At 63.0% G+C, this 56848-nt stretch carries 52 protein-coding genes and 1 pseudogene (2 of these 53 cut by a window edge); 23 read left to right on the forward strand and 30 right to left on the reverse strand.

Going from position 1 to position 56848, the window contains the following annotated elements; translation table 11 throughout:
• The 3 genes in view from QEH68_RS03780 to QEH68_RS03790 are tightly spaced (each overlapping or abutting the next) and all read right to left on the reverse strand, a layout consistent with a single transcriptional unit that may run on beyond the window.
• On the reverse strand, nt 1-857 hold the 5' portion of the coding sequence (locus QEH68_RS03780; protein ID WP_280626594.1) for a tripartite tricarboxylate transporter permease. Its footprint begins 733 nt before the window's first position; the window shows 857 of its 1590 coding nt (coding positions 1-857); the start codon lies at nt 855-857; its stop codon lies beyond the left edge, outside the window.
• Nucleotides 857-1360, reverse strand: a complete 504-nt coding sequence (locus QEH68_RS03785; protein WP_207596211.1) for a tripartite tricarboxylate transporter TctB family protein — start codon at nt 1358-1360, stop codon at nt 857-859. The genes QEH68_RS03780 and QEH68_RS03785 overlap by 1 nt, the downstream gene beginning before the upstream one ends.
• Entirely contained in the window at nt 1357-2364 is a 1008-nt protein-coding gene (locus QEH68_RS03790) for a tripartite tricarboxylate transporter substrate-binding protein (RefSeq protein WP_089593660.1), read from the reverse strand. The genes QEH68_RS03785 and QEH68_RS03790 overlap by 4 nt, the downstream gene beginning before the upstream one ends.
• A 274-nt stretch (nt 2365-2638) precedes the next feature.
• Here QEH68_RS03790 and QEH68_RS03795 point away from each other — a divergent pair, with 274 nt between their 5' ends.
• Complete coding sequence (locus QEH68_RS03795) at nt 2639-4237, forward strand: sensor histidine kinase (RefSeq protein WP_280627966.1); 1599 nt, start codon at nt 2639-2641, stop codon at nt 4235-4237.
• A complete protein-coding gene (locus QEH68_RS03800) occupies nt 4234-4902 on the forward strand; it encodes a response regulator (RefSeq protein WP_207596212.1) in 669 nt (222 codons plus the stop codon). The genes QEH68_RS03795 and QEH68_RS03800 overlap by 4 nt, the downstream gene beginning before the upstream one ends.
• 50 nt (nt 4903-4952) lie before the next feature.
• Here the strand turns inward: QEH68_RS03800 and QEH68_RS03805 are convergent, their stop codons facing one another.
• Nucleotides 4953-5882 carry an AraC family transcriptional regulator gene (locus QEH68_RS03805; protein ID WP_280626603.1) on the reverse strand — a complete coding sequence of 310 codons (930 nt, stop codon included), beginning with the start codon at nt 5880-5882 and terminating at the stop codon, nt 4953-4955.
• Between the two features lie 205 nt (nt 5883-6087).
• Here QEH68_RS03805 and QEH68_RS03810 point away from each other — a divergent pair, with 205 nt between their 5' ends.
• Genes QEH68_RS03810 through QEH68_RS03825 form a run of 4 tightly spaced genes read left to right on the forward strand, consistent with a single transcriptional unit; the run spans nt 6088 to nt 10424 of the window.
• The gene (locus tag QEH68_RS03810; protein ID WP_280626606.1) at nt 6088-7440 is read left to right on the forward strand and encodes a sugar ABC transporter substrate-binding protein; all 1353 of its coding nucleotides are present in this window, start codon (nt 6088-6090) and stop codon (nt 7438-7440) included.
• Nucleotides 7441-7460: 20 nt separating this feature from the next.
• Complete coding sequence (locus QEH68_RS03815; protein WP_280626608.1) at nt 7461-8429, forward strand: sugar ABC transporter permease; 969 nt, start codon at nt 7461-7463, stop codon at nt 8427-8429.
• Nucleotides 8426-9340 (forward strand): carbohydrate ABC transporter permease, encoded by a 915-nt coding sequence (locus QEH68_RS03820; RefSeq protein ID WP_280626610.1) that lies wholly within the window; start codon nt 8426-8428, stop codon nt 9338-9340. Before QEH68_RS03815 ends, QEH68_RS03820 begins: the two co-directional genes overlap by 4 nt.
• 22 nt (nt 9341-9362) lie before the next feature.
• Nucleotides 9363-10424 carry an NAD(P)-dependent alcohol dehydrogenase gene (locus tag QEH68_RS03825; RefSeq protein ID WP_280626612.1) on the forward strand — a complete coding sequence of 354 codons (1062 nt, stop codon included), beginning with the start codon at nt 9363-9365 and terminating at the stop codon, nt 10422-10424.
• Nucleotides 10425-10443: 19 nt separating this feature from the next.
• Here QEH68_RS03825 and QEH68_RS03830 read toward each other — a convergent pair whose 3' ends face one another.
• The 6 genes from QEH68_RS03830 to QEH68_RS03855 are packed head-to-tail and all read right to left on the reverse strand — an operon-like array spanning nt 10444 to nt 16016.
• A complete protein-coding gene (locus QEH68_RS03830; RefSeq protein ID WP_280626614.1) occupies nt 10444-10914 on the reverse strand; it encodes a heme-degrading domain-containing protein in 471 nt (156 codons plus the stop codon).
• Complete coding sequence (locus QEH68_RS03835) at nt 10907-11938, reverse strand: Gfo/Idh/MocA family oxidoreductase (protein WP_280626616.1); 1032 nt, start codon at nt 11936-11938, stop codon at nt 10907-10909. The genes QEH68_RS03830 and QEH68_RS03835 overlap by 8 nt, the downstream gene beginning before the upstream one ends.
• A 3-nt stretch (nt 11939-11941) precedes the next feature.
• Nucleotides 11942-12943, reverse strand: a complete 1002-nt coding sequence (locus QEH68_RS03840) for a sugar phosphate isomerase/epimerase family protein (RefSeq protein ID WP_280626618.1) — start codon at nt 12941-12943, stop codon at nt 11942-11944.
• A 1-nt stretch (nt 12944) separates the two neighbouring features.
• Nucleotides 12945-14114, reverse strand: a complete 1170-nt coding sequence (locus QEH68_RS03845; protein WP_280626620.1) for a Gfo/Idh/MocA family oxidoreductase — start codon at nt 14112-14114, stop codon at nt 12945-12947.
• A gap of 19 nt (nt 14115-14133) precedes the next feature.
• Entirely contained in the window at nt 14134-15258 is a 1125-nt protein-coding gene (locus QEH68_RS03850; RefSeq protein WP_280626622.1) for a Gfo/Idh/MocA family oxidoreductase, read from the reverse strand.
• Nucleotides 15255-16016, reverse strand: a complete 762-nt coding sequence (locus QEH68_RS03855) for a sugar phosphate isomerase/epimerase (protein ID WP_207596230.1) — start codon at nt 16014-16016, stop codon at nt 15255-15257. Before QEH68_RS03855 ends, QEH68_RS03850 begins: the two co-directional genes overlap by 4 nt.
• Nucleotides 16017-16236: 220 nt before the next feature.
• Between QEH68_RS03855 and QEH68_RS03860 the strand changes: the two genes are divergently transcribed.
• Both QEH68_RS03860 and QEH68_RS03865 read left to right on the forward strand, forming a co-directional pair.
• The gene (locus QEH68_RS03860; protein WP_207596231.1) at nt 16237-17454 is read left to right on the forward strand and encodes an ROK family transcriptional regulator; all 1218 of its coding nucleotides are present in this window, start codon (nt 16237-16239) and stop codon (nt 17452-17454) included.
• A gap of 91 nt (nt 17455-17545) precedes the next feature.
• Complete coding sequence (locus QEH68_RS03865; RefSeq protein WP_280626625.1) at nt 17546-18739, forward strand: MFS transporter; 1194 nt, start codon at nt 17546-17548, stop codon at nt 18737-18739.
• 120 nt (nt 18740-18859) lie between these two features.
• On the opposite strand, the gene aceB is transcribed toward QEH68_RS03865, so the two are convergent.
• Both aceB and aceA read right to left on the reverse strand, forming a co-directional pair.
• Nucleotides 18860-20512 carry a malate synthase A gene (gene aceB, locus QEH68_RS03870; RefSeq protein ID WP_280626627.1) on the reverse strand — a complete coding sequence of 551 codons (1653 nt, stop codon included), beginning with the start codon at nt 20510-20512 and terminating at the stop codon, nt 18860-18862.
• Between the two features lie 240 nt (nt 20513-20752).
• Complete coding sequence (aceA, locus tag QEH68_RS03875; protein ID WP_089593676.1) at nt 20753-22084, reverse strand: isocitrate lyase; 1332 nt, start codon at nt 22082-22084, stop codon at nt 20753-20755.
• Between the two features lie 154 nt (nt 22085-22238).
• On the opposite strand from aceA, the gene QEH68_RS03880 reads away from it, so the two are divergent.
• Entirely contained in the window at nt 22239-23753 is a 1515-nt protein-coding gene (locus QEH68_RS03880; protein ID WP_207597461.1) for an XRE family transcriptional regulator, read from the forward strand.
• Between the two features lie 171 nt (nt 23754-23924).
• Nucleotides 23925-25229: a serpin family protein gene (locus QEH68_RS03885; protein WP_280626631.1), complete on the forward strand. Its 1305-nt coding sequence runs from the start codon at nt 23925-23927 to the stop codon at nt 25227-25229.
• A gap of 100 nt (nt 25230-25329) precedes the next feature.
• Here QEH68_RS03885 and QEH68_RS03890 read toward each other — a convergent pair whose 3' ends face one another.
• Nucleotides 25330-25944: a TetR/AcrR family transcriptional regulator gene (locus QEH68_RS03890; RefSeq protein WP_280626633.1), complete on the reverse strand. Its 615-nt coding sequence runs from the start codon at nt 25942-25944 to the stop codon at nt 25330-25332.
• A gap of 302 nt (nt 25945-26246) precedes the next feature.
• Here QEH68_RS03890 and QEH68_RS03895 point away from each other — a divergent pair, with 302 nt between their 5' ends.
• Nucleotides 26247-27179, forward strand: a complete 933-nt coding sequence (locus QEH68_RS03895) for a cytochrome b/b6 domain-containing protein (RefSeq protein ID WP_280626634.1) — start codon at nt 26247-26249, stop codon at nt 27177-27179.
• A 66-nt stretch (nt 27180-27245) separates the two neighbouring features.
• On the opposite strand, the gene QEH68_RS03900 is transcribed toward QEH68_RS03895, so the two are convergent.
• From QEH68_RS03900 to QEH68_RS03920, 5 genes are all read right to left on the reverse strand, one after another.
• A complete protein-coding gene (locus QEH68_RS03900; protein WP_207596237.1) occupies nt 27246-28082 on the reverse strand; it encodes a hydroxymethylpyrimidine/phosphomethylpyrimidine kinase in 837 nt (278 codons plus the stop codon).
• 43 nt (nt 28083-28125) lie between these two features.
• Nucleotides 28126-29112: a TAXI family TRAP transporter solute-binding subunit gene (locus QEH68_RS03905; protein WP_280626637.1), complete on the reverse strand. Its 987-nt coding sequence runs from the start codon at nt 29110-29112 to the stop codon at nt 28126-28128.
• The gene (locus QEH68_RS03910) at nt 29105-30520 is read right to left on the reverse strand and encodes a HAMP domain-containing sensor histidine kinase (RefSeq protein WP_280626639.1); all 1416 of its coding nucleotides are present in this window, start codon (nt 30518-30520) and stop codon (nt 29105-29107) included. Before QEH68_RS03910 ends, QEH68_RS03905 begins: the two co-directional genes overlap by 8 nt.
• Nucleotides 30517-31179: a response regulator transcription factor gene (locus QEH68_RS03915; RefSeq protein ID WP_280626641.1), complete on the reverse strand. Its 663-nt coding sequence runs from the start codon at nt 31177-31179 to the stop codon at nt 30517-30519. Before QEH68_RS03915 ends, QEH68_RS03910 begins: the two co-directional genes overlap by 4 nt.
• Nucleotides 31180-31340: 161 nt before the next feature.
• A complete protein-coding gene (locus tag QEH68_RS03920; RefSeq protein ID WP_207596241.1) occupies nt 31341-32738 on the reverse strand; it encodes an MFS transporter in 1398 nt (465 codons plus the stop codon).
• Between the two features lie 307 nt (nt 32739-33045).
• Between QEH68_RS03920 and QEH68_RS03925 the strand changes: the two are divergent.
• Nucleotides 33046-33429 (forward strand): annotated as a pseudogene (locus QEH68_RS03925) (methyltransferase); the annotation flags it as partial.
• A 71-nt stretch (nt 33430-33500) separates the two neighbouring features.
• Here QEH68_RS03925 and QEH68_RS03930 read toward each other — a convergent pair.
• The 3 genes from QEH68_RS03930 to QEH68_RS03940 form a co-directional block, all read right to left on the reverse strand.
• Nucleotides 33501-33974 (reverse strand): hypothetical protein, encoded by a 474-nt coding sequence (locus tag QEH68_RS03930; RefSeq protein ID WP_280628067.1) that lies wholly within the window; start codon nt 33972-33974, stop codon nt 33501-33503.
• Nucleotides 33975-34051: 77 nt separating this feature from the next.
• The gene (locus QEH68_RS03935; protein WP_280626644.1) at nt 34052-34963 is read right to left on the reverse strand and encodes a TIGR01777 family oxidoreductase; all 912 of its coding nucleotides are present in this window, start codon (nt 34961-34963) and stop codon (nt 34052-34054) included.
• Entirely contained in the window at nt 34963-35625 is a 663-nt protein-coding gene (locus QEH68_RS03940; RefSeq protein WP_280626646.1) for a TetR family transcriptional regulator, read from the reverse strand. The genes QEH68_RS03935 and QEH68_RS03940 overlap by 1 nt, the downstream gene beginning before the upstream one ends.
• Nucleotides 35626-35902: 277 nt before the next feature.
• Between QEH68_RS03940 and QEH68_RS03945 the strand changes: the two genes are divergently transcribed.
• Entirely contained in the window at nt 35903-36613 is a 711-nt protein-coding gene (locus QEH68_RS03945; RefSeq protein WP_089593686.1) for a queuosine precursor transporter, read from the forward strand.
• A gap of 81 nt (nt 36614-36694) precedes the next feature.
• On the opposite strand, the gene tgt is transcribed toward QEH68_RS03945, so the two are convergent.
• The 5 genes from tgt to QEH68_RS03970 form a co-directional block, all read right to left on the reverse strand.
• Complete coding sequence (tgt, locus tag QEH68_RS03950; protein ID WP_280627967.1) at nt 36695-37966, reverse strand: tRNA guanosine(34) transglycosylase Tgt; 1272 nt, start codon at nt 37964-37966, stop codon at nt 36695-36697.
• A 107-nt stretch (nt 37967-38073) separates the two neighbouring features.
• Nucleotides 38074-38784, reverse strand: a complete 711-nt coding sequence (locus tag QEH68_RS03955) for an SRPBCC domain-containing protein (protein ID WP_207596246.1) — start codon at nt 38782-38784, stop codon at nt 38074-38076.
• Nucleotides 38785-38856: 72 nt separating this feature from the next.
• Complete coding sequence (locus tag QEH68_RS03960; RefSeq protein WP_280626647.1) at nt 38857-39918, reverse strand: DUF6707 family protein; 1062 nt, start codon at nt 39916-39918, stop codon at nt 38857-38859.
• A 73-nt stretch (nt 39919-39991) separates the two neighbouring features.
• Nucleotides 39992-40531, reverse strand: a complete 540-nt coding sequence (locus QEH68_RS03965) for an NUDIX hydrolase family protein (protein ID WP_024819523.1) — start codon at nt 40529-40531, stop codon at nt 39992-39994.
• Between the two features lie 183 nt (nt 40532-40714).
• Entirely contained in the window at nt 40715-41446 is a 732-nt protein-coding gene (locus QEH68_RS03970; protein ID WP_280626649.1) for a hypothetical protein, read from the reverse strand.
• Nucleotides 41447-41531: 85 nt separating this feature from the next.
• On the opposite strand from QEH68_RS03970, the gene QEH68_RS03975 reads away from it, so the two are divergent.
• The gene (locus tag QEH68_RS03975) at nt 41532-42137 is read left to right on the forward strand and encodes a YdeI/OmpD-associated family protein (protein ID WP_280626651.1); all 606 of its coding nucleotides are present in this window, start codon (nt 41532-41534) and stop codon (nt 42135-42137) included.
• Here the strand turns inward: QEH68_RS03975 and QEH68_RS03980 are convergent.
• Entirely contained in the window at nt 42134-43291 is a 1158-nt protein-coding gene (locus QEH68_RS03980) for a glycoside hydrolase family 76 protein (protein WP_280626653.1), read from the reverse strand. The two genes, QEH68_RS03975 and QEH68_RS03980, sit on opposite strands and share 4 nt — an antisense overlap.
• An 84-nt stretch (nt 43292-43375) precedes the next feature.
• On the opposite strand from QEH68_RS03980, the gene QEH68_RS03985 reads away from it, so the two are divergent.
• Together QEH68_RS03985 and QEH68_RS03990 are read left to right on the forward strand one after the other, a co-directional pair.
• A complete protein-coding gene (locus tag QEH68_RS03985; protein WP_280626654.1) occupies nt 43376-44173 on the forward strand; it encodes an SDR family NAD(P)-dependent oxidoreductase in 798 nt (265 codons plus the stop codon).
• The gene (locus QEH68_RS03990; protein WP_280626656.1) at nt 44173-45465 is read left to right on the forward strand and encodes an acyl-CoA dehydrogenase family protein; all 1293 of its coding nucleotides are present in this window, start codon (nt 44173-44175) and stop codon (nt 45463-45465) included. The genes QEH68_RS03985 and QEH68_RS03990 overlap by 1 nt, the downstream gene beginning before the upstream one ends.
• 26 nt (nt 45466-45491) lie before the next feature.
• Here QEH68_RS03990 and QEH68_RS03995 read toward each other — a convergent pair whose 3' ends face one another.
• The 3 genes from QEH68_RS03995 to QEH68_RS04005 form a co-directional block, all read right to left on the reverse strand.
• Nucleotides 45492-46319, reverse strand: a complete 828-nt coding sequence (locus tag QEH68_RS03995; protein WP_280626658.1) for a DUF1684 domain-containing protein — start codon at nt 46317-46319, stop codon at nt 45492-45494.
• Nucleotides 46320-46548: 229 nt separating this feature from the next.
• Nucleotides 46549-47931 carry an Ig-like domain-containing protein gene (locus tag QEH68_RS04000; RefSeq protein ID WP_280626660.1) on the reverse strand — a complete coding sequence of 461 codons (1383 nt, stop codon included), beginning with the start codon at nt 47929-47931 and terminating at the stop codon, nt 46549-46551.
• A 94-nt stretch (nt 47932-48025) separates the two neighbouring features.
• A complete protein-coding gene (locus QEH68_RS04005; protein ID WP_280626662.1) occupies nt 48026-48685 on the reverse strand; it encodes a hypothetical protein in 660 nt (219 codons plus the stop codon).
• 283 nt (nt 48686-48968) lie between these two features.
• On the opposite strand from QEH68_RS04005, the gene QEH68_RS04010 reads away from it, so the two are divergent.
• The 7 genes from QEH68_RS04010 to ppc all read left to right on the forward strand — a co-directional run.
• On the forward strand, nt 48969-50531 hold the full coding sequence (locus tag QEH68_RS04010) for a sigma-70 family RNA polymerase sigma factor (RefSeq protein WP_280626664.1): 1563 nt from the start codon (nt 48969-48971) through the stop codon (nt 50529-50531).
• Between the two features lie 105 nt (nt 50532-50636).
• The gene (locus QEH68_RS04015; protein WP_280626665.1) at nt 50637-51551 is read left to right on the forward strand and encodes a PIG-L family deacetylase; all 915 of its coding nucleotides are present in this window, start codon (nt 50637-50639) and stop codon (nt 51549-51551) included.
• Nucleotides 51551-52474 (forward strand): ATP-grasp domain-containing protein, encoded by a 924-nt coding sequence (locus tag QEH68_RS04020; protein WP_280626667.1) that lies wholly within the window; start codon nt 51551-51553, stop codon nt 52472-52474. Before QEH68_RS04015 ends, QEH68_RS04020 begins: the two co-directional genes overlap by 1 nt.
• Complete coding sequence (locus QEH68_RS04025) at nt 52471-53748, forward strand: glycosyltransferase family 2 protein (RefSeq protein WP_242703521.1); 1278 nt, start codon at nt 52471-52473, stop codon at nt 53746-53748. The genes QEH68_RS04020 and QEH68_RS04025 overlap by 4 nt, the downstream gene beginning before the upstream one ends.
• Nucleotides 53745-54848, forward strand: coding sequence for a hypothetical protein (locus QEH68_RS04030; protein WP_280626670.1), 1104 nt, complete (start codon nt 53745-53747; stop codon nt 54846-54848). Before QEH68_RS04025 ends, QEH68_RS04030 begins: the two co-directional genes overlap by 4 nt.
• 174 nt (nt 54849-55022) lie before the next feature.
• Nucleotides 55023-55235 (forward strand): hypothetical protein, encoded by a 213-nt coding sequence (locus tag QEH68_RS04035; RefSeq protein ID WP_280626672.1) that lies wholly within the window; start codon nt 55023-55025, stop codon nt 55233-55235.
• 84 nt (nt 55236-55319) lie between these two features.
• Nucleotides 55320-56848, forward strand: the 5' portion of a protein-coding gene (gene ppc, locus QEH68_RS04040; RefSeq protein WP_207596258.1) for a phosphoenolpyruvate carboxylase. Its footprint extends 1270 nt past the window's final position; 1529 of the gene's 2799 nt are visible here — the first part of the coding sequence; its start codon is at nt 55320-55322; its stop codon lies off the right edge, out of view.

Below are 56848 nucleotides of genomic sequence, written 5' to 3' on the forward strand. Positions count from 1 at the left end.
CTGAGCCGCTTCTCCGTGACGTAGGAGAGGAACGTGGGGATTTCCGCGCCGCCAGCCGGAAGCGCTCCGAAGGGGAAACCGAAAGCCGTGCCGCGAAGCCAGGGCTTCCAGGAACGTCCCCAGTCCTTCTTACCCATCCACGGACGGCCAACGGGAATGACATGGAAAGGAGTGCGGCGCAGGTGGGCAGCAACCCAGAGGGCTTCACCCACGGCGAAGATTGCGACGGCCACCACCACGATGTCCAGGCCGTCCACCAGCAAGGGCTGGCCGAAGGTCAGGCGGCGTTGGCCGGTCACCGAATCGATGCCCACCAGGCCAATGGCCAGGCCAAGGGCAAGCGACGCGAAACCGCGGAGCCTGGAAGAGCCCAGGACCGCGGTGACGGCCAGCAGGGCGAGGACCATGATGGCGAAGTAGCTCGGAGCGCCCAAACTCACGGCGAACTGCACCACAATGGGCGCGAAGACTGCCAGCAATGCGGTGCCGATGGTACCGGCGATGAACGAACCGATGGCCGCGGTGGCAAGCGCCTGCGCGGCCCTGCCCGCCTTGGCCATTTTGTTGCCTTCGATGGCCGTCACCACTGACGACGATTCACCCGGTGTATTCAGGAGGATGGAGGTGGTGGAACCGCCGAACATGCCGCCATAGTAGATGCCGGCGAACATGATGAAGGCGCTGGTGGGTTCCAAGGCTGCGGTCACCGGAAGCAGCAGTGCCACGGTCATGGCCGGGCCCAGCCCGGGAAGAACGCCGACGGCGGTACCCAGGAGCACGCCGATCACGGCGAACAAGAGGTTCATGGGGGTCAGGGCGGTGGCGAAACCGTCCATCAAGGAGGACCAGACGTCCATTAGAGGATTCCTTCCAGGAGCCCGGCAGGAAGGGCGATGCCCAAACCGAGGTAGAAGCCGTAGAAGGTCAGCAGTGACAATGCGACGGAGATGAGGCCGTCCCGGATGTAGCGGCGGCTGCCAAGTGCCAGCACGCTGCCCCAGAAGAGGACCGTTCCGGAGATAACCCACCCGGCCCAGTCGATGAGCAGGATGTTCAGGATGAAAGCTCCGGCCAGCGGGAGGACGGTCTTCCAATCGGCGGGGTGTGCCAGGTCAACGTCTTCGCCGCCTTCGGCTTCGCCCTTGCCGCCGCGGAGGACGTTGATGGCAAGGAGGATGGCGCAGATGATCAGCAGCCCGGAAACAATGAACGGAACAGTCTTCGGACCCACGGGGTCCGACTGGGAGTACGGGGTCACCAGGCCGTTCGCATCCAGGAAGACCAGGACGCCCACCGCGCCGAGCAGGAGGGCTACCCCCAGCTCGGCGCGGCCTTTAAGGCCTGTGGCTGTGGAGCTCACGCCAACCCGAGCTTGGTGAGGACATCCGCAACGCGCTTGTCCTGGTCCGTCAGGAAGGTCTGGAACTCGTCACCGGTGACAAAAGCGTCCGTCCAGCTGTGGGTCTTCAGGGCTTCCTTCCAACCGGCAGATTCGTGCATCTTCTCGAGGGCGGCGATCAAGGATTTCTTGTCGTCCTCGCTGATGCCCGGAGGGGCCACAATGCCGCGCCAGTTGGTGAAGACCAAGTCAATGTTGGACTCTTTCAACGTGGGAGCATCCACGCCCTCCAAACGGTTCTCGCCACTGGTGGCAAGGACGCGGATCTCGCCGGACTTGATCTGCTGCAGGTACTCGCCTGCGCCGGAAGCGGCGAAACCAAGCTTGTTGCCGAGGATGGCGGGCAAAAGGTCGCCACCGCCGTCGTACGACACAAAGTTGACCTTGGTAGCGTCGATGCCAACAGCGCCCGCCAACTGCATCGGCAGGAGGTGGTCCGGGCCGCCAGGCGAGGAGCCGCCGCCAACCGAGATGGAAGCCGGGTTGGCCTTCCAGGCCTTCACCAGATCATCAATGGTCTTGTACGGGGAGTCCTTGCCCACCATGATGGCGCCGGGTTCCTCGATCAGCTTTGCCAACGGGGTGGTCTCGGTCAGCTTCGACTCGGACTTGTTGGTGTAGCTGGCTCCCACAACGCCCAGGCCCATGAGCATGGTGAGGTCACCGTTGCCCTTTTCATTGACGATGCGGGCCAAGCCAACTGTTCCGCCGGCGCCGGCAAGGTTGAATACCTCGGTGTTGGTGGAGATCTTCTCGTCGTCCAGTACCTTGGCGGCTGCCCGGGCGGTGGTGTCGTAGCCGCCACCGGGCGTGTTGGGGACCATGATCTGGAGACCGGTGATGGGCCCCGCGGCAGCGCCGGAGCTTTCAGAACCTGTGGACTTACCTGTGGCACCGCAGCCGGTGGCCATCAGAGCGATGCCGGCGGCGACGGCGGCGACTCGCAATGCGCGGATCTGGCGCATGGTGTTCCTCTTCTCATCATTGAAAATACGGTGCAGGGCGATCAGCGTTATGCCCCGTTCCTTTGATGCTAGGCGTGTACGTGACGACGATCACTCTTGTGTTCGCAGTGATCTTTAAGTTCATTGCGTTCACGGTTTTTGGCCGTTTGATCTGGCCTTACGTACCGCTGGGGTATAGTTCCGGTACGCCACGGGGGAAGCTGCAATCCACCCTCCCGCTCACTGGCACCACCAAAGGAACCCAGCAGTGACTCGACTGTCTCGAAGAAGAGGAATGTCCCTGGCGGGGCAATACCTTGTGCTGCAGTTGCTCATTGTCCTGGCTGTTCTTGTGGCCGTCGTGGCCATTTCACTCGCCCAATCGGCCGCTGTTTTTGAACGGACCGAAGGTCGCCGGGCACTTTCCGCGGCCGAGGCTTTGGGCAACAACCCCACCGTGCGCGCGTTGCTGCCCACAGCCGAACCCCGCGCCGGTTCCGCCCTTCCCGCCGTGGCCGAATCCGTCCGCACCGTGTCGGGATCTTCCCACGTGGCCCTCGCCAAGCTGGACGGTACGGTGGTGGCCTCGTCCGATCCCAGCCTGGTAGGACAATCGCTGCCCCTCGGTGAAAGCAGGGTCATGGAGGGCCGGGCGTGGACCGGCGTCCTGCCGACCGGTGGAGGGGCCGTACTTTCCGCCCATGTCCCCGTCCTGGATGACGCCGGAATCATGATCGGCGTAGCTTCCGTCAGCAGGAACTACCCCTCCACCATCGAGCGCCTGGGCGATGCCGTGCCCAATCTCCTCACCTACCTGGGTGTTGCCAGCGTCCTGGGCGTCGCCGGATCCCTCCTGTTGTCACGCCGCGTCAAACGGCAAACCCTTGGCATGGAACCGCGGGAGATCACGGGACTGGTTGAAAACAGGGAAGCGATGCTGCAGGGCCTGAAGGAAGGGGTGGTGGCCCTGGATCCCCATGAGCGCATCACGGTGGCCAACCAGAGTGCCCGCCAACTCCTTGGACTGCCTCCGGATTGCGTCGGGAAGAAGCTGCGATCCCTCCACGTCGACCCGGCCTTGAAGATCGTCCTGACCCGTGAACAGTCCGACCCCGACCAGCTGGTGCTCGTGGGGGAGCGGCTGGTGGTCATGAACCGCGTGGCACTGCGCTCGCGCGGCCGCGACATCGGTTCGGTGACAACGCTGAGGGACCGGACCGAGTTGTCCTCTTTGGAGAGCGAACTCGGCGCCACCCGCACCGTCACTGACACCCTAAGAGCTCAAGCGCACGAGTTCGCCAACCAGCTCCACGTCATCTCCGGGCTCATCCAGATCGGCGAATACGACTCCGTGGTCCAGTTCGTCAACGGCGCCACCGTGGACCGCACCCGGCTCAATGACGACGTCACCAGCCGGATCGAGGACCCTGCGCTCGCCGCCCTCCTCATCGCCAAAGCCAGTCTTGCCACCGAACGGGGCGTGGAACTGCAACTGGATCCGGACTCTGCGCTGCCACGCGTCAAAGAGGAACTGTCGCGCGACCTCACCACCGTGGTGGGGAACCTGGTGGACAACGCGTTCGACGCCGTCACTGGCCGTGCCGGGGCTTCGGTCCGCGTGTTGGTGGTCAACTCGCCGGACGGTGTCACGGTTACCGTCCGGGACAACGGACCGGGTGTTCCCTCCGGCTCCGCGGAAGACATCTTTCGTCAGGGCTTTTCCACCAAGGACCCGGGGCCCGGTGATGCGAGGGGATTTGGCTTGGCGCTGTCGCGGGTGATCTGCCGGCGCTCCGGAGGAGACCTCACTGTGTCCAACGACAACGGAGCCGTGTTCACGGCGCGGTTCGGAAAGCACGAGCCAGATTCAAGCGAAGGGGCAGCGAAGCCGTGATCAAGGTACTGATTGTTGACGACGACTTCATGGTGGCCAAGGTGCACGCCGGATTCATTCAACGGACCCCAGGGTTCGGGGTGGTGGGCGTGGCGCATACGGGTGCCCAGGCCTTGGCGGAGACGCAAAGGCTCCAGCCCGACCTTGTGTTGTTGGACATCCATCTCCCCGACATCAATGGCTTGGACCTCATGCACCAGCTGCGGGACGTCGCTCCCGACCTGGACGTGCTGGTGATCAGCGCGGCCCGCGAAGTGGAGACCGTGCGGAAGGCCTTGCGTGGCGGGATTGTGCACTACCTCATCAAGCCGTTCTCCCAAGCTGACCTGCAGGAACGGCTGGAGCACTACCTCAGTGCTTACCAAGGGCTGGATGCTTCGAAACAGGAGGCCGAACAGTCAGACGTCAATCGGGTCTTTGGCCTGGGTGTTTCCGAGCGGACGCTGCCCAAAGGGTGCAGCGTGGAGACCCTCGAACTGGTTGAGTCCGCGCTGAAGTCGGCCCCGGGTGACCTTTCCGCTGCTGAGCTTGCCGAGCAACTGGGGACCTCACGCGTCAGCGCCCGCCGTTACCTTGAGTACCTCCACGACGAGGGGGCGCTGGACGTCCGACTCAAGTACGGCGTCGGACGTCCTGAAAGGCGATATGTGCTGAAGGGGCGGTGATACAGAGGGTGCGTGTTAATGCTGGTGGATATCCCGGCTGTGCTTATTCGTCAATGAGGCTGGCCTTGTAGGCGCTTTCGGAACTGGCTGGGGCTCACCCCCGCGTCTGACAGGAAACGACGGTTGAAGTTGGACAGATTGTTGAATCCCACCTCGTAGCAAATGTCCGAGATGGGCTTGTCGGTGCGTTCCAGGAGGCGGCGTGCGTGCGCCAGCCGCAGCTTGCGGACAAGGTCCGTGAAGTTTTGGCCCGTAGATCGTTTGAAGTACTTGGAGAAAGTGGGCTCGGCCATTCCCACCATGGCTGCTGCTTCTGACATGGAAATACTTCCGGCGTGGTTGCTGAAGACGTACTCCAGGACGATGTCCACTACTGCTTGGGCCTGACCGTCCAATTGCGGCCGGAACCATTCGTCGGCGAGGTGGGTGCGCTCGTGATCCGGCGCCTGGCAAAGGGTCGCGAACAAGGCCAGCAAATGGCGTAGGCGCACCAAGCCGGTGGAAGTGCCCATGGCTTCGATGGAAGATGCTGCCGCTTTGGCTGTGGTGCCGGTGAATTCGATTCCGCGTGCAGCCTGTTCCAGCAGCGGACGCACTTCGGCTAGTTCGGGGACCAGGGCAGCCGCCTGATCCAACCATTTTCCGTCGAACTGGATCACGGCGTCACGGTTGGCCAGCTTTTCCCCTGGTTCGAGATCACTGACCCAGTCGTGGGGGAGTCCGGACCCTACCAAGGTCACGTGGCCGGCCTCGAACGTACCGATGTGGTCGCCCACAATGAACTTCCCGTGGCCCTTTCGGATCAGGTGGATCTCGTATTCAGGGTGATAGTTCCAGCGCGCTACCGGACTGGGATAGTCATGTTGGTGCCAGCGGACCGAATGGTTCGGATCCTCCGGGATCACCTCGCGATTGGCGCGCATCCCCACCAGTCGTTGGGCCAGGCGGGCCGCAGCGTTGCCAGGAGGGGCGGAACTCATAGGGGCCTCCGGAGAAATCGGGAAAATAAGTATCAGTATGCGTCATCAATGACGCTAGTTGTGCCCCACCCCACACGCCTAGTCTTGAGGAACACAGCGAGGCGACCCGGATATCCGGTCGAATGCCCCGCCCAAGTCTTGTACTTCCACGCAGTGGTAGGAGTGCGGAGACTGCGCACCCCCATGAAGAACGAAGGAGTCCTCAATGCGCCCAAAAACACGTGCGGCAGCCCTTGCCGCCGGCGCCCTGTGCATCGCGCTGACCTCTACGGCCTGTGCCGGAGCGGGTGGAATAGGGACTGGTGACCAGAACAGCATCAGCGTCCTGATGGTCAACAACCCGCAGATGGAAGACCTGCAGAGGCTTACTGCGGACAACTTCACCAGAGAGACCGGCATTCGGGTGAACTACACGGTGCTGCCCGAGAATGACGTCCGGGCAAAGATCAGCCAGGAGTTCTCCAGCCAGGCCGGACAGTACGATGTGGCCACATTGTCCAACTATGAGATCCCGTTTTACTCGGCCAACGGCTGGCTGGCTCCGCTGGACAACGTAGCCGCGGACCCGGAGTTCAACCAGGCCGACATCCTTCCGGCGTATACCGCCTCCCTCACCGGGGACGACGGCAAGCTCTACGGGGAACCCTTCTATGGTGAATCGTCCTTCCTCATGTACCGCAAGGATGTTTTCGCGGCCAAGGGCCTGACCATGCCGGAGAAGCCAACCTGGGACGAAGTGGCAGAGCTCGCCGCCCAAGTGGACGGGGCAGAACCCGGGATGAAGGGGATCTGCCTCCGCGGCCAGCCCGGTTGGGGGCAGGTCTTCGCGCCGCTGACAACTGTGGTCAACACCTTTGGTGGTACGTGGTTCGACAAAGACTGGAACGCCAAGGTCACCTCGCCTGAGTTCACGGAAGCCACGGAGTTCTACGCCAAACTGGTCCGGGAGCACGGTCAGGCCGGTGCAGCCCAGTCAGGCTTCACGGAATGCCTGAATAACCTAACGCAAAGCAAAGTGGCCATGTGGTACGACGCAACTTCGGCCGCCGGCGCACTGGAGGCGGAGGCCTCCCCGGTGAAGGGCAAGATTGGCTATGCGCAGGCCCCGGTGAAGGAAACCTCATCATCGGGCTGGTTGTGGACGTGGTCTTGGGCCTTGCAGGCGGCGTCGAAGAAGAAGGACTCCGCGGAAGCGTTCATAGCCTGGGCAAGTTCAAAAGAATACGAAGAACTGGTGGCCTCCAAGCTCGGCTGGTCCAAGGTGCCTTCCGGTAAGCGCGTCTCCACGTACGAGAACCCGGAGTTCCAGGACGCGGCGCCGTTCTTCGAAGCCGAACGCTTTGCCATCGAGAATGCAGACCCTAAGAACCCTGGCCTCCAGGAACGTCCTGCGGTCGGCATCCAGTTTGTGGGCATCCCCGAGTTTGCCGCGCTTGGCACCAATGTCTCCCAAGGCGTCAGCTCTGCCATTGCCGGTCAAGGGAGTGTGGCCGAGGCACTGGCAAAAGGCCAGGAAGCCGCGCAAAAGGTCGGCGACAAGTACAAGAACAAGCAATAACCGAACCGCAGGAGAACATCATGACTACCGCAACGGCGCGCATCTCCCGCCCGGGACATGCCACAGCCAAACCATCACGAAACAAAGCACCGCGGGAACGCGTACTGGCCTGGGCGCGGCGTGCACCGCTGCTTCCAGCCCTGATCTTCCTCATCATCGTCACGCAGCTCCCGTTCGTGGTGACACTGATCATCTCGTTCCTGAACTGGAACAGCCTGAGCCCCGGCACCACGGGTTTCGCCGGCTTCGAGAACTACGTCACGGTCCTCACCGATCCCGACCTCCGCCAAGCAATCTTCACCACCATCCTCCTCACAGTTGCCGTGGTCCTGGCCAGCCTGGTCGTCGGCCTGGGCCTGGCCCTGCTGCTGGACAAGAAATTCATCGGACGCGGGCTGGCAAGGACGCTGCTGATTGCTCCGTTCCTTGTGGTGCCCGTGGCCGCTGCCCTGATCTGGAAGCACGCACTGCTCAATCCCACGTACGGATTGATCAACGGTGTCCTGACCGGGATCTGGTCCCTGTTCGGCAGCGACACTCCTCCGCAGCTGGACCTGCTGTCCCAAGCGCCGCTGATGGCGGTCATCATCTCGCTGGTGTGGCAGTGGACGCCGTTCATGATGCTCATCTTGCTCGCCGGTCTTCAGTCACGGCCCATGGACACCGTGGAAGCAGCCCAAATGGACGGTGCAACGCCGTGGGCCATATTCCGGCACCTGACCCTGCCCCATCTTCGCCAGTATCTGGAGCTTGGTGGTCTTCTCGGCGCGATCTATATCGTGCAGAACTTCGACGCAGTCTTCACCCTCACAGCGGGCGGACTCGGCACAGCCAATCTGCCCTACGCGATCTACCAGACGTTCTATTTCGCCAACGAATACGGGCTTGCCTCCGCGGCCGGCGTTGTGGTTGTCATTGGCACCATCCTTGTGGCGACCTTCGCCCTCCGCACCGTTTTCTCGCTATTCAAGAAGGAGGCAGCACGATGAGCACACTCAGTCCTGCCGCAGCCCGCATCACGCCTGAAAAATCCAGCACGCCAGCCGGCATCCGTCGTCGCGGCAAGTCCCGGATGGACCCCACCCGCAACAACACAGCCGCCGGAATCGCAGCCTGGCTGCTGGCACTGCTTTTTGCCACACCGGTCCTGTGGATGATCCTGACCTCCTTCCACTCCGAAACCGATGCCGCAACCAACCCGCCCTCCATCGCGGCGCACCTCACCCTGGACGCCTACAAGGAGTTCTTCGGGGAAGCATCCGGTGTCAGCCCGTGGCCATCATTGATCAACTCCGCTACCGCTTCCATCCTGTCAACGGTCCTCGTCCTCATCCTTGCCATTCCGGCCGCTTATGCGCTGTCCATCAAGCCAGTGAAGAAGTGGACCGACGTCATGTTCTTCTTCCTGTCCACCAAGATGATGCCCGTCGTGGCAGCGATCCTTCCGTTGTACCTCTTCGCAAGGACCGTAGGCGCTCTGGACAACATTTGGTTCCTCATCCTGATGTACACCTCCATGAATCTCCCCATCGCGGTATGGATGATGCGCTCCTTCCTCGCCGAGGTTCCAGTGGAAATGCTGGAAGCAGCGCAGATCGACGGAGCCAACCTCATCGTCACGCTCCGCAAAGTCATTGCACCCGTAGCAATGCCCGGGATCGCGGCGACAGCGCTGATCTGCTTCATCTTCAGTTGGAACGAACTGCTGTTGGCGCGGGTACTCACTGGAGTCGTCGCCGGAACCGCACCTGTTTTCCTGACCGGTTTCGTCTCAGGCCAAGGTCTCTTCCTCGCCAAGGTCTGCGCCGCCGCCGTCGTCATTTCGCTCCCCGTACTGTTCGCCGGCTTCGCCGCCCAGGACAAGCTTGTCCAAGGTCTCTCGCTCGGCGCGGTTAAGTAACCAACTCCAAAGGATTCCGATCATGACTACCTCAACCACCCGAACCCCTCTGCTCGGCCCGCCTGAACTGCCAGCCACCATGCGCGCCGCCATCCTGCAACGGCAGGGGGAGATGAGAATGGCGACGGTCCCCATACCGCACCTCGAAGCCGACCAGGTCCTGGTGCAGGTTTCCGCTGTCGGAGTTTGCGGAAGCGATGTTCACTACTACGAGCATGGCCGGATCGGCGATTACGTGGTGGACCACCCTCTGATCCTCGGCCACGAACTCGCGGGACGGATTGCCGCCGTCGGAAGTTCTGTGGACCCCGCTCGCATCGGTGCGAGGGTCGCCGTCGAGCCCCAACGCCCTTGCCGGACCTGCAAGCAGTGCAAGGGCGGACGCTACAACCTCTGCCCGGAGATGAAGTTTTACGCGACGCCGCCCGTGGACGGGGCATTTGTCGAATACGTCACCATTCAAAGCGACTTCGCGTACGACATCCCGGACAATGTCAGCGACGAGGCCGCAGCCCTGATCGAACCTCTCTCGGTAGGACTCTGGGCGTGCGAGCGTGCAAAAATCAAGCCTGGCAGCCGGGTCTTGATCGCCGGGGCAGGCCCCATCGGCATTATCGCCGCGCAAGCCGCACGGGCCTTCGGTGCAAGCGAAATTTACATCACGGACATCGCCGGGGACCGCCTCGCTTTTGCCTTGGAACACGGTGCGACGCACGCGTTGAACGCGAAGACGGACAGCGTGGAAGGGCTCGACGTCGATGCCTTCATTGACGCTTCGGGCGCACCGCAGGCGGTCCGTTCCGGGATCAGGGCCGTGGGGCCTGCGGGCCGGGTGATCCTGGTGGGACTCGGAGCGGATGAGGTCGAACTGCCCGTTTCCTTCATCCAGAACCGGGAGATCTGGCTCTCCGGTGTCTTCCGCTACACCAACACCTGGCCCCTTGCCATCCAACTGCTCGCGGACGGCAAAGTGGATTTAGACATCCTGGTCACGGGCAAGTTCTCCCTCGCTGAGTCTGAGGCGGCACTCAAAGCCGGTAAGCAGCCCGGCCAGCTCAAGGCCGTGGTGTACCCGGGACGATGAACCTGTGGAGCATCCGCTCCTAAGCCCCCACCGTCTTCAAGTAGCTCCGGATTCCGTCCACCACCATCTGGTGGTCCTCGTCCGAAGACAACCCGGACACCGTAATCGCGCCGATGACGCCGGCGCCTCGGACACGGATGGGGAAAGAACCGCCGTCCAACGTGTAGTCCTCCGGTGCCAGCCACCCGCCGCCAAGGGGGTTGCGTTCGGCAAACTGTTCACCCAACAACGCGGTGCTGTGCTCAAACCGCAGCACGGCAGCAGACTTGCGTCGGATCCACTCTTCCTGGTCGGCGGTGGTACCGGGCAGGACACAGCGGAAGAGGACGAGGTTGTGCCGACGGATGTCGATTGCAACGCCAAGATCGGAAGCGATGGCATGGTTGGCGATCAGCGACCCGAGCCGCCATGCGTCGTGGTGGTCGAACGAAGCGAAGACCAGCTCATCTTCCTGCTGGCGGAGTTCAGCGAGGCGCGGTGAATCAGTCATTAGTTGTTCCTTCCAGAACGGAATCGGACTCGTAGCGAAGCCCGATCTGCTTCCGGATTTCGTCCATGGCGGCCATGATGGCCACGGTCTCGGCTGGCGGCAAGATGGTCCCGGCAGTCTCGCCGGCGCGGATCAGGCGTTCGAGTTCTGCTGCCTGGTACTGCATGCCCCGGCTGTCCACGGGGTGGTCGTAGCGCTCCACGACAGTGCCATCCACGGCATGAACAGTGAACGGAACCGGGTTGTACCAGGTGTGCTCGATGTCGATCCACCCTTCGCTGCCGATGACCATGGCACGGTTGGCGCTGGCGGCGTCGAGTTCGCAATCCACCATCGCCTGGGCACCACTGGCGTATTCGAAGATCGCTGCCGTTTGGCGGTCGACGCCCGTTGCCGACATGGAGGCACTTGCCTTAATTGACGCAGGCGTGCCCAGGATGTCGAACGCGAAGGAGATCGGGTAAATGCCCAGGTCCAGGAGCGCTCCGCCGCCCAGTGCGGGATCGTTCAGCCGGTGGGCTGGATCCTTGGGGAGGCTTTGGTTGTGGCTGGCCACCACCTTGCGTACCTCACCGATAGTGCCTGCAGCGATGATGTCGCGCAGACGGATCATGTGCGGCAGGAACCGCGTCCACATGGCCTCCAAGGCAACGAGCCCCTTGGATTCCGCGAGGTCAACAATGTCCTGCGCCTCGCGGGCGTTCATGGTGAACGCCTTCTCCACCAGGACATGCTTTCCAGCGTTGAGTGCCAGCAGGGCATTCGCGTGGTGGAAAGGGTGTGGCGTGGCCACATAGACCACGTCAACCAACGGGTCCGCTACCAGATCCTCATAACTGCCGTGCGCAGTGGCCACGCCGTACTCCTCAGCGAACGACTCACTCGATTCCAACGAGCGCGATCCCACGGCTTGCACCGTGAAACCATTCTCCTTCAAGTCCTTGGTCTGGAGCCCTGCGATGAATCCTGTGCCGAGGATTCCCCAGCGGATTGTTCCATCGGAGGTGCCGTTGCTGAGGGTCACGTGTTAGTCCTTGCTGCTGAATGCGGCGTCGAAGGAGGTCTGCGACGCCGGGAAGTCGAACTTCTTGAGGGCGGCGAGGGCTTCGGGGGCGCCGTGGAGTCGGTCCATGCCTGCGTCTTCCCATTCCACGGAGATGGGTCCGTTGTAGCCGATGGCAGTGAGGGCACGGAACGAGGATTCCCAGGGCACGTCGCCGCGTCCGGCGGAGACGAAGTCCCATCCGCGGCGCGGGTCGCCCCAGGGCAGGTGGGAGCCCATGACCGTGTTGCGGCCGGTGGGGCGCAGCTTGGTGTCCTTGCAGTCCACGTGGTAGATCCGGTCCTTGAAGTCCCAGATGAAGGACACAGGGTCGATGCCCTGCCACATGAAGTGGGAGGGGTCCCAGTTCAGGCCGAACGCTTCGCGGTGGCCGATCGCTTCGAGGGTCCGGACGGTGGTCCAGTAGTCGTAGGCGATCTCACTCGGGTGGACTTCGTGGGCGAAGCGGACACCGTTTTCGTCGAAGACGTCCAGGATGGGGTTCCAGCGGTCGGCGAAGTCCTGGTAGCCGGCCTCGATGACTTTCTCGGGGACGGGCGGGAACATGGCCACGTACTGCCAGATGGAAGAACCGGTGAACCCCACCACGGTGTCCACGCCCAGGGCGCGGGCGAGGCGTGCGGTGTGCTTCATTTCTTCGGCGGCGCGTTGGCGGACGCCCTCGGGCTCCCCGTCACCCCAGACACGTGAGCCGACGATGGCTTCGTGGCGGAAGTCGATGGGGTCATCGCAGACGGCCTGGCCTTTGAGGTGGTTGGAGATGGCCCAGACCTTCAGGTTGTACTTCTCCAGGACAGCCAGTTTGGACTCGACGTAGCCGGGTTCGTCCCAGCGCCAGGCGTCCAGGTGGTCTCCGGAGACGGCGATTTCCAGGCCGTCATAGCCCCAGCCCGAGGCAAGGCGCGCGACTTCCTCGAAGGGGAGGTCGGCCCACTGGCCGGTAAACAAGGTGTACGGGCGGGGCATGTCAGGCTCCTTCAGTAGCGGATGCGTTGAGCTGGATCAGTGAGCTTTTGGCGGCCGCGGACTCTTCCACGGCGGCCAGGATGTGCTGGACGTTCAGCCCATCCTCGAACGACGGCGACGGCGACTCACCGGCCGCGATCGCGGTGAGGAAGTCCCGGATCTGGTGCGTGAAAGTGTGTTCCCAGCCGATGATGTGACCCTGTGGCCACCACGCTCCAAGGTACGGGTGCTCCGGTTCGTTGACCAGGATCCGGCGGAAGCCCTGCTCGCGAACCGGTGCGGTCGCGTCAAGGAAACCGAGTTCGTTCAGGGCCTCCAAGTCAAAGAGAATGGTTCCCTTTTCCCCGTAAATTTCGAGCTTGAGGGAGTTCTTCTGGCCCGTAGCCACGCGGGACGCTTCCACCGAGGCGATTGCTCCGGAGGCGAGTGTGAGCGTAGCCCAAGCGGCGTCGTCGACCGTGACATCTTCCGGGCCCTGCGGCCCGGGGCGGCGGTCAACGAAGGTGTTCAGGCGGCCGGTGACCTCAGTGACGGTGTCACCGAGGAGGAACAGGATCTGGTCGATGGCGTGCGAGGCGATATCGCCCAGTGCACCGGAACCGGCGGTTTCCTTCCGCAGGCGCCAGGACATGGGGGACTTCGCGTCGGTGAGCCAGTCCTGCAGATAGGCGCCGCGGACGTGCCGGATGGTGCCGAGACGTCCTTCGGCGATGAGTTCGCGGGCCAGCGCCAACGCCGGGACGCGGCGGTAGTTGAATCCGATCATCGACTGGACCCCGCGGGCACGGGCTTTGGCGGCCGCGGCGGTCATCAACTCGGCTTCACCCAAGGTGTTGGCCAGCGGCTTCTCCACGAGCACATGCTTACCCGCCTCCAAAGCAGCGATGGCGATTTCGGCGTGCATCCACCCCGGCGCGCAGATGTCGATGATGTGGATGTCGTCCCGTTCAATGACGGAGCGCCAGTCGGTGGCGGATTCGGTCCAGCCGTACTTGGCAGCGGCTTCCGCAACGGCCTCGGCGTCCCGGCCAACCAGCACTTTCTGTTCGAACCCCGGGACGTCGAAGAAGCTGGCGACGTTCCGCCAGGCATTCGAGTGGGCCTTCCCCATGAAGGCGTAACCAATAGCGGCCACTCCCAAGGTGGAGGGCAGGTGTGGAGGAGTGGTCATGGATGTGGGTCCTCGCTGCTTAGGAAAGCGTTGCTGTTTCGGGTGCCCAGTCCTCGGGGAGGGCGGCCGAGACGGGTGCGTTGCTGGTGACGTGTACGAACGTGCCGGATTCCATGGACTCTGCGATCGAGACCATGGTGTCCAGTACGTGGTAGGCGAGGTCGCCGGTGGCGCGGTGCGGGAGGCCGGAACGGAGGGCGCGTGCCATGTCCAGGGCCCCCATGCCACGTCCGTTGGCCGGGCCTGTGGCGGGGATGATCTCGGGCTCTTCAGCGCCTGGGCGCCAGAGCTTCAGGTCGCCGTCGAAGTTGTTCGGGTCCGGGAGGGACAGGGTCGCTTCGGAGCCGGTGATTTCCACGAAGCCCATGCGCTGGCGCGGGGATTCGAAGGAGAAGACGCTGTGGGAGGACTGCCCGCCCTCGAACTGCGCCATCGCGGAGACATGGGTAGGGACCTCGACGGCGAATTCCTCGCCGGCTTTGGGTCCGGAACCGATGATGCGGGTGGCCTTCGCCGATGAGCCGACGGCGGCGACCTTGCGGACGGATCCGAAGGTCTGAATCAAGGCCGTGAGGTAGTACGGGCCCATGTCGAACAGGGGACCGGCGCCATGCTGGAAGAGGAACGCGGGGTTCGGGTGCCAGGATTCCGGACCTGGGGTCTGGAACGTGGTCATGCCCGTCAACGGTGTGCCGATGTCACCGCGTTCGATGATGCGGCGGGCGGTCTGCAAACCGGCGCCGAGGAAGGTGTCCGGGGCGGTGCCGAGCCGGATGCCCGCGGCGTCGGCAGCTTTAAGCAACCCCAGCCCGGAGTCGCGGTCCAGGGAGAAAGGCTTCTCGGTCCAGACGTGTTTGCCGGCGGCCACCGCGGCGGTGGCGACCTCCACATGGGCTGCGGGGATGGTCAGGTTGATGATGAGTTCGACGTCGGGGTGGGTCAGTGCCAGCTCCGGGGTGCCGAATTCGGCGATGCCGTATTCCTTGGCGCGGGCCTGCGCGGCTTCGGCGAAGAGGTCCGCGACAACCAGGACCTTCACATCAGGGAAGGTGGTGAGGTTGTCCAGGTACTGCTTGCTGATGTTGCCTGCGCCGATGACGGCAACACCTACGGGGCCTTTACGGGTGGAGGGTGCGAAGCTCATGCCTGTACTCCTTCGGCTGCGTCTGCGCTGGCTGCGGCGGTGAGGTAGGCCAGGCTTTGGGTGATGCCTTCGAAGATGTCGCCGGAGTAGTCATCAAATTCCACCACGCCTACTTCCAGTGACTTCGCTGCGGCGATGACGTCCAGGACCGGGATGGTGCCCTGGCCTGCGGGCTGTTGGGCTTTGGTGTCGGTGGTGGCCGGGCCGTCCTTGATGTGGATGAGCTTTACCCGGTCACCCAGGCGGGCCAGGACTTCCACGGGATCCTGGCCGCCGACGGCTACCCAGTAGGTGTCTATTTCCAGGACCACTTCCGGGTCCAGCAACCCTTCGAAGTATTCCAGTGCGGTTTTGCCCTCGATGGTGGACTCCAGCTCCCAGGCGTGGTTGTGGTACCCCACGCGGATGCCGTACCCGGCGCCCTTCTTCGCTGCGGCGTTGAGCTTGGCGGCGGTGGCCTGGATGGTTTCGGCGTCCTGCCAGTGCTCCGCGGGAAGGAAAGGATCGATCACCGTGGTGATGCCCAGTTCCTTGGCGGCTGCGAAGATCTCGTCCTGGTCCTGGGACAACAGCGGGGCGTGCCCGGACGGCGCGGTCAGGCCGTTCTCCTTCAACGCTGCACCGAGTTCCTTGGCCGTGGCCACAAAGTTGTACGGCTCCACCTGCGTGAAACCGATCCCGGCGACCTTCCTGATGGTTCCCGGCAAGTCCTCCTGGATGGCATCGCGGAGGGTGTACAGCTGAAGTGAATACGACATTGGGTTCCTTTTCGGGAGAGGGTGTTTCCGGGAGATCAGGGACTTGGCGCCAGTCTAGTGAGCACCCACTGGGGGAGCTACCGATTCCGCCCGGCAATGGACTGTTCGAGCACTTATTTCAGCCTAGAGGGACTTTTGCCGATCGTCTAGCAAAAGTCGAAGATATTCTGACAAAGTTCTGGTGGATGACATGCATAAGCAATCGTGCTTCACTATGTGGATGACAACAGCTGCCGGAACTGACGCCGGAAGAACCTCCGCGCCAGAGGCCGGCAACCTTTCACGCCCTGGGAATTTGTTTCAGCTCCTCCGCGACGGCAGGGCCCGTACACGTGCTGAGCTTGTTGAAACCACTGGACTGGCCCGTTCCACCGTTGCTGCCCGCATTGACGCCCTCATCAGTTCCGGACTTGTGGGTCCCGCCGGTGAGGCTTCCTCCAGTGGCGGCAGGCCGCCGTCGCGCTTTGCTTTCAACCCCGCCGCGAGGGTGGTCCTGGCCGTCGACGTCGGAGCCACCCACGTGATTGTTGCCGTCACCGACCTCGGCGGCAGCGTCCTGGCCGAGCGGCGCCTGGCGCAGGAAGTCGCCGACGGGCCGGATGCGGTCCTGGGCCGCGTGGTGGCTGCGGGCCGTGAACTCCTGGCCGAAGCCGGACGGAAACCCGGCGACCTCGCCGGCATGGGAATCGGATTGCCCGGGCCTGTGGAGCACCATACCGGGCGACCCGTAAAGCCGCCGATCATGCCTGGCTGGGACGGATTCGACGTCGTCTCCTACGTTCAGCGTTCTTGGCCGGTTCCTGTCCTGGTGGACAACGACGTCAACATCATGGCGCTCGGCGAGCGCACCGCCTACTGGCCGGACCACCAGAACTTCCTGTTCATCAAAGTGGCTACGGGCATCGGAGCCGGCATCATCAGCAGTGGTCAATTGCAGCGCGGCGCCAACGGCACCGCCGGCGACCTCGGCCACGTCCGTGTCCCACGCGGCGACGACGTTCTCTGCCGGTGTGGCAATCACGGATGCCTTGAGGCGCTTGCATCAGGTCCCGCCGTCGCGCGTCAGCTGCAGGCCCAGGGACTGGAAGCGTCTACCGGCGGTGATGTCCTCAGGCTCGTTGGTGAAGGAAATCTGCAGGCGATCCAGGCGCTGCGGCAGGCGGGGCGCGACGTCGGCGATGTGCTGGCCACCGTGGTCAACCTGCTCAATCCGTCCATGATCATCATCGGCGGCAGTGTGGGGGAGTCCGGCGAGCACCTTGTGGCCGGCATCCGCGAAGTGGTCTACCGGCGGTCCTTGCCGCTGGCCACCACGCACCTGCGCATCGGCATCTCCATGGCAGGCCAGCGTGCCGCGGTCCTGGGCGCCAGCCAAATGGTGACCCAGCATGTCTTGTCGCCGGCCGTGATTGAGGCCACGCTCCAAGCAGCGGGTTAGGTCTTGTTGGGTACCGGTTGCCGGATGAGGGCGTGATAGCAATGAAAGTGATGAAAACTCCTCCTGCATTCTGTGCTTGCCCCTGCGCCCGATGACCCAGTTCCTCGCTAAAGTTCCCCGCGGCTGGCTGATCCTTGCGTGCATTGGCCTCATTGCCCTGAATATGCGCGGCCCCTTTGTGGCTGTGGCTCCCGTGGTCGATTCGCTGCAGCAGGACCTCGGCTTCTCGCCGGTTGAGCTTGGACTGCTGACTGGCATTCCCGTGCTGTGCTTCTCCCTCGCTTCCCCGTTGGCTTCGCTGGCGGGACGCCGGTTTGGGGCCGAGTTCGCCGTCATGCTGACGTTGCTCGGAGTGTTGGCCGGCGTGATCATCCGCTCCAGCGGTGGCGGTGCCTCGGTGATGGTGGGCACGGTGGTCATTGGCGTGGCCATCACCATCGGCAACATCGCGGTGCCGCTGATCATCCGGCGCGACTTCGCACCCCGGCGCCAGGCGACCGCGATGGGCGTTTACACCGCCGCGCTGAATGTTGGCTCGTTCCTCACCTCAGTGGCAACTGCGCCCCTTGCTGAGCTGGTGGGGTGGCGGCTTTCCCTCGCGGCCAGTGCTCTGCTGGCTTTGGCCGCGATTCTGTTCTGGGTTCCTACAGTTGGAGCCCGCCGGGCGTTTGTTCCCCTTGCGGTTCCTGCTCCTCCGGCTTCCCCGGCGGGGCGCGTCGCGGGTGTCCGCTGGCTGACTGTGGGCCTCACACTCGGCTTCGCGGGGCAGGCGTTCTCCTACTACGGGGTTACCGCCTGGCTCCCGAGCTTCCTCTCCGATGAACTCGCCATGGGCACCGCCGAAGCCGGGGCAGGATCCTCCCTCTTCCAAATCTTCGCGATTGTGGGCGGCCTGGGCGTACCACTCCTGGCTCGTTTCGCCAGTACGACGACGGTTGCGGTCACCTTGAGCGCGCTGTGGCTGACCGTACCCGTGGGCTTGCTGCTGGCACCTTCGTGGTGGTGGATGTGGTCCTCGCTGGGCGGTATTGCCCAAGGTGGCGGCATCACGGTGATCTTCATAGCCATCATCAAGTTCGCCCAATCTCAGGCCGCCGCCGGCAGGATGTCCGCCGTGGTGCAGGGGGTGGGCTACTGCTTCGCTGCGTTGGCTCCCACTGCCATCGGGTTCGTGCACAGTGTTACCGACGGCTGGACGGTGCCGCTGTTCGTGATCCTCGGCTCGGTCCTGACGTTCTGTGTGTGCACCACGTTGTCCGTGCGCTGGGTGGCCCGGCAGCGGTAAATCGGCTGGGCATGGGTAAGCCCCGCTGCTGGGCTGCCTCCCCGACGGTCGGGGTCACTTGTTGCGAAGAGTGCAGGCAGCCCAGCGTCGGGGCTTGGTGTGTCGCTGGCCAGCGAAAAGCTAGGCGGCGACGAGTTCCTCCTCCGTGGCCTCTTCACGGGCCTCGGTGAGGAAACGGGCGTAGGCGGGGATGGTCAGGAAGGTGGGGAATTCTTCGGCCAGTGTGACTTCTTCGAAGATGGCGCGGGCGTCAGCGAAGCGGTCTCCATCGAAGCGTTCCAGGCGGGCGTATTCCTCGTCCAGCATGTCTTCCACCCATTCGCGGGTGATGATATCGCCGTGGTCGGTGATGGCGTGGGAGTGGATCCACTGCCACAGCTGGGACCGGGAGATCTCGGCGGTGGCGGCGTCTTCCATGAGGTTGTGGATGGCCACAGCTCCGTTGCCGCGCAGCCAGGACTCGATGTACCGGATGCCTACCTCGATGTTCAGGCGGACCCCGCCCTCGGTGATGGTTCCCTCGGTGCTGGCGATGTCGATCAGTGCGCGGTCATCGGGGGTGACATCCTCGCGGGAGCGATCCAACTGGTTGGGGCGGTTTCCGAGAACTGAGTCGAACACTTCCCGGCATACCGGCACCAGATCCGGGTGGGCCACCCACGAACCATCAAAACCGTCGTTGGCCTCACGGGTCTTGTCGGCGCGGACTTTCTCGAAGGACGCGGTGTTGGCGGCTTCGTCCTTGCGGTTGGGAACAGCTGCGGCCATCCCACCGATCGCCATTGCCCCGCGACGGTGGCAGGCCCGGACCAGTTGCTCGGTGTAAGCGCGCATGAACGGCTGGGTCATGGTCACCTGGCCGCGGTCCGGGAGCACAAAACGCGGTCCGCGGGTGCGGAAGTTCTTGATCAGGGAGAAGATGTAGTCCCAGCGGCCGGCGTTCAAACCCGACGCATGGTCGCGCAGTTCGTAAAGGATCTCTTCCATCTCGAACGCGGCCGTGATGGTTTCGATCAGGACAGTGGCACGAATGGTGCCCTGCGGGATGCCGAGCAGGTCCTGGGCCAGGACGAAGATGTCGTTCCACAGGCGGGCTTCGAGGTGGTTTTCGATCTTCGGCAGGTAGAAGTACGGGCCCTTGCCCTGGGCGAGCAGGCGGCGGGCGTTGTGGAAGAAGAACAAACCGAAGTCCACAATGCCGCCGGCGATCGGCTTGCCGTCGATCAGCATGTGCTTCTCGGGCAGGTGCCAGCCACGGGGACGGACCACGATGGTGGGCAGGTCCTCGGCGGACTTGAGCTTGTACTCCTTGCCCTCAGGGGACGTGAAGTCGATGCGCCGCTCCAAAGCATCGGTCAGGTTCAGCTGGCCCTGGATGACGTTGCGCCACGTCGGCGTGGACGAGTCCTCCATGTCGGCCAGCCAGACCTTGGCCCCGGAGTTCAAGGCGTTGATGGTCATCTTCTTGTCCACCGGGCCCGTGATCTCCACGCGGCGGTCCTCCAAACCCGGAGCCGGGGGAGCTACACGCCAGGTCGGATCATTCCGGATGCCCTCGGTTTGCGGCAGGAACCGCGGATCCTGGCCACCGGAAATCTGGTTACGGCGGGCGTGCCGTGCCTGCATCAGCTCCTGACGACGATCAGCAGTAGCCCTGTGCAACTTGCCGATGAACTCCAAGGCGTCCGGAGTCAAAACCTCGTTCTGCCGGCAGATGGGCTGCGCGGTGATAGTGATGCCATTGATGGTGAAGTTGTCAGTGAAGCTGTTCATTCTAATTCTCCTAAAAAGGTTCGACGGCGGCACTTGCCTGGGTGGGTTGGGGCCGGGAGGGGAAGTCCTCCGCGTGCTATTCCCCATCCCGGCCGCATGGCCTCGCGGGACTCGGCCGGCGTCCGGGACAGGGCCCCTTTTACGCACGCTTCCGGATTCCCCCATCCGGCCGGGGGCGGTGAGTGCCGCCGTCGTGCCTTCCGGTGAGCGAAGCGAACAGCTCACCTTTGGGCGTTTTGGTTAGTGGAACTGGCCTTCTTCGGTGGATCCCACCAGGGCCAGGGTGGATGCGTTCGGGTTGAGCGCGGTTGCGATGTCGTCGAAGTAGCCGGTGCCGACCTCGCGCTGGTGCTTGGTAGCGGTGTAGCCGCGGGATTCGGAGGCGAATTCCTTTTCCTGGAGCTCGACGTAGGCGCTCATGCCTTCACGGGCGTAGCCGTGGGCGAGGTCGAACATCGAGTAGTTCAGGGCGTGGAAGCCGGCCAGGGTGATGAACTGGAACGTGAAGCCCATGGCACCGAGTTCGCGCTGGAACTTGGCGATGGTGGTGTCGTCCAGGTGCTTGCGCCAGTTGAAGGACGGGGAGCAGTTGTAGGAAAGCATCTGGTCCGGGAACTCGGCTTTGACCGATTCGGCGAACTTACGGGCCAGCTCCAGGTCCGGGGTGCCGGTCTCCATCCAGATGAGGTCGGAGTACGGTGCGTAGGCCTTGGCACGGGCGATGCAGGGTTCGATGCCGTTGCGGACCTTGTAGAAGCCCTCGGCGGTACGAACCGGCTGTCCGCCTTCGCGGAGGATGAATTCCTGGTCGCGCTCGTCAACGTCGGAGGTGATCAGGGTTGCTGCTTCGGCGTCGGTGCGGGCGATGACGACGGTGGGAGTGTCGGCGACGTCGGCTGCCAGGCGGGCGGCGTTCAGGGTCCGGATGTGCTGCTGGGTGGGGATCAGCACCTTACCGCCCAGGTGTCCGCACTTCTTTTCGGAAGCGAGCTGGTCTTCCCAGTGAACGCCTGAGGCACCGGCGGTGATCATGGATTTCATGAGTTCGTAGGCGTTCAGCGGGCCACCGAAACCTGCTTCGGCATCGGCGACGATCGGGACCAGCCAGTCCTCAACGGTCTTGACGCCCTCGGCATACTCAATCTGGTCTGCGCGGAGCAGTGCGTTGTTGATGCGGCGGACAACCTGCGGGACCGAGTTGGCCGGGTAGAGGGACTGGTCCGGGTAGGTCTGGCCCGAGAGGTTGGCGTCTGCTGCCACCTGCCAGCCGGAGAGGTAGATGGCGCGGAGGCCGGCCTTGACCTGCTGCACTGCCTGGTTGCCGGTCAGTGCGCCCAACGCGTTGGTGTAGCCGCCGGTGGGAGCTTCCTCGGTGAGCTGCTTCCAGAGCTTCTCCGAACCGCGGCGGGCCAGGGTGTGCTCTTCGGAGACGCGGCCGCGGAGGCGGACGACGTCGGTGGCCGAGTAATCACGGGTGACGCCTTCCCACCGCGGGTTGGCAGACCATTCAAGTTCCAGCGCCGCTGCCTGCTGCTCTGCGGACTGTTCTGCGGGTTCAAACGATGCGGTCATTGCATGTCTCCTAATATCCAAGTGGGGCTCCCGGGCCGGCCTCCGCTGCGCCTTTGCTGCATCGGCCGGCTTGCCCGGGGTCTGTCTTTCTTTTTCGTAAGTCCTACTTTTCTGCACTTCCAAGAGGGTTGCTAGAGGAAAACTATGGAAAGAAATGCACTTCTTCGCGTATTCTCAAGAAATGTCGCCTGTGAGCTGGAATCGTGAAGTCGCATCGCCGTCGTTGTCGCCTGCGCCCCCTGAACTGGACGTCATCAGCCTTGGCCGCCGCGTGCGCCACCTGCGCAAGCAGGCCGGACTGACGCTGGACGACTTGAGTGCCGCCGTCGGGACCGCACCAAGCCAGCTGAGCCTGCTTGAAAACGGCAAGCGGGAGCCCAAACTGGGGTTGCTGCAGCAGCTGGCCGTGTCGCTGAATGTGAGCATCGACCAGCTGTTGGGGGCCGAGCCGCCGAGTCGCAGGGCTGCGCTGGAAATCGAGCTCGAGCGGTACCAGCGCGGACCACTCTACGAGTCCCTGAACCTGCCGAAAATCCGCATCAGCTCGCGGCTTCCGCTTGATGTGCTGGAGTCGCAGGTGGGGCTGCTGCAGGAGCTCGAACGCAAACTTAATGAGCAAGTTGCGACGCCGGAAGAAGCCCGCCGTGCCAACGGCGAGTTGCGTGCCATGATGCGCGAGCGCGGTAACTATTTCCCCGAGTATGAGGCCGAGGCGCAGAAGGTCCTCAAAGGGGTCGGCTACACCACCGGTCCGCTGAGCCAGCACGTCATTGCCGACATCGCCGAGAACCTCGGTTTTTCCCTTCATCATGTGGGCGATTTGCCGCACTCCACACGGTCCGTGACGGACTTGAAGAACCGCAGAATTTACCTGACGCAGAATCAACGCCAGGACCATGATCCCCGGTCGGTCCTCCTCCAGGCGCTGGGCCATTACGTCCTGGGACACGAAACTCCGCGCAACTACGGGGATTTCCTGGCACAGAGGGTGGCCACCAACTACTTCGCGGCTGCTTTGTTGCTGCCGGAGCAAGCAACGGTGGAGTTCCTGCAAAAAGCCAAAGCGGCCAAGGAAATCGCTGTGGAAGACATTCGGGATGCTTTCGCCGTGTCCTACGAGACCGCCGCGCACCGCTTCACCAACCTGGCCACGAAGCACCTCGGCATCACCACGCATTTCCAGAAGACGCACCAGTCCGGCATCATCTACAAGGCGTACGAGAACGACGGTGTCACCTTCCCGCAGGACCATACCGGGGCCATTGAGGGGCAGCCATCGTGCAAGGCGTGGACCTCACGTGCCGTGTTCGACGTGCCAGACAAGTTCAGCGCTTACAGCCAGTACACCGACACACCCTCGGGAACGTACTGGTGCACAGCGCGCACCGAGCGGTCAGCCAACGGCGAGTTCTCACTCAGTATCGGTGTTCCCTACCAGCACGTGAAATGGTTCCGCGGTCGGGAGACCACGGCCCGGGCCACGTCCAACTGCCCGGATCCCAATTGCTGCAAGCGGCCGCCGGCCTCTCTCGCCAACGAGTGGGCGGGCAACGCCTGGCCATCCGCCAGGGCGCATTCGCACCTGCTCGCGGCCATGCCTCCAGGAGCCTTCCCCGGCGTGGACGAGACCGAGGTGTACAGCTTCCTGGCGGCGCACTCCGACCGCTGATGCTCTCTCACATCACTCGTGCTTGAGCCCCACGCTCTCTCACATCACTCGTGCTTGAGCGTGACCGTCTATCACCTTCCGGCAACATTTGGCGATCCCTCTCTCACATCGAGTGAGTTCCCACGTCAAAGGGGGCACCATGTGAAGACAACGCCAAGCAGGGGATGCGCCATGAATTCAGTCCGGAAGGTGGCCGCGGCCATCGCGGCAGCCGCAGTGGTAAGTGGTTCTGCGACTCTCAGCGCCTGCGCACCCCAACCATCCGGCGTCGAACTCCAAACGGCCGACGGCGTGACCCGGGCGTCGGTGCACACGGCGGACTACCCGGCGCAGTTTAAAGCCTTCAACGCGTCAGCGCGCAAGCTCGGTGCCGCCTTGCTCGCCGATGGCGGCGAGAGTTCCAACGGGAACGTCGTGTCGTCGCCGGCAAGCCTGTTGATCGCGTTGAGCATGCTCCGCGCAGGTGCCTCGGGTGCCACGGCCACGGAGATGGACTCAGCTCTGGGGTTGCCCACCGAGGGGCGCGACGAAGCGATGAACGCGCTGCTCGCCTCCTTGGAAAAGTTCGACGGCGACCCCGGCTCGGTGGACGAAGACGACCCGCCGCGCAAGCCGGTGATGCATGCTGCCAACGGGCTGTTCATTGATAGAGGCGTCCCTACCGGCGAGGCCTTCCTGGCCACGCTCGCCAAACATTTCGGCACGGGGGTGTACCCGGTGTCGTTCCGGGACGAGGCCGTCACCAAACCGGCCATCGACCGCTGGGTCAGCAGGAACACCGGGGGTCGGATCAAGGAAGCACCCGCACAATACGATTCCGACAACACGTTCAGCCTGCTCAATACCCTCTATTTCGCCGCCGCCTGGCAAGAGCCCTTCGACGCGAGCGACACCTCGGACGCGCCCTTTACCAAGGCCGGCGGTGAGGTGATCAACACGCCAACCATGCACTCATCGCTCACGATGGCCTACGCGGAAGCTCCCGGATGGAAAGCTGTGGACCTGCCTTACGCCGAGGGCTTCGTGATGCGGCTGATACTGCCCGACGGCGGTGCGTCGGGTTCGGCTGGTTCGGCTGCGGTTTCTGCGGAGATGCTGGGTGAGGTGGCGGCCGGATTGAGCAGCGCCCCTTTGGATACGGTCCACCTGCAGCTGCCCAAGTGGGACCACAAGACCACGTTCGACCTGCGAAAGGTCTTCGAAACACTTGGACTCAACCAGATGCTGGCTACGGACAAGGACTTCAACGCCATCCAGTCGGACATGAAACTGACACAGGCTGCGCAGGCCGCCAACATTACGGTTGCCGAGAAGGGCACCATCGCGTCGGCCGTCACTCAACTTAACGCCGTGGGCTCAGCCGCAGCGCCCGAACCCCAACGCGAGCTGATCCTCGACCGCCCGTTCCACTACGAGATCGTGCATGTGGAGACGGGAATGCCTCTGTTCACGGGGTGGGTGGCTGACCCGCGGTGAGGGCCGGCCAATCGAGTTCGCTGGAACGCTGCGGTAACGCCGGAAGTTTCCGGGGGTTCCCGGCGTTTTCCCGCGACCTCAGTGCCGGTAGTGGCCGCGGTTAGCGGACCAGGCGGCTCACCAGTATGGCCGCCGCATCTACCACTTCGTCGGCCTCGCGCTTGGTGGCGCTGAGGGCTACTTCCTGCCCTGCCACGGTGACGATGTCCGTGATGACAGCGACCGTGAGGCGGCCCAAGGTGTCGTCGCTGGCACCCAGGAGCACGGTGTTTTGCCGGACCCACTCGCGTCCGCGCTCGCGTCGTAGAACCTCGAAGCCCGGGGGAGTGTCGCCTTCAATGAACACCCGCTCAAGGCCGCGGTGTTTCCAGGTGTAGTCGAAGTAGCTGCGGCTGCCCACGTTGAACAGAGTCAGGGGATCGTTCTCGCCGGCTTTGCGGGCTTTGGCCACGGCCGCGGCGACCAAGCGCTCGTGTTCATTTTGATAGTCGTCCCATAGTGCAAGGAAGAGTTCTGTCTTGCCGCCGAAGTGGTGATAGAGGCTGCCTACGCTGGATCCAGCGCGGGCCACGATGTCCGAGATGCTCGCGCCGGTGAAGCCATGCTCGACGAATACATCGCTGGCCGCATCCAGCAGGTTGCGTTGGGTTGCCGCGGTGCGGGTCCATTTCCAGGAGCCGGCATGGCTGGCTACTTCGGAAGTCTTACGGACCACGCTTGGCCTCCCTTTCGCGGCAGGACGTAGATCGGAGTGTCGGACGGCTATTTTTTGGAATCCTACCTCCCAAGGAATCCAGATAGCCAGCAACAAGCCTTGACTGGCTCATGAAACACAGGAAATAATTCTGGAAGTCTGTTCTAGAAATACGTATTGCGGCATGTATCCGAATGCTGCGATTTTTGACGTCGAACGCCCCGAAACCCGGGTGCCGTTTTCACCGTCGGGCCGCAACTGGTTGAATCGCTGTATAGCGCCAACTGGTCGCAGCCAAACAAGCCAGAGAGGAACGCGGCCTGATGTCCGTTTCAAGCAAGTCGTCCGGGATCACGTCGAACAGGTGGTTCAAACCCATCGTCGTCACCGCAGGAGCTTTGGTGGTGGCACTGATTCTGGTGCTCGTTGCGCAATGGCTCCGGACCCTCCAGCCGGTCCAGCAATTCCTGACGGACTACCCCGGGCACTCGGCCGTTCCCGAGGGCACTCCTACCGGCTTCCCCGCGTGGCTCGGCTGGCAGCACTTCCTCAACATGTTCTTCATCGTCCTGATCATCCGTTCGGGCTGGCAGGTGCGGACCACCACCCGCCCGGCGGCCAACTGGACGCGGAACAACAAGGGCTTCATCAAGACCAAGAACCCGCCTACCAAGATCAGCCTGGACCTTTGGTTCCACCTGACGCTTGACGCGCTCTGGGTCTTGAACGGCATCATCTTCATCGTGTTGCTCTTCGCCACCGGGCAGTGGTTGAGGATCGTGCCGACCAGCTGGGACGTCTTCCCCAACGCAATCTCGGCCGGCCTGCAGTACGCCTCGCTGAACTGGCCCGTCGAAAACGGCTGGAACAACTACAACAGCCTGCAGCTCCTCACCTACTTCATCACGGTCTTCATAGCGGCCCCGCTGGCCATCATCACGGGCCTTCGGATGTCCGGGGCATGGCCAAAGAAGGCCGCGATCAACAAGTTCTATCCCATTGAACTTGCCCGCAAGATCCACTTCCCGGTGATGATCTACTTCGTCGCGTTCGTGATCGTCCACGTGACGCTGGTGCTGGCCACTGGCGCGCTGAGGAACCTCAACCACATGTACGCCGCAAACGACGACAACAACAGCTGGTGGGGCTTTGGGATCTTCGCAGCTTCCATTGTGTTCACAGCGGCCGCCTGGTTCCTCGCCCGGCCCTTGTTCCTGCGCCCGATCGCCTCGCTCATGGGCAAGGTCTCCCGCTAACCCACACGCAAAAAACAGCCGCCTCGGAAGTGTTTCCGGGGCGGCTGTTTTTGCGTGACGGAGAGGCTAGGACAGGGCCCCGCCCTGCCACAGCGCATCAAAGGGAGCCCCGGAGGACACGCGGTTCTTGATACCCGCGGTCACGAACGCCTTCGCCGTACGGGCAGCTTCAAGCGGCGTGGCACCCTTGGCCAATTCGGCCGTCACAGCTGCAGCAAGGGAGCAACCGGCTCCGGACACAGCAACTTCGCCGACCTTCGGGGCACGCAGGACTTCCAGCGTCTCGCCGTCGTAATAAACGTCGACGGCGTCGGGGCCTTCCAGCCGAACCCCGCCTTTGGCGAGGACTGCTGCGCCGCTGATCTCGTGGATGCGGATGGCGGCGGCCTTGAGCGTCTCTTCGTCAGTAATGGTGAGGCCGGACAGCGACTCGGCTTCGAAGTGGTTCGGAGTGACGAAGGTGGCCAGTGGCAGGATCTGCGCCTTCAACGCCTGGTCCGTGTCCAGGGCGTGGCCTGGTTCTTGTCCCTTGCAGATCAGGACCGGGTCCAGCACCACGTGCTTGAAGGATCCGTCGGTCAGTGCCTTCTCCACGGTGCTGATGGTTGCCGGGCTTCCGAGCATACCGATCTTCACGGTGTCCAACACCGACGGTGCGCCGGAAGCGGCACCATAGGCCGCCGTCGTGGCTTCCAGCTGGTCTGCAATGACGTGCTGGTCCACCGGCACAAAGCGGTGGTTCCAGTTGTCCTGCGGGTTGAAGGACACGATGCAGGTGAGGTTCGCAATGCCGAACACTCCGAGTTCCTGGAAGGTCTTGAGGTCGGCCTGCGCGCCGGCGCCACCGGTCGCTTCGGAGCCGGCAATGGTCAGGGCAATGGCAGGGGCAACGGCTGAAGTCATGTCATCATTTTGGCAGTTGCTCCGGTTTGACTCCTAAACGGGGCTAGCCGTGCAGCGCCCGGTAGGCAGCCTGTGCAGCCGGGTGCAACGGGACGCCGGCGGTGTTAATCAGTGTTTCGGGGCTGAGGAACTGCACGCCGGTGCTGGATTTCGGCACCAGATCCTGGGCCTGTTCCACCAGGAGTTCAACGGTTTGCCGGACAACCTGATCGGCCAGATCCCTGCGGCACAGGAGCAGGTTGGCTACGCCCACGGTCCAGACGGCGGGTGCGTTCCCGTAGCTGTTCGCGGGGATGAGGACGCGGTCATAGAAGAAACCCGATTGGGCCCGGGTCGCCGGGATGAACTCCGAGATGTCGAGGAGACGCACGCCTGTTTCCTGGGCTGCAGCAGCGATGGGCGCCGTCGGGACACCTCCGGACTGGATCATCACGTCAAGGGAACCCTCCCGCAAGGCGGCCAGGGCTTGGTTCAACCCAAAGTTGGCTTGCTTCAGTGCCCGTTCCGGCCCGGCCGTTTCAGGAGACAGCCCGGCGGCAGCAATGATGCGCCCGGCCGTGAGGGTGGTTCCCGAGCCCACCTCACCCACGCCCGCAGTCTTCCCGGCGAGGTCAGCGAAGGTTCGGATTCCGCTGTCTTCCCGAACGATGCAGTGGACGTAGTTCTGGTACACCTTTCCCAAGGCCACCAACTGGCTTTCACCCCGTCCGGGAGCTGCCTGGGCAGCTGCGTCGGCCAGCGCGACGGCGAGCGTCGCCTCGCCGGATAAGACCCGCTGAATGTTCTCGAGGCTTCCGCCGGTGGTCAATGCAACTGACCTCCCAGCGACCCCTTCACGCTCCAGCAAGTCGGCGAGCAGGCTGGCGAACTCAAGGTAGAAGCCGCCCGATTCGCCGCCGGCAACGGTGATTTCCTGAGGGCGTTCCTCTGTGGTGCAGCCTGCTGTTGAAGCGAGCAGACTGCCGCCCAAGCCAAGCGCCACGGCTGTCTGGAGGACACTCCGCCGCGAGACTTTGAGGGGTTCAGGCATGCGTGTCCTCCTCCGGTTTCACGAACTCGAGGCGTGCCGCCAGGCCATGGGGCTCGCGGGCCTCCAGGACCAGCCTCGCGCCATTTGCTTCTGCAAGCCGCTCCACGATGGTCATCCCCAGCCCGTTGCCCGCAATACTGCTGTGTTGCGGAGCCCGCCAGAACCTGGTGGTGGATGCGGCGAGCTGTTCGGCCGGGAGGCCCGGGCCGTCGTCGGAAATCACGACGGCGGTGCCTCCTTGCGTCTGCCGGGTCGCCACCGTGATGGTGGCCCCCGGCGCGTATTTGATGGCGTTGGCGAGGAGTTCGCCCACCATGTGCGCGAGTTCATCGGGGTCGCAGACGATCGGGCTTTCTGACCCAGGGCCCTCCAAGGTGAGCTCTGATCCGGCACGGTGAGCGGCCGGCGTCGCCCGTTCAACCTCGCCTTGCAGAATCGGGTACGGGTCGATGACGGCCAACCGCTGGTGTTCCGGTGCTTTTTCAGCCCGGGCAGACCCCTCAAAGGCGCGGTGTTCCGCCGTCGCCAGCTTCAGCACGCCGTCGAGCATCTCTTCCACCCGCTCAAGTTCCGCCACGACGCCGGCCGCCGCTTCTTTTTCGGGCACCGAACGCAAAGCGAGCTGCAGCAGGTCGATCCTCAACCGCAGCGCCCCTACGGGGTTGCGCAGTTGGTGCGAGGTATCGGCGATGAGCCGGCGTTGTGACTCCATGCTCTCGGTCACCGTATCCGCCATGGCGGTGAAGGATCGGCTCAGTTCCCGGAGCTCAGGCGGTCCGGCTTCAGGGAGCTGGCTGGTTTTTCCCGTCGCTTCGAGCTCGTGGACTGCCTTGCTGAGGCGATGGACCGGGCGCAAAACCCATCCCGTGATGCGCGATGCCGCTACGAGCAGCAGCACGCCCAACGCCACCGCGGCAAGTACGACGACGAGCCACCGCTCCCGTAACTTCTGCCGGGCTGCATCGAGGTCGACTTCAAGGACCACCTCTCCGAGTACCTGGCTGGCTGTCCCGAAGGACCTGGAGATGAAGTCGTTGCCGGTACCGAAAGCGCGGATCGGGTTCAGCGTGGTGTCGCTGAGGTTGAGGCTTGCCCGGTTGAGGGCGTCCTCGACCTCTGAATGGTCTTCGCTGAGACCGCCGGCGCGGAGGGTTTCCTGCTGGAGGCGGATCAGGATTCCTTCGCCATAAAGCTCGGAATAGCGGTCCATTTCCCGCTGAAGTTGGGTTGTATTGTTGTCCTCCACGGCGTCACTGGCCAGTTGCGCGAAGCGGTTGAGGGCTGCGACGCGGTTGATCTGCAGTTCCTGGGTGAGTTCCCGGCTGGCAGAGGTCAGGATCACGCTGGATACCGTCACCACAATGATCACCATCAGCAGGCTCAGGATGCCGAGGACGCGGACTTTCACGGTTGCTCTACGCGGTAGCCGACGCCCCGGACGTTAATGATGAATCCGGGAAGTTGGAGCTTGGATCTGAGGCCTGTCAGGTGCACGTCCAAGGACCGGGAGTGGGCCAGGAAAGCATCTCCCCAGAGTGCGTCCAGGATCTGTTCCCGGGTGACCACGGAGCCTGCATTCCTGGCCAAGAGGCTGAGGAGGTCGAACTCGGTTGCGGTGAGGGCGAGGTGCCTTTGGCCCACGGATGCCACGCGACGGTGGAGGTCCACCTCCAGCTCTCCGAGGACTATGGTGTGCGGGGTTTCCTGGCCTGAGCGATTGGTGCGCCTGGTGACCGCTTCGATTCTGGCGAGCAGCTCCACGAGCTTCACGGGCTTGACAAGGTAGTCATCCGCCCCGGATCGAAGACCCAGCACCACGCTGCGCTCGTCGTCGCGTGCTGTCAGGATCAGGATGGGGACCTGGGTTACTTGGCGGAGTTTCCGCAGGACGTCCAAGCCATCCAGGTCCGGGAGGCCGAGGTCCAGCAGGATCACTTCGTGCTGCCGGTGAGCCAGGAGTGCGTCCTCGCCACGGGATACCCTGGTGTGCTTGTGGCCGGCAGAGGCGACGGCAGCGCTCAAGGCCGACGCCATGGCGTCGTCATCCTCGACGATGAGCACTTGCACTGTCAGGGTCCTTTGTCTTGCTCGGCTGGTTTACTGCGGGCTGGTTCGCTGGTTCTGGTCCGCTGGTCCTGGTCCGCTACTAGAGCTTAACGTTGTGAGGCCCGCTCTGCGCCCTTCGGAGTGTCCAAAGGGGGCAGAGCGGGCCTCACAAAGCGGCCAGATTAGGCGTTGACGAGGTCCTTCTTGTCGTCGTCGTCCTTCGCAGTGCCCTTAGCCACAAAAGCGTTGCCTTGCTCGGCATCCAGGTGAGTGGCCTTCTTGTTCTTCAACGCGAAGATGTACACCAGGAGCGAGATGAAAATGGCTGCCGTGACGTAGGTGAAGAACAAGTCCACCTGATCCGACTTCTGCAGCGCTGCGCCAATCAGCGGAACGGTGCCGCCGAACAGCGAGTTGGCGATCGCGTAACCGAGCCCGACGCCGAGCGCGCGGATGGAAGCCGGGAACAGTTCGGCCTTCACCAGCGCGTTGATGGACGTGTAGCCGCCAACCATCAGCAGGCCGCCGAGCATCAGCAGGAACGCCATGAACGGATCCTTGGTGCCGGACAGGGTGGAGAGCAGCGGCCACGTGAAGAGCACACCGGTCACGCCGAACCAGATCAGCAAGGGCTTGCGGCCAACCTTGTCCGATATCAGGCCGTACACCGGCTGCAGCAGCATGAAGATGAACAGAGCCCAGAAGTTGATGACGGAGGTATCTGTCTTCGCGATGCCGGACGTATCGTTCATGAACTTCAGGATGAAGTTGGTGTACGTGTAGAACGCCACGGTACCGCCCAGGGTGATTCCGATGCAGATGAGCAGCGGCTTCCAGTGCTTGGTGAAGAGCAGCTTCATGGTGCCTGGCTGGGCTTCACCCTCAACCTTGACGTGGGCGGCGCGGAGCTGATCGGCCGAAAGGGTTTCTTCCATGGAACGGCGGAGCCAGAGAACAACCAGGGCAGCGACACCGCCTATGGCAAACGGAATACGCCAGCCCCACGCGGTCAGGTCTTCTTTGCTCATGGTGTTCTGCAGGATCACGAGCACCAAGAGGGCAAGCATCTGCCCGCCAATAAGCGTCACGTACTGGAAGCTGGAGAAGAAACCGCGGCGCTTGGCCGTCGCTGCCTCGGACATGTACGTGGCGCTGGTGCCGTATTCGCCACCGACAGAGAAGCCCTGCACGACGCGGATGAACACCAGCAGGATCAGGGCCCAGAGGCCGATCACGTCTTGCGTTGGCAGGATCGCGATGGCGAAGGAACCGGCCGACATCAGCGTCACACTGAGTGTCAGGGCAGCCTTGCGGCCCTTCCGGTCGGCATAGCGGCCGAAGAACCAACTGCCGATGGGACGCATGAGGAACGACGTCGAGAAGACAGCCATCGCCTCAAGGCCTGCCTGCAGGTCGTCCGAGGAGTTGAAGAAGTGCGACTGGAAATACGCCGCGAAAACCGTATAAACGTAGAGGTCGAACCACTCCACGAGGTTTCCTGCCGAGCCTTTGAGGATGTTGCTCACGGCTTTGCGTGTCTGGGCGGCTTCGCTCAGAGGTGCAGCTTGTTGGGTGCTCATCAATGAACCTTCCTGGACGGCGCCTGATACGGCAGCCGTGTCTTGCATGAGTTCGTTCTGTCCATGAAGCTGGTGCTCATGGCGTCCTTGCGCATGGCTCTTCGTCGACTAAGAAAGGCCCTCCGGGGTGAAGAGGACATGTTCCAAGCTATGGGTGATGCACGGCACAGCCATAGCTGGCGGGGCATTTCCTAACACTTCCTTAGGTTTCGGCCGGTTAGTGCTCGACGGCGGCCGCTCACCTTCAGGTTTTCGGTCGCAGCTTGGCGCTGTGGCTTTCCTGGATGGCCGGAGTTATCTTCGTGGCATGGATGCAGTTCGCCGCGCACCCCGCGCCGTGCAGCAGGCGGCAGCCAACATTCCGCTGCCGCCGGGCCAAGTTGTCGGTCTGGTGCTGGACGTGGTCCTCGACCGTCTGCATCCCGTTTCCGTCTCTGAGCGCAGCGTAAGACATAGAGCGGCCGGCGCTGTGTTGGTTCTGGCTGGCGCGGGGATCACCGCTTGGGCTGTTTCGGAGCGACGGCGTAGAACGGCAGGAAGCTTCGCGCTGGCCCACCCCGAAGATCTGGTGACCACCGGGCCCTATGCGGCGAGCCGCCACCCGATGTACCTGGGGTGGTGGCTGATACACGCAGGGGTGGCGATTTCCCGAGATTCTGCTTGGGCCCTGGTGACTCTGCCTGCAGGAATGGTGGTGGAACACCTGGGCGCTTTGTGGGAGGAACGCACTCTCCGGCAGGAATTTGGCCAGTCCTACGCCGACTACGAAAGAGAGGTTCCCCGGTATGTCGGCTCACCCGCGTGGTTGATTCGCACCAGTTTCCAAACAGCCAGACGGCCGACGCCGGCGGCGAGGGCGATGGATAACGAGAGCAGCCACGGACCGGTTGCCGAGAGTCCGCCAAACGGTGCGCACATGAGTAGTCCGACGGAGAAGAACGCGGCCACGTGAACCCACTGGCTCCGAATGCGACGCAGCGCCAGCCCAAGGAGCGATCCCACGGCAGCACCAACTGCCCAGGCGGGGAGCAAGCTGTAAATGAAAAAGATGATCCACCACTCAGGTGCTTGGATGCTGACGAGAACGCAGAAAGTCAGATGCGCTACTGCGGTGCCAACTGCCAGTCCTTTGCCGCCGAGCACCACTCTGTCCTTTGGCCCGTATCGCCAGCCTCCCGACGGGCTCCGCGTCGCCAGCGCGAATTCCTCCTTGTCTGACCAGGGTTCCTGACTCATGAATACCTCCGGGGGATGTGAGAGACGGTTCGCCTGAAGGGGCGGGGATGTGAGAGACGGTTCGCTTGAAGGTGCGGTTATGTGAGAGAGGGTTTGGGGTGCGCGTTGGCGATCTCGTTAAGCGCGCCAGCCAGCGATGGATACTCAAACGCGAACCCCGCGTCGAGCAACTTCCGGGGTTCTACCCACCGGCTCTTGAGGACCAGCTCGGTCTGTGTCCGAATGAGGACGGCGCCGGCCTCGAGCAGCCATGCGGGTGTCGGGATGCCAAAGGAGACACCCATGCTTCGCCGAACCATGGCCATGAGCTCCCGGTTGTCCACAGGGTGGGGCGTCGCCGCGTTCACCGGTCCGCTCAGCTCTCCGTGATCGTGGACGAACAGCACCGTCCTGAACAGGTCCTCCACATGGATCCAGCTGAACTTCTGCGTGCCCGGACCCATGTGCCCGCCCAAACCGAGGCGGGCGAGGTTCCGGAGGGGACTCATGACGCCGCCCGCCCCCAGGACAATCGCGATGCGGAGCGGCACTTTGCGGGTGCCGGGGACAACGGCAGCCGCCAACTCGTCTTCCCACGCACGCGCCACGTCCACGGAGAACCCGCTGCCCAATTCACCCGAGACCTCGGACTGCGGGTGATCTTCGGCGTGCCGGTAAATGGTTCCGGTGCTGGAGTTGATCCACGTCCTGGGCGGTTCGGCGCAGGCAGCAACAGCCCGGCCCAAGGCACGCGTGGTGAGAACCCGGGAGTCCAGAATCTGCCGGCGGTGCCGCTCGTCATAACGGCAATTCACGGATCGTCCGGCGAGGTTCACCAGCAGTTCGGCACCGTCCAGCACTTTGGTGATGGCGCCGTCGTCGTGCCATTGCGCGTCAGCCGAAGCGTCCCGCCCAACGGTCCGGACCTGCCAGCCTTCTTGAAGGAACCGCCGCTGAAAGTAGCTGCCTATGAAGCCAGTAGCGCCGGCGATGACTACTGTCCGCCGCATCACGAATCTTCCTTGACGTTGCGCACGAGTCCCAGAACGTCATCGAACACCTTGCTGACGCCCGGAATCTTCGCCAGCGACAAGCCGCGCGCCACCAGCGGGGCGGCGCCGTCGATCAGCTTGCGTGTGCGGCGCTGGTTCTCGGAGGTGTCGTAAACCCAGAACAGCGCGACTCCCATGTACGCCAGCCACAGCAGCTCGGGCAGATCGCCGCGCAGCTTCTTCGCAACGGCGGGGGAGGAGCCCTCGACGGCGGACCGGAAGATCGCGAGCGAAGCCTCCCGTGCGGCGGTGGACGCCTCGCCGAACGGATTGACGGGCGACGACGGCCGGATCGCCGTCGCGATGAAGTCGGAACCAAACTGGTGGTACGGCGCCATGACGTCGATGCCGGTGTGCAGCACTGCCTTCAGGCGGCCCGCGAGATCTTGGACTCCTTCCAAGGCCTGCGCCGCAACCACGGCGTGTTCATCCTGCACTTGAGCGTAAAGCTCCTGGACGAGCTCGTCCTTGGATGCGAAATAGTAGTAGGCATTGCCGACTGAGACCCCGGCCTCCTGGGCAATGGCTCGCATGGTGGTCTTCTCAAAGCCAACCTCGCGGAACATTTTCAGCGCGACGTCGGCCACTAATTGGCGGGTCTGCTCACTCTTTGCTGCCATGGTGCCGCTCCCTGGGACGTATTTTGAACGTGTTCAAGACTGAGTATGGCATATTTCTGAACACGTTCAAAAGGGGACGTGAGTGAGCGTTGGGTTCAAGCCCGAGGGATGTGAGAGAGCGTTGGGTTCAAGCCCGAGGGATGTGAGTGAGCGTTGGGGTGGAGGAGTGGGAGAATGGAACCGGTGCCGGGCCACATGCCCCACCAACCACAGTGCTAATACAGCGGGGCGCCCTGAACGAAGGAGCCTGCGCGAACCACTACGAAATGGATGACCCATGCCCTCGCCCTCAGGCTCCAGTACCTTGAGCAAGCCCGCCCCACGCTTTGCTTCAATAGGCTCCCCGTATTTCGGCATCATGCTGGCCATCATGGCCGTGGTGCTGATCCTGTCCAACATCGGCGCTTCCAAGGGCGTCGCGCTCGGGCCAATCCTGACTGACGGCGGGTTCTTCCTGTTCCCCATCGCCTACATCCTGGGTGATGTGATGAGCGAGGTGTACGGCTTCAAGGTGGCGCGCAAGGCCATCATCACCTCGTTTGCCCTCTCGGTCTTTGCCTCTCTCTGCTACTGGATCATCATCGTGCTGCCCGGTTTCAATGACGAGTACAGCATCGGCAAGCAAGCAGCCCTCGAAGGCGCCCTCGGACCCGTGCCGCTGATCGTCCTTGGATCGCTCCTTGCCTTCCTTGCCGGACAGACCATCAACTCCTGGATCCTGGTGAAGATGAAGGCCCGCACCGGCGAGAAGTCCCTGTGGGCACGCCTGATGGGCTCGTCCGTGGTGGGCGAATTCGTGGACACCCTGATCTTCTGCAGCATCGCAGCATCGGTCATCGGCATCACGGACTTTGGCTCGTTTCTGAACTACGCCCTGGTTGGCTTCGTCTACAAGACGGCCGTGGAGTTCCTGTTCGTGCCCGTCACCGTGCTGGTTGTCGGGTGGATCAAGAAGCGCGAGCCAAGCTACGGGGTAACGGCAGCCTAGGCTCGGGCCGAGTTCGCCGGAACCGTGTGAGTTCGCCGGAAGTTTCCGCACGCCCACGCAGGCTTCCGGCGATCTCGACGCCTACGAGTAGTACCGGCCCAGGGTCTCCGCCTTGAACTCGAAGAAATCCCCGGATTCGATGGCCAAGCGGGCGTCGTCCACCATCTTCACCACGAAGCGCTCGTTGTGGATGGAGATGAGCGTTGCCGAGAGCATTTCCTTGGCCTTGAACAGGTGGTGGATGTAAGCCCGCGAGTAGTTCACGCACGTGTAGCAGTCGCAGCCGTCCTGCAACGGCCCGAAATCGGTTTTATAGCGGGCCCCGGACAGGTTGAACCGGCCGAACGGTGTGTAGAACGCCGAATTTCGGGCCACGCGGGTGGGGGAGACGCAATCGAAGGTGTCGGCGCCGTTCTCGATGGCAGTGAAGATGTCGTCCGGCTCGGAGATGCCCAGAAGGTGCCGGGGCTTGTTCTCGGGCAATTCCTCGTTGCACCAGCGCACAATCGTGCCCAGGTTTTCCTTCTCCAGCGCCCCGCCGATCCCGTACCCATCAAAGGGCATGGCACCGAGATCCCGGCACGCCTTGCGGCGAAGGTCCTCATACTGCGCACCCTGGATCACGCCGAACAAGGCTTGATAGGGCTTGCCCACGCGGGAAGAAGTCAAGGAAGCGTGCTCCTCCAAGCACCGCAGCGCCCACAGCCGGGTCCGCTCCAGGGACTCCTCCTGGTAGGCCCGCGAGTTCTGCAGCGTGGTGAGCTCGTCGAAGGCGAACATGATGTCCGCGCCGATCTGGTGCTGGACCTGCATGGAAATCTCGGGGGAGAAGCGGTGCCTGTCCCCGTTGAGGTGCGATTTGAACCAGACGCCGTCATCGTCAATGTGCGCCAGCCGTTCCTTGCCCGGTGCCACGGCGTCGTCGGGTCCGGACGAATCGACGTTCTTCATGTCGATGACCTTCTTGAACCCAGAACCCAGGCTCATCACCTGGAATCCTCCGGAGTCGGTGAAGGTCGGCCCGGACCAGTTCATGAACGCGCCCAGCCCACCGGCGGCGTCGAGGATCTCCGGCCCCGGCTGCAGGTACAGGTGGTATGCGTTGGCCAGCACAGCCTGCGCACCGAGGTCGGCGATGGACTCGGGCAGCACCGCTTTCACGGTGGCTTTGGTCCCGACGGCGATGAACGCGGGCGTCTGGATGGTTCCGTGCGGTGTGGTGATGGTTCCGGTGCGGCCCAGGAAAGCTCCGCCGTTGGCATTCACTTGGGCGTCCGACGGCGAGCACGTTTCAGTCAGGCGCTGGCCCACCGAAAAGGAGAACCCGGATTGCCGGGAGGACAACCCTGGCAAGTCAGGCTGGCCGGGAGTAGGGGAAGACACAGACGCGGAAGCAGAAACGGAAGCTGGCACGCTACCAAGTGTGCCAGCTTTACCCGAAGTAACCCGCGGAGGAAGCCCTACGAGCCGTAGTTCTCAGATTTCCAGTTGTCCCACGACGAGCGGATGTCCGCCAAGGTGTGGGCCCCCAGATCGTAAGTGGAGGCGATCACCATGGAGCCGCCGTCGGGCCTTTTCTCCGGAATCGGCAGCTGTTCCGCGACGATCAACAGGCCGTCTCCGTGCTCCGCGTAGCTGTGGACGGTGAGGCCAACTTGATGCCGGCTCTTGAACCAGACCTTGCCGGAGATCTTCTCGCCCGTTGCCAGGGTGAGCGAATACTCCTCCCCAACGGGCGGCAAATCCCCGAGTCCCAGCTTTTCAATCGCCGGCCCGCCCTTGCCCGGAAGCGAAATAAAGTGCGTCCGGCGGTGCCCATGCGGGTGACGTTCCAGGGCGAAGCGCAGCTGATGCAGGAAGGTGAGCCAGCCCTGGGTGATGTCCTCGTCCCATTCAGCCCACTCGGAATTGTGGTCGAGCGCCGCCCTGGTGACCCTCACTTCCGTCCCGCCGGAGACAGGGTGGAGCTCAAAGACATCGCCGCCATTGACGGTCAGGCTCGTGTGATCGGGCCCCTCCACAACGTCGGTGTTGAAATAGATCTGTTTGATTTCGTCGGTGAGATCGTCGGCTTCCCAGCCGTGCCATTGAGCCACCAGCGACGGTTCACGCAGCATTGTCCAAACCTGCTGCGCGTCGGCATTAATCACAACGCTCAGATTGTTCGTCATGGCCCCGAATCTACCGCCGTTCGCGCCCGCATAACAGGTCTTGAAATACCCAGAAGCGGCGGGTCCGGAAATTTATGCCCGCACTGCTTCGAGTTCGTTGCTGATCCGCCGGGCCAACTCGTCTTCGCCGATGGTCTTGGAGCCGCCGTGGGCGCGCAGGAACATGAGCGCTTCGAGTCGGAGGAACCGCCAATCGCGTTCGGCCTCGTGGTTGCCGTTGTCGATCGCGCGGAAGATTTCTTTGTCGTACAGGTTGGGTTCGTTGAGCGAGCGCTGCCGGACCCGGGCGTTGATCCGGGCCTTGAACGGGTCCTCTTCCTGGGACTCGGGCGCGCGCAACAGTTTCTCGTAGACCGCGGCACGTTCGGCTTGGCCGGCTTCGCGGCAGATGAAACTGGACAATGCCAGCGCCCGCTCAATGGATGCCCAGCGGTCCAGGTTGCCGTCAAAGGGCAGCACGTTGAGCAGGTCCGCTACGGCCAGGGCATGGTCCGGATCGCGCAGCACAATGCAGAGGTCGAACGCCAGGTTGCTGAGATCCCGGAGGCAGCTGCCTGATTTGGTGTTGATGCCCTTCGTCAGGCGATCCGCCAGGACCTGGACGCCGTTCTTGCCCTTATGGTTGGCCGCGGCTGCGCTCACCACGGCCTCCGGGGTGCCATTCGGTTCGGGGATCAGGGCCAACTCTTCGGCGCTAGGGCGGGTGTACGTGGGTGGCATTTCCGGACGGGGAGGAACGACGACGGCCGGCTCGGGGGAGGCATCGGAGCCTCCTTCTGCGGAGGTACTGGAGGCAGGGGTGCTGGAGTCGGGTGCACCAGAGTCCGGAATGCTGGAATCCGGCGTATTGGACTCGGGGGCGCCCGCGCCCGCCGTCCCGGCGTCGCTCTCCGCATCCACGCCTGCATCGACGGCGTCCCCCACAGGGACACTGGACCCGGCAGCGATCCGCACCGTGCCGCCGTCGACCATGGTCACCAGCAGCAACGCGGCAACGCCGTAATCGTCGTTCTGCACCTCGATGCCGGCGATTTCAGCGGCTGGCCCGTCGCCGGGCGGATAGACAAAATCTCCGGGCCGCAGGTCCCCAGCCTGCTTCTCTCTGTACTGCTGTGTGGCTGGGCTGTGAGTCATCGGAAGTCCTTTGGTTCTCTTGGGGTCCGCCGTCCAGTCTACAAAGGGCGGCTGGTGCAGGTGCGGGGACCCGCTAGAGAACGATGCCCGAAAAAGCCAGCGCCTGGCGCACGAGGTTCCCGCGTCCGCCGTCGAATTCCTGCTGGACGTTCTCGCTCAGCACCTCTTGCGGCGTCATCCAGGTGAGTTCCAGTGCGTCCTGGCGTGGTTCGCATTCGCCGGTCACCGGGATGACGTAGGCCAGCGAGACCGCATGCTGGCGGTCATCCGTAAAGCCGGTTTGGGAGGGGGCCGGGAAGTATTCGGCCACGGTGAAGGGGACCGGGCTGATGGGGAGCTGCGGGAAGGCCAAGGGACCGAGGTCCTTCTCCATGTGACGCAGGAGAGCTGCGCGGATGGTCTCGCGGTAGAGGACGCGGCCGGAGACGAGGTAGCGGACCATGTTGCCGTCGGCATCGCCCTGCAGGAGCGTGCCAACCTCATTCACATACCCGAGCGGATCCAGCCTGACCGGAACAGCCTCCACGTAGACCATGGGAAGTCGGCCGCGGGCTTCGAAGAGGTCTTCATCTGAAAGCCAGCCTGGATACGGGTCGGGTGTACGTACGCTCATGGTTAAGTTCTACCCCATCCCCAGCCGAACTTCCTTGGTGGCGTTCCGGTGGCTGCGAGGTTACGCTCTCGGCGGTATTAGAGGACCAGAATCGTCTCGTGCGGCTTCCCGGGTGTTATGTGGACGAGGATTTTCTCCTGCGGATGCGATCAAACGGAGCTTCCGCAGGGCAGCTGCCAAGGACTAGCTGCTTGGGCTCGCCGGCGCCTGCTGCGATGGTGATTGTTCGATCACGATCGACGCCGGCGCTGCCCCACCCGCAGCATCCGGGTTGGCGACGTACAGCACGTCCTCGCTGATCCTGGCTTCGATTTTCGCTTCGGTGAGCCGGTGCAACAACGGCTCCAGTCCGCCGTCGTACTCGAAGGAAAGATCCCCGTTGGCGCTGTCCGCGCCGTGGATCGCGCGCAGGATGCCGCCGTTTTTGGTGGTGAACGTGGCTGACTCGTCGTCCTCCGTGCGCGGCCGGGCGCCGATGTTCCGCAGATCGTTGGCCGCAAGGCCCACGAAAGGGCTGATCCAGTTGCCTACTACGGCCAGCGCCGGGTCAGCCTCCGTGGACGTGGCCCAGGTGCCATCCGCTGCCCTGGTCGCAGGGAACGCGAAGAACTCGAAACCGTCCTCGGCAGAGATCCGCACGGTGGGTCCGTCCTGGGTTTCGTTCCAGTCAGCCTGGGTGCCGTCTTCCTCGGTGCGGCGCGCAAATTCCGCCAGGTTCCCCACCTCCACACCGAAAATCGTGGAGCCGTCCAACGGATGACCCCGCTCCACGAATCCCACCGCGAGGCGACCCGAACCGGCGTCGAACTCGCACCAGGCGTCGTCGTCCACGGTCTTCACCATCCCGAGCGCTTGGAGGAGCGTGGACCACTGATCGGGGCGGGACGTGTAATGGGTGGGGCGGGCTCGCAGCATTGGTCCTCCTGGGCAGGGTAGTCACTTCCCAGCCTATGCCGCGTGGACTTGCCTTGGACCGCCCGTTTCACAGCAGAATAGGCTCATGCCCATTGAGCTTCCGGAACTCCTTCTCAAAGACGGCGCCGCGTGGCGTGACTGGCTTTCGGCGCACGCTGCCGAGAGCCCGGGAGTGTGGCTGATCCTGCACAAGAAAGGCGGCACGGTCACGGAGCTGGACTACGACGCCGCCCTGGATGAGGCACTGTGCTTTGGCTGGATTGACGGTCAATCGAAGAGCCGCGACGACGAAAGCTACATGCAGCGCATGACGCCGCGGGGCCGCAAAAGCATCTGGTCAGTCCGGAACGTGGGCCACATTGCCCGGCTGGAATCCGAGGGCAAAATGACCGACGCCGGACGTGCCGCCGTCGAAGCCGCCAAGGCCGATGGCCGCTGGGAAGCTGCCTATGCAGGTCCTGCGGACTCCGTGGTCCCTGACGATCTGGCTGCCGCCATCGCCGCGGTGCCGGAAGCGCAGGCGATGTTCGAGGTCCTGACCTCCCAAAACCGCTTCGCGTTGATCCACCGCACCAACGGAGTGAAACGTGCAGAGACCCGGGCCCGCAAGATTGCCGGGTTCGTGGAGATGCTGGCCCGGCACGAAACGCCGTATCCGCAGAAGAAGCGCCCGGCTGCCGACGGCGGTTAGAGCGTGGCCGCAGCTTCCAGCGTCATCCAGGCTTGAAGCTGCGTGGACAGTTCGACGGCGGCACCCACCGGATACGTCTCGGCCGCCGGCCGCAGTGGATTGGGGGAGAATATGAGCGCCGGGGCTTCGGCGGGGGCTGGTTCCGACGCCTCACGACGCGTCATCCAGAACGCCCCGGCCGTAGCGTGCACCAAGGCCCGGGCAGTGTCCCGAGCAGTTGCGGGCAACCGTTGGTCCCGCGCGGCAAGTGCGAGGTAGCGGACCAGGATGCCGGTGAAAAGTCCGCCGTCGCCCGTGCCGTCACCATGGATGACTCGTGTTCCGGGGACCGTCAGTTCGCGGGACACGGACTCAACCAGCCGCGCAGCACGTTCCAGGTTCTCCTGGCCACCAAGTTCCAGCAAGGCACCAAGGATTGGACCTTGGTTGTAGGTGTAGACCGCCTCCTCGAGGACGGTCTCGCCATTGCGGATGCGAAGTCCATCCAAGTAGACACCCCGTTGCGGGTCGAAAAGCCTGCTGTTGAGCCACGTCACCAGAGACTGCGCCCGTTCCCTGTGCCCGGTCCGCGCAAAGTAGAGCGCTACGGGAGCTGTAGCAGGAGTGTTCTTGAAGTCCCGTTGGGTGCTCCAAAACGTTCCGCCGCCCAGATCGTCCGTGGAGGCCGAGTGGAACTGCAGGGTGAGCTTCTTGCGAACGTACGCATTGCGCCGACGACCCGGTTTCCTGGTTTCCTCCGCCAGCTTCTCCAGCCGGTGCGTAGCGAGGGCGAGCCACGCCATGTCGTCATAGAAGTGGTTCTCGAACCTCAGCAGATTCCGCAACCGGATGGTGGTGACCAGCCGCGAAGCGAGCCTGCCCGCACTGGGGCGGGAGACGCCGTCGAACTTTGTTGTGGTGGCCAGCTCACGGCGGCCGGCGTCCACCAGGCAATCGACATAGTGCGCCTGCCACCAGTAATGCCAGGGACCAAAGACGCTGCGGAGAGTAGTGGCGGGAAGGCTGACCGCCCCGATGTGCGTGCCGGGAAGGAAGAGCAGGCGCCGGCCGAAGGTCCGCGTCACTGATCGGGCGGCCTGGTTGGCGCGCGTTGCCCACTCGTCCTGGTCCGTGAGGGGGAGCGGCTGGTCGGCAGCGAAAGCGTCGGCGGGCATGGTCCCAGCCTACCGAGGGTGCGCTGGCCCACAATTCCAGTTAACATGCATTAACGGATTTTGGGTCTGCATCAAGGAGGATGAATGGACATCGAGGGCACGGTCGCGCTGATTACCGGCGGGGCATCAGGGCTGGGGGCCGCCACCGCAAGGCGGTTGTTCGAGGCCGGAGCGTCGGTGGTCCTGGTGGACCTGCCGCAGTCCGCAGGGGATGCTTACGCCGCAGAACTGAACGCCTTGGGTGCAGGTTCTGGTCCGAGGGCGGTCTTTGTCCCCGCGGACGTCACCCATGAAGCGCAGATTCAGGCCGCCGTCGATGCTGCAACCGCCCTTGGCCCGCTGCGGATCGTCGTTAACTGCGCCGGCATCGCCACACCCGGCAAAGTGTTGGGACGCGACGGCGTGCTGCCCTTGGAAACCTTCAACAAAGTTATCCAAATCAACCTCGTGGGAACCTTCAACGTGATCCGCCTTGCCGCCGCAGCCATGGTGGAAACGGAACCGGTTTCCACCGAACTGGGCGGGCCCGAGCGCGGCGTCATCATCAACACCGCATCCGTGGCAGCGTTCGAAGGCCAGATCGGACAGCCCGCCTATGCTGCTTCGAAAGGCGCTGTGGCGGCCATGACCCTGCCATTGGCACGCGAGCTCGCACGTTCTCTGATCAGGGTGGCCACCATAGCGCCCGGCATCTTTGAAACACCCATGATGGCCGGTCTTCCGCAAGCGGCACAGGATTCCCTGGGCCAGCAGGTCCCGCATCCAGCGCGGCTGGGACGTGCGGCCGAATACGCACAGTTGGCCGCGCACATCGTGGAGAACGCCATGCTGAACGGTGAAACCATCCGGCTGGACGGCGCCATCCGCATGGGAATCAAATAATGGGCGACTACAGCGGCGGCGCGGCTTCCCCATCTTCGCCGGCGGTGCCCGCGGGCTCCGCCGGTGCGATACCTTCCTCCGTGGCGGGGTTGCCCACCGCGGACTTCTTCGACTTCGAGTCGCTGCTCAGCGTCCAGGAACAGCGGAAACTCAACGAACTCCGGGCCTTCCTTGCTTCGGAAATCGCCCCCTACGCCGGGCAGTGGTGGGAAAAGGCCGAGTTCCCGGAACACATCCTGCCCAAGCTCGCGGCGCTGCGGCTCAGTGCGCCGGCCCAGCGGGGGTACACGCACCTGTTCGCCGGCCTGGTGATCGCCGAAATGACCCGTGTGGACACCTCGATCGCCACGTTCTTCATGGTCCATCACGATCTCTTCGTTGAGTCGCTGTACGACTTCGGGAGCGACTCACAACAGGACCGCTACCTCGACGACGCCTCAAACCTGCGCACCACCGGCGCCTTCGCGCTCACCGAGCCAAACCATGGGTCTGATGTGGCAGGTGGCATGGAGACCACGGCGCGCAGGATCCAACGGGCAGCTTCCGACGGCGGTGACTACTGGGTGGTCAACGGCGCCAAACGCTGGATTGGCAACGGGACGTTCTGCGACTACATGCTGGTGTGGGCCAAAGACGAAGCCGACGGAGCCATCCGCGCGTTCATCGTTGACGCTTCCCTGCCTGGCATCACCCGCAGCCGCATCGAAAACAAGATCGCGCTGCGGACGGTGCAGAACGCCGACATCCGGTTCGTGGACGTCGAAGTCGCCGAATCGGATCGCTTCGCCAGGATCAGCAGCTTCTCCGACACCAACCACCTGCTGCGAGGCTCCCGAATCATGGTTGCCTGGCAAGCCGTTGGCCAGCAACTGGCGGCGTTCGATGTTGCCCGGCAGTACGCCGTCGAGCGCATGCAATTCGGGAAGCCGCTCGCCAAATTCCAACTCATCCAACAACATTTGGTGGACATGCTGGGAAACGCTGTAGCCAGCATGGGGATGATGGTGAGGATCGCCCAGCTGCAGGAAGACATCTCCACGGATGCCCAAGGCATTCGGCACGGCGGCGCCGACATGGCCCAAGTGGCCCTCGCCAAGGCCTACTGCAGCGCCCGGATGCGGGAGACAGTGGCTCTGGGCAGGTCCATTCTGGGCGGAAACGGAATTGTCACCGACTACCGGATCGCCAAAATCTTCGCCGACGCTGAAGCCATTTACACCTATGAGGGCTCCTACGAGATCAATTCGTTGATCGTTGGCCGCGCAGTGACGGGGGTTTCGGCAATCACCTAGTCCGGGTGGGCTTGGCGGTCCGTAATTTAGTCTCGGGGGAGTTTCTCACCGGCTTCCACCCTTACATCGATCGAATTGCCCCGCACCGGCATAGGGCATGTGCCGTAGGGGGTGAAGGCGCTGGGGTAGTTGATGCTGCGGTTGAAGTCGATCACAACGGACCCGTCCGGGCGGGGGCGAGGAATGAAGACCTTTCGCCACTCATCCGTGGTGGCACCGTTGGTCTCATCGTGGAAGGTCACGTTGAGGGCACCCAGCTTCTCTTCCTCCGCGTGGAGCCGGATTTCGTGGGGCACACCCGGTACCCGGAAAACGACCTCTCCCACTGAGCGATGGACCCCGTCCACCAAAGGATTAGCTGTGCCGATGGGAACATCGCGAGGCTCCTCGTACGCCTCGAAACGTCCCTGGATGACCCACTCGGGGTTGTAGTCGTAGGTGGGAACGCCTTGGAACTCCGTGAGAACGGGGGAGCTGTTGTCACGGGTGCGGATGGCGTACTTGTCCGCACGCATGGCAAGTTCCACCACCACTTGCTTACCGTCGACGCCACCGTACTGAACCCACATCAGTGACTCTTCGTCCTGCAGGACTGCGCTGACTGTCCCGTCCACAGGCTCGCCGGTCTGGACAAATGTGAGGCCGTCCGCTGCGCTCGCCGAAAGAAAAGCGGTAGAACCGTCAGTTGACCAGAGACCGGGGGCGAGTTCGACCTCGGCCGGGTCCGACTCCAGCCACTGGAAAGAGGTCAGGGTCAGCCAGCCATGCTCGGTTGCAAGCGCCGTGTGCCGGCCCGTGCGGAACCGCTCCCAACGGGCCAGCTGGGGATCGGTTGCTGTGGTGGGCGAGCTCATGGGTCTCCTCGGCTTGTCTTCGCGGCACGTGGCGTGGTTGCACTTTCCTCAACTATGCGCCGTGTGTGGGCATTCCCTGAACTCGAGTCGACGCCGGGGCGCAGCTGCATTGGGACGGCTCGCGCTGGCCCCCAACCCATGCCAGCGCGAGCCGAGATTGAAGAACCGGCTGATGGGCTGGACATCGTGTGCCCGGCCCATCAGCCGATCCGGCACTCAGCGGGCCTTGTTAGTGCGACCTGCGGCCGGACCAGCGTGATCCTGCGAAGGCGAGCACCGATCCGACGGCCAGGAGCGCGGCCGCTATGAAGACGAATGCCGATCCCTGCGTGCCCGTCTTTGCCAACGGTTCCTCAGGTTCCTCTGCCGCGGGCTCCGACGGGTTCTCCGTGGGCGCCACAACCAGGGGGTCCGTAGTCACGACAATCGGCTCATCCGTTTCAGTGGGCATTGACGTAGCGGTCGGGGTGGGAGTGGGGGTGGGGGTGGGGGTGCTTGGGCTTGGTGTGGGTGTTGCGGTGGCCGTCGGAGTGGGGGTGCTTGGGCTTGGTGTGGGTGTTGCGGTGGCCGTCGGTGTTGCCGTCGGAGTGGGGGTGCTTGGGCTTGGTGTGGGTGTTGCGGTGGCCGTCGGTGTTGCCGTCGGATTGGGCGAACCGTTGCCTGTGCCACTTCCGCTGCTCCGGCGGGTCTGGGCCGCCACAGGTGTTTCCTGCCCCGAGATGGTGACAGTTCCGCTGTTCTCGTAGACGTTCAATGCGGCATCGGTCACCTGGGTCACAACGTAGAGCTCCACATGAAGGCCTTTGGGAAGGCCAGTCCAGCTCGCCGTGAGTTTCTGCGGAGTGCAGTCGAGGGTTGCAGGGTACTGCTCGTTGGCATATGGCTCGGTGATGTTCCCGTCGTCGTTCAAGACTCGTCCAACGCGGGGTGTGACCCGGCTGCAGTCGATCTCCATGCCGGCTGACGGGGTATCGGCAACCACCACATCGTTGGTCTCCGCAGCCATCGGCGGCATGTAGAAGATCGACTCAAGGACTGTCTGGGCGGGGTCAACCCACCACATGGCCTTGCCTGCTTCAGTCGGGAGGGACGGACCGCACTCCGACGTGCACGGCTGAACAGCCACTGGGACACGCAGCACTGTGGAGCCGACGTTAAAGCTCAGTTCTTCAATTTCGCCGTCACCGGGATCAACCGAGTACTGCGTGCTGAAGGAACACGTCCCACCGACATTGAGGGGCTGTTCTGCCACAAAGTCCGTCAGCGTGAATACCACCAGGCCTGAGTCGTTGGCCCTTGCGGTGGCGACCGTTTCGCCGTCAGGATTCTGGAGATCAAATTCTGTGACTCCAAACCACCGCAGTTGCGGGGGCAGTTGGATGCTGAAGGTGTCACCCGGCCGGGAGTTGTCCGGCACGGACCATTCACACGTCAAATCCACCTGGTCCCACTGACTGGAAACTACTGATTCCGTCCTCAGGGTGATGTCCGCGTCCGTCAGCTCTGCAGCGTGGGCGGGCAAGGCTGACAGGCCCAGCCCCAGGACGGCCATGACAACCGCCAGAAGGGCGGCCACCAATGACGCGGTTTTTAGATGGATCTGATTTTTCATGTGCTGGATGGTCCTTAGAATCCGTGGTGAGATGCTCCGTCAATAGATGAGTGTTGGGCCATACTGGTTCGTGACGGCGTCGTAGGGAGCCGGCCTATTTTGTTTCGCAGGATGAATCCTTGGCTGCTGTTGCCGTGTCGGCGGACACCGCTGCAGCAGCGGAAGACAGCGGGTAGAACCGCAGCCGGGCAGGGCCAAGGGTGCCATCCCCCAAAGCTTCCAGCGCGGCTTTGCACTCCACCAACCTGCACAGGTTGCTTTCACTGAAAGGGAACAGCACATGCACGGCGGAGTTTTGGTACATGGCCATCGCTCCGGTGCCATTCAGTTGCCCTTTAACGGCTTCTCCCATCCGGGCCAGGAGGGTCCAGCAATGGCTCCGGCCGTCTCGAGGGCCGGCGATGGAGATGATGGCCATGGCATGCGCGCCCGGGCAATCGGGCCCGGTCCCCATTGACGACACTTCATGGATCCGCCGCTGGAAGTGTGCCTGTGTAGCCAGTCCTGTGTAGACATCCGTGCACGAGATCGGCGGCGCCGTTTCCGCAACCTCCGCCCAGCCTTCCGCCACTGACTGCAGGGCATCGACGTCCAGGGTCCTTCCCGCGGCCGAAAAGAGTGCCCGGAAATCAGTCATGGTCTCACCGATGCCCACGCCATTCCTGGCCCGTGCGGCGCCGAGCGATTTTGCTGCAGGTGCCGGAACGGATGCGCTGTCAGCCAGTGAGGAGACGACGGTCCGGACTTCGGGCAAGAACCAGTCAGCATGGAAGCGCCAGCCTGTCTGGTAACTGGTGGTCTGCCATCTACGCAGCAAAAGGTGCCGCGAGAACGTGCACTCTGCGAATGATTTTGTCCGGAACGATGTCATATCCGAAGAGTGTGCGGAGAAGCCGTTTCGTGACGAAGCGGACGGCAAAATCGTTGCTAAAGACAGTGTATAAACCGCGTCACGTCTTGCCGCTTACCCCCACTCAATAGATATGGGCAGGATTATTTACGTTTCGGGGGTGCCATAGATGGCACGAAGGTCACAAGTGGACAGTCAAGTGGACGTCGACGTCGATAGCGACGGGCACCTCATCAGGATGGTCCGTGCCGGAGAGATGTCCGCATTCGACGGGCTCTACGCGCGCCACATTTCCATCGCCTCCGCCGTAGCCAAGCGCAACGTGGACAATCCGAGCGATGCCGAGGATGTAGTTGCCGAGGCGTTCCAGTCCGTGCTGCAAAGCCTGGTGGCAGGGAAAGGGCCGGATACCTTCTTCCGGGCGTACTTGTTGTCCACGGTAACCCGGCTGTCCCACCAACGGAATCGAAAAGCCGGCAGGGTCCTGCCAAGCAGTGACGAATCTGTCCTGGACCAAACTCTGGCAGATTCCGATCCAGCCGTCAGCGCCTTCGAATCACAAACAGTGGCCAGGGCGTTCCGTGCCCTGCCGGAACGTTGGCAGGCTGTGCTGTGGTACCTGGACGTTGAGCGCATGAAGCCGGCGGCCGTCGCCCCCATTCTTGGGCTGTCCGCCAACGCGGTTTCTGCACTGGCGCTGCGAGCACGAGAGGGGCTGAGGCGGCATTATCTTCAATTCCATATCGCAGATCAGCCTGATGACGGGTGCGCCGCATTCGTCACGAAACTGGGTAACTATCTCCGGGGCGGACTCTCCACTGGAACGGAACGCAAAGTTCGCGAGCACCTGAACGGCTGCTCCAAATGCACGGCAGCCCTTGCAGAACTGAAAGACGTCCAGAACAGCATGAGGGTGGTACTTCTTCCGCTGGTGACGGGTATCCCAGTGACTGCGTGGGCGGCAAAAGGGGGCGGTCTGGGCGTTCTTGGCGGGATGGCGCCGGCAAAGGCGGTGGTCGTTCCCGCCCTTGCGAAACCCGCCGTGATGGCCGTCATTGCAGCGGCAGGAGTGGGACTGGTCTTGGGAACAGTGGGAATAGTGGACCAACTAACCCCTGACGCTTATATGGAAGAGCGCGCTGTCGAAACCGGCGCCCCTCCGGTGGGGACGGGCCGAGCGCTCGTTACACCTTCAGCGTCCCCAACCAGTACACCGGCCCCTGCCCCATCGGCCGAGGTTCAGCCGGCGCCGGTGGAGACCACCCCTCCGGTGTCAGTGCCGGAGCCGTCAACGGAGCCCGTGGCGCCACAAGTTCCGGAGCCGGATCCCATTCCGGTTCCGACGTCCACCCCCACCACGTCTGTACCAGTTCCCTCTGCGGTGCCTTCGCAATCTGGGCGGGCACAGGTCTCCGGTACTGCCAGGCGCACCTCTGAGGGCTACTTCCGCGGCACTGCCATGGAAATCGACTTCAATGCCTCAGGCACCCGACCCTTGGGCGCAGGTACGGCGGTGTTTGCAGTGGGCAGGGATTCACGGATTGTGGAGAACTCCATCGAGGCACCAGAAGGATGGTCGTGTTCCATGGCGGGGGGCACAGAAGTTACGTGCAACACGGATTCAGTCCAGCGCAGCGATCTGCACTTCCACGTGACGGTGCAATCCAAGCGCCATAAGTCCAACAGCGTGCTGAGGTACTCACTGAGCGGAAGCGGCCTGGTCACGGGGGAGTTTGAGTACCGCTATTAAAGGGATTCATCGGCAGCGTCACGAATCTCCTTCCCAGTTCACTACTTCTACGGCGGTCTCCGGAGATGGGAACCGTGCTAATTCGCTACGCATTATGGGGGCATTATGGAAGCAACGCTGTTCTCCGTTGCTGGTTTGTTGGGGATTCTGGTGGCTGGCTGGACTTTGGTTCCAGCTGGCCGGAACTGGTTCGCGCGAAAGTTCAGCTCACCGAACAGGCTCCGTTGGACGTTGGCCTGTTTTGGAAGTTTGCTGCTGGTAGCCCTTGCGGGGTGTGCAGTCGGCCGGACGCATCCTTCCTGGCTGAATACGGTGGTTGTGCTTGCCGGTGCAGGGCTGATTGTTGCGTGCCTTGTTGCTCCGGCTTTTCGGATCCGCTACAGGGTGGCTGCCCGGCCTCGAAGAGTGCTCGCCATCGGAGCACACCCCGATGATCTGGAATTGGCCTGTGGGGCCACGCTGGCCAAGTTGTCCGACGCCGGCCATGACGTCAGGACCATGGTGATGAGTAACGGGAGCCAGGGCGGAGACAGCAGAGTCCGCGTAACGGAGGCTGCTGCAGGCTCGGACTTCATGGGCGCCACTGCAGTGCAGGTCCACCACTTCCAAGACACCAACTTGTCCGGGCATGGGCCGGAGATGGTCAAAGCGATCGAGGAGGCCATTGAGGACTTCCGTCCGGACGTTGTCATCACGCATTCCCGCAATGACTACCACCAGGACCACCAAGCGGTCCATAGTGCCACTATGCGGGCGGCGCGGCGGCACTCCTCCATTCTGTGTTTTGAAAGTCCGTCATCCACGCGGCAGTTCGATCCCAGCGTTTTCGTGGACATCGCCGGGTATGTGGACGTAAAAATCCATGCCGTGGGTATGCACCGGGATCAAAAGGGAAAGCCGTACATGAGCGCTGAAAGGGTCCGCAGTCTCGCGGCCTTCCGGGGTTCACAGGTCAAGACCACATATGCAGAGGGTTTTGAACCTGTCCGGTTGCTCGGCTCTGCCGTAGGGGAGTTCTGATGGTGCGCGTGCTGGTGACGGGTGTTGGCGGGCCGGCTGGGGATTCCTTGGCACGTCAATTGGTGGACCAGGGACATTGGGTTCTGGGCGTCGATATGAAACAGGTCCACGCTTCGGCGGCGGACGCCGTGTCTGTGGTGTCACCCTCTAGTGCACCGGGCTACTTGTGGGAACTTCGCGGACTCGTAGCCGCTTATGAGATAGAACTGGTGGTGCCAACCGTCAGCGAGGAACTGGTGATGGTGGCGGAGGCCCGGGATGGTTTCGCTCCGGGAGTCGAGATCCTGATCGCGGACCCGACACCCGTTCGGCTCGCGAATGACAAGTACCTCACCATGAAGTGCCTTGCCAACGCCAATGTGGGGGTTCCGGATTTCGCGTTGCCGGGGGATTTCAGCTCAATCAATGAGGCAATGGCCCGCTTTGGCGGATCCTTGGTGGTCAAGCCCCGGGTATCGCGCGGTGGACGCGGAGTCCAGATCCTGGAAAGGGCTGCCGACGGCGGAAGAAGCGCCGCGCGCATATGGTCCTCATTGGATGATTCCTGGATCGTGCAGCGCTTTGCGCCGGGCGCCGAGTATGCGCCTGTGGTGTTTCGGCCCTGGCAGGAGTCGGAGCAGGACGATCTTGTGGTGGTGCTGGAAAAGACAGAGCTTAAACACGGTCGTATCGGCAACGCGCTCTCGGTCAGGAGAGTGGATACGCCGGAGGCTCCCGATATCGCCCGGATAGCGGAAGCAGCCTCCGCCGCACTGGGCCTGGCTGGTCCCGTCGACGTTGACGTCCGCCGCATGTGGGACGGAACTCCGGTAGTTCTGGAGGTCAACGCCAGATTTGGTGCCAATAGTGCCTTCGCACCGGAACTCCTGGAACGGGTCCTGCGGAGCTATATCCACGGGCCAATGCTCGGACGGACTGTGTGAGTTTGGTTGACGCGGCCATGGTGTTCGTCCAGTGTGGTGGCTTGGTGATCCTGGGTTTCGGAGCGGTCAAGATCGCCTACGTTCCATTGGCCTTGTATTTCAACTGGTTCCACCGTTCCAAAGCTCCAAAGCATCGCTACTCGGTTCTCAGCCAGAGGCCCTTGGTGTCGGTCATCGTCCCCGGCTACAACGAAGCCGTGGTCATCACCAAATGCGTCGAGTCGATCCTGGCGAGCAGGTATCTGCGGCTCGAGGTCATCCTGGTAGACGACGGCTCCACCGATTCCACTGCACGCATCATGGCGGGACTGGCGGAGCAGTATGACAGGGTGCGCTTCCTGTCGCAGACGAACGCCGGGAAAGGGGCCGCCCTCAACAATGGAATCGCCGCAGCGCACGGCGACATCCTGATGTTTGTTGACGCTGACGGGATCTTTGCACCGGACACACTCGTGAACATGCTGGAAGGTTTTGACCATCCAAAGGTCGGAGCGGTGTGCGGCGATGACCGGCCCGTGAACCTGAACCGTGTCCAAACCATGATGCTTGCCGTCCTGAGCCACGTTGGCACGGGCCTGGTCCGCAGGGCTCTCTCCTTGTTGCACTGCCTGCCCATTGTTTCCGGGAACATTGGCGCCTTCCGGAGCGAACTTGTGAGGGAAGTGGGCGGATTCCACGAGGACACCCTTGGTGAAGACCTCGAACTGACGTGGAGGGTCTACAAGGCGGGCTACCGGGTTCGCTTCCAGCCCAGTGCCCTGGTCTACGCTGAGTCGCCCTCCACCATAGGAGGACTGTGGCGCCAGCGTGTGCGCTGGTCGCGCGGGTTGCTGCAAACACTCCGGATGCACATGGGGATGCTCGGGCGGCGTCGTTACGGACTGTTTGGCATGTTCCTGGTGTTCAACGCCATCACCATGGTGGTGATACCCGTGCTGCAACTTGCCATCTTGGCGGTCCTGCCCTTTCTCTACATCGCCGGTGAAGGTCCGGTGCCGGGCCAGGTCTTCGCGATTCTTGGCTGGTTGGGCCTTTTCGTGTCTCTGGCCTTGGTGTGTTTTTCCATTGGTCTTAACCGGTCATGGCGGGATCTGCGATTCCTTTGGACCCTGCCGTTATGGCCCTTCTATTCGGTGTTCGTTGGACTGGCGTTGGCCAGCGCAATCGCCAAGGAGATCCGTGGCACACCGGCCAAATGGAACAAGTTGCAACGCACCGGTGTCATCAGCGTGATTGCTGCCGAGGCCAAAGTCCCGAAAGAGGTGGGCGCGTGAACCGCACAGCCTCAGCGATCGCAGGCGCCCTGCTGGCCTCGACCCTGACGATGGCCTCGTGCGCCGGGGAGCCACTTCCCAAGCCTGCGGACCGCATGGTCAACCTGGGCTTTGAGGACGTGGTGAACAGTGAGCCCGGCTACCTTGCGAAACTCTCAGAACGTTTGGACTCAGTGAATGCCACGGCGGTGTCCATCTCCGTTGGACGCACCGATTGGACAGCTTTCCCATGGCCGGACCAATCCGGGGCGGAGTCCAGTGAGGTTTCCCAGTCAGGACGGGACTTCGTGGCAGAGTCCATCACGGCGCTGGAGACTGCGGATGACGGAAGCAAACGCGATGTCATCCTGACCATCGACGTCTTATTGGACCGCGCGCTGAAGGAAGATCCTGCCCTTGCCGGGAGGAACGTTGACGGGGCGGCATCCGATTCCTTTGCGGGTGTGTGGTCATTGAGGCACGGCGCGGCCGGTACCCGGTTGGCTTCCCTAGCCGCTGCTGTCGCCAAGAAGTACAGGCCCTCGGCAGTGAACCTCACAGAGCTCATGTTCGACGACTTCACTTTCGGCGGCAACGATCTCAAGGACTTCAAAATCACCACCGGCTCCACGGACTGGCCCCGAAACGGTGACGGAACCATCGATACGTCAGACCCACGAATCCATACGTGGCGCAGCGAAGCCATGGCGGACATCGTGCGCAAGGTGAGTGCCGCCGTCGAACCTTATGGTGTCAATCTGGACATGGACGTGCGCTCGCCGCGCGATTCACCGTCCGGGGACCGGGCGGACAGCGGACATGACTACGATCTCCTACTCAAGCAGGTGGACCGGCTTCACGTGTGGGAGTACGTGGGGCTCAACAGCGAACGGTCCCCCAAGACCCGGGAATTGGCTGAAACCATGAACCGCCGCGCGGGTTCCCGCATGTCCTTGTCGGTGGGACTTTGGTCCAATGAGGGCCGGATAACGGCGGGAGAGTTCGGTACAGCTTTGCGGGAGGCGGCGCTCGGCGGGGCCACTTCTGTATCCGTGACGCCCGCCAGTCTCATGGAGGAGCAGCACTGGGGGGAACTGAGGAAGGCCTGGGTGGGGAAGTGAGCACTGTTGAGCCGATTCCCCGCGGAGTACGCTGACCGCATGGGGATGGACACAGTGGTTGCAATCGTTGTCAGTGGTGCCCTGATATGCGGCTCCATTTGGGCTGGCACAGGACTTGTTAAACGGGGTGTTCGCGCGAAGGGGGCAACAGGCACACTGGGTAGTGTCCTCTCGATGATTGAACCTGCCACCGGTGCGCCTACCAGAGTGGAGGCGGCTGCTGCGATCGAAGAAATGCGGCAGCGCAGGCACGAGAAGCTCTCCGCGGGGCCCGGCATGGTGCACGACGAGCTGATGAGTGGCAAGGTGGTCCTGCCCGGGCGGACTGATCAAAAGGTGACGCCAGAATCTGAGACGCATTCCATGGGTCGAGTTCGGGGCGGGTAAGATCCCGTAGGAAACCCTAGTAATCCGGCTCACAGTATCCAGCGCAGTGTACGGGCCAAAACCAGATCCCGAAGGTATGCATCCATGGTTCACACTGCCCCTCAAGACACCGATCTCGCTGCCGAATTGCGCGCCGATGTGCGCCGCGTTTCCACCCTCCTGGGTGAATCGTTGGTTCGCCAGCACGGTCCGGAATTGCTTGCCCTGGTGGAGCAGGTCCGCCTGCTGACCAAGGAGTCCAAGGAAGCCGCGCGCGGCGGTGCTGATGCCACCGGGCCTTGGAGCGCGCACGACGTCGTTGCCCAGGTCCGCGAATTGCTCGCCTCCCTGCCGCTGGACCAGGCGACGGATTTGGTGAGGGCCTTTGCGTTCTACTTCCACCTCACCAATGCGGCGGAACAAGTCCATCGTGTCCGAGGCCTCCGCACCCGGCAGGAAAAGGACGGCTGGTTGGCCAAAGCGGTTTCCGAGATCGCCGGCCAAGCGGGTCCACAGGTCTTGCAGGACGTGATCAACGAGCTCGATGTCCGCCCCATTTTCACGGCGCACCCTACGGAGGCCTCACGCCGGTCCGTGCTGGACAAGGTCCGCAAACTCTCCGATGTCCTTGCCGAGCCCACGGCGGAAGGCACGTCCGCGCGTCGTCGACAGGACCGGCAGCTTGCCGAAATCATTGATCAGATGTGGCAGACCGATGAGTTGCGCCAAGTCCGCCCCACGCCCGTGGATGAGGCACGAAACGCCATCTACTACTTGAACAGCATCCTGACCGACGCCATGCCGGAAATGCTGACGGACCTGTCCGAGCTTTTGGCCGAGCACGGTGTCGCACTCCCGGTGGCCGCCGCTCCACTGCGGTTCGGTTCGTGGATCGGTGGTGACCGTGACGGCAACCCCAACGTCACAGCCGCTGTCACCCGGGAGATCCTGCAGCTGCAGAATCAGAACGCCGTGCGCATCAGCATTGCCTTGATCGACGAACTCATTTCGGTTTTGTCCAACTCCACGGCACTTTTTGGGGCCGACCAGGTACTGCTGGATTCGATCGCCGAAGACCTCAAGAACCTCCCGGGGCTGGACAAGCGCATCCTTGAACTGAACGCTCAAGAGCCCTACAGGCTCAAGCTGACATGCATCAAGGCCAAGCTCATCAACACTGGACGCCGCGTTTCGGCGTCGACGTATCACGAGCCTGGCCGGGACTACGCCACCACCTCCGAGCTGCTGGCAGAGTTCGGGCTGTTGGAGGACTCACTGCGGAACCACTCAGCCGCGCTGGTGGCAGATGGTGCTCTGGCCCGTGTTCGCCGGGCAATCGCAGCCTTCGGCCTGCATTTGGCAACGCTGGATATCCGCGAGCACGCCGATTACCACCACGACGCTGTTGGCCAGCTTGTGGACCGACTCGGCACGGAGAAGCCGTACGGCGACCTCAGCCGTGAGGAGCGCTTTACGTTCCTGGGCGCAGAACTGGCCTCCCACCGCCCGCTCTCCGGGCACCCCATCAAGCTGGAGGGTACTGCCGACGGCACGTATGACGTCTTCCGGAGCATCCGGCAGGCGCTTCACACCTATGGGCCGGACGTCGTGGAGACGTACATCATCTCAATGAC

Source organism: Paenarthrobacter sp. OM7 (genome assembly GCF_029873575.1).
In the GTDB taxonomy this organism is placed as follows: Bacteria; Actinomycetota; Actinomycetes; order Actinomycetales; family Micrococcaceae; genus Arthrobacter.

What these genes read in the sequence shown, in the direction of transcription:
- QEH68_RS03790 (WP_089593660.1), bottom strand. Translation starts at nt 2,364, where the DNA reads ATGCGCCAGATCCGCGCATTGCGAGTCGCCGCCGTCGCCGCCGGCATC.
- QEH68_RS03795 (WP_280627966.1), top strand. Translation starts at nt 2,639, where the DNA reads ATGTCCCTGGCGGGGCAATACCTTGTGCTGCAGTTGCTCATTGTCCTG.
- QEH68_RS03805 (WP_280626603.1), bottom strand. Translation starts at nt 5,882, where the DNA reads ATGAGTTCCGCCCCTCCTGGCAACGCTGCGGCCCGCCTGGCCCAACGA.
- QEH68_RS03810 (WP_280626606.1), top strand. Translation starts at nt 6,088, where the DNA reads ATGCGCCCAAAAACACGTGCGGCAGCCCTTGCCGCCGGCGCCCTGTGC.
- QEH68_RS03815 (WP_280626608.1), top strand. Translation starts at nt 7,461, where the DNA reads ATGACTACCGCAACGGCGCGCATCTCCCGCCCGGGACATGCCACAGCC.
- QEH68_RS03820 (WP_280626610.1), top strand. Translation starts at nt 8,426, where the DNA reads ATGAGCACACTCAGTCCTGCCGCAGCCCGCATCACGCCTGAAAAATCC.
- QEH68_RS03825 (WP_280626612.1), top strand. Translation starts at nt 9,363, where the DNA reads ATGACTACCTCAACCACCCGAACCCCTCTGCTCGGCCCGCCTGAACTG.
- QEH68_RS03830 (WP_280626614.1), bottom strand. Translation starts at nt 10,914, where the DNA reads ATGACTGATTCACCGCGCCTCGCTGAACTCCGCCAGCAGGAAGATGAG.
- QEH68_RS03840 (WP_280626618.1), bottom strand. Translation starts at nt 12,943, where the DNA reads ATGCCCCGCCCGTACACCTTGTTTACCGGCCAGTGGGCCGACCTCCCC.
- QEH68_RS03845 (WP_280626620.1), bottom strand. Translation starts at nt 14,114, where the DNA reads ATGACCACTCCTCCACACCTGCCCTCCACCTTGGGAGTGGCCGCTATT.
- QEH68_RS03850 (WP_280626622.1), bottom strand. Translation starts at nt 15,258, where the DNA reads ATGAGCTTCGCACCCTCCACCCGTAAAGGCCCCGTAGGTGTTGCCGTC.
- QEH68_RS03855 (WP_207596230.1), bottom strand. Translation starts at nt 16,016, where the DNA reads ATGTCGTATTCACTTCAGCTGTACACCCTCCGCGATGCCATCCAGGAG.
- QEH68_RS03860 (WP_207596231.1), top strand. Translation starts at nt 16,237, where the DNA reads ATGACAACAGCTGCCGGAACTGACGCCGGAAGAACCTCCGCGCCAGAG.
- QEH68_RS03865 (WP_280626625.1), top strand. Translation starts at nt 17,546, where the DNA reads ATGACCCAGTTCCTCGCTAAAGTTCCCCGCGGCTGGCTGATCCTTGCG.
- aceB (WP_280626627.1), bottom strand. Translation starts at nt 20,512, where the DNA reads ATGAACAGCTTCACTGACAACTTCACCATCAATGGCATCACTATCACC.
- aceA (WP_089593676.1), bottom strand. Translation starts at nt 22,084, where the DNA reads ATGACCGCATCGTTTGAACCCGCAGAACAGTCCGCAGAGCAGCAGGCA.
- QEH68_RS03880 (WP_207597461.1), top strand. Translation starts at nt 22,239, where the DNA reads ATGCACTTCTTCGCGTATTCTCAAGAAATGTCGCCTGTGAGCTGGAAT.
- QEH68_RS03885 (WP_280626631.1), top strand. Translation starts at nt 23,925, where the DNA reads ATGAATTCAGTCCGGAAGGTGGCCGCGGCCATCGCGGCAGCCGCAGTG.
- QEH68_RS03895 (WP_280626634.1), top strand. Translation starts at nt 26,247, where the DNA reads ATGTCCGTTTCAAGCAAGTCGTCCGGGATCACGTCGAACAGGTGGTTC.
- QEH68_RS03900 (WP_207596237.1), bottom strand. Translation starts at nt 28,082, where the DNA reads ATGACTTCAGCCGTTGCCCCTGCCATTGCCCTGACCATTGCCGGCTCC.
- QEH68_RS03905 (WP_280626637.1), bottom strand. Translation starts at nt 29,112, where the DNA reads ATGCCTGAACCCCTCAAAGTCTCGCGGCGGAGTGTCCTCCAGACAGCC.
- QEH68_RS03920 (WP_207596241.1), bottom strand. Translation starts at nt 32,738, where the DNA reads ATGAGCACCCAACAAGCTGCACCTCTGAGCGAAGCCGCCCAGACACGC.
- QEH68_RS03930 (WP_280628067.1), bottom strand. Translation starts at nt 33,974, where the DNA reads ATGAGTCAGGAACCCTGGTCAGACAAGGAGGAATTCGCGCTGGCGACG.
- QEH68_RS03935 (WP_280626644.1), bottom strand. Translation starts at nt 34,963, where the DNA reads ATGCGGCGGACAGTAGTCATCGCCGGCGCTACTGGCTTCATAGGCAGC.
- QEH68_RS03940 (WP_280626646.1), bottom strand. Translation starts at nt 35,625, where the DNA reads ATGGCAGCAAAGAGTGAGCAGACCCGCCAATTAGTGGCCGACGTCGCG.
- QEH68_RS03945 (WP_089593686.1), top strand. Translation starts at nt 35,903, where the DNA reads ATGCCCTCGCCCTCAGGCTCCAGTACCTTGAGCAAGCCCGCCCCACGC.
- QEH68_RS03955 (WP_207596246.1), bottom strand. Translation starts at nt 38,784, where the DNA reads ATGACGAACAATCTGAGCGTTGTGATTAATGCCGACGCGCAGCAGGTT.
- QEH68_RS03960 (WP_280626647.1), bottom strand. Translation starts at nt 39,918, where the DNA reads ATGACTCACAGCCCAGCCACACAGCAGTACAGAGAGAAGCAGGCTGGG.
- QEH68_RS03965 (WP_024819523.1), bottom strand. Translation starts at nt 40,531, where the DNA reads ATGAGCGTACGTACACCCGACCCGTATCCAGGCTGGCTTTCAGATGAA.
- QEH68_RS03970 (WP_280626649.1), bottom strand. Translation starts at nt 41,446, where the DNA reads ATGCTGCGAGCCCGCCCCACCCATTACACGTCCCGCCCCGATCAGTGG.
- QEH68_RS03975 (WP_280626651.1), top strand. Translation starts at nt 41,532, where the DNA reads ATGCCCATTGAGCTTCCGGAACTCCTTCTCAAAGACGGCGCCGCGTGG.
- QEH68_RS03980 (WP_280626653.1), bottom strand. Translation starts at nt 43,291, where the DNA reads ATGCCCGCCGACGCTTTCGCTGCCGACCAGCCGCTCCCCCTCACGGAC.
- QEH68_RS03985 (WP_280626654.1), top strand. Translation starts at nt 43,376, where the DNA reads ATGGACATCGAGGGCACGGTCGCGCTGATTACCGGCGGGGCATCAGGG.
- QEH68_RS03990 (WP_280626656.1), top strand. Translation starts at nt 44,173, where the DNA reads ATGGGCGACTACAGCGGCGGCGCGGCTTCCCCATCTTCGCCGGCGGTG.
- QEH68_RS03995 (WP_280626658.1), bottom strand. Translation starts at nt 46,319, where the DNA reads ATGAGCTCGCCCACCACAGCAACCGATCCCCAGCTGGCCCGTTGGGAG.
- QEH68_RS04000 (WP_280626660.1), bottom strand. Translation starts at nt 47,931, where the DNA reads ATGAAAAATCAGATCCATCTAAAAACCGCGTCATTGGTGGCCGCCCTT.
- QEH68_RS04015 (WP_280626665.1), top strand. Translation starts at nt 50,637, where the DNA reads ATGGAAGCAACGCTGTTCTCCGTTGCTGGTTTGTTGGGGATTCTGGTG.
- QEH68_RS04020 (WP_280626667.1), top strand. Translation starts at nt 51,551, where the DNA reads ATGGTGCGCGTGCTGGTGACGGGTGTTGGCGGGCCGGCTGGGGATTCC.
- QEH68_RS04035 (WP_280626672.1), top strand. Translation starts at nt 55,023, where the DNA reads ATGATTGAACCTGCCACCGGTGCGCCTACCAGAGTGGAGGCGGCTGCT.